The organism is Hydrogenophaga sp. T2 (assembly GCF_049843535.1).
Classification (GTDB): Bacteria; Pseudomonadota; Gammaproteobacteria; order Burkholderiales; family Burkholderiaceae_C; genus Hydrogenophaga; species Hydrogenophaga crocea.
Window position 1 is genome coordinate 1 of the sequence record NZ_JBBHZJ010000012.1, and the last position, 56,027, is coordinate 56,027.

The window sequence follows — 56,027 nt, forward strand, 5'->3', positions numbered from 1 at the left end:
GTGTCTTGTCTGTGGTTGCGGTGAGGTTCACACGGCCGCCGCCGCGGGGGCGTCGGCCATGAGCGATTGCGCCGCCTCGATCACGGCGGCGGGCGAGATGCGGGCCACGGCCTCGAGGCGCGAGGCGTAACCCACGGGGATGCGGGGCGCGCCCAGGCGCGCGATGCGGCAGCCCGTGGCCTGCACCGCGGTGGCGGCCACCTCGGCGCCGAAGCCGCCGGGTTGCACGGCGTCGTGCACCACCAGCAGGCGGCGCGTGCGGGCGGCGTCGCGCAGCACGGTGTCGCGGTCCCAGGGCCAGAGGGTGCCGAGGTCGATCACGCTGGCGTTCACGCCTTGCGCGGCGAGCGCCTCGGCGGCCTGCGTGGCGGTGTGCACCGCGGCCGACCAGCTCACGATGCTGAGGTCGGCGCCCTGGCGCAGCACCTGGGCGCGGCCGGGTTCGTGCACCCGCGTGTCGTCGACCTCGCCCTGCAGGCCCCAGAGCTCCTTGTTCTCCATGTAGATCACCGGGTCCTCGCCGCGCAGGGCCTGGGTCAGCATGCTGTAGTTGTCCTGCGGCGTGGCCGGGCACATCACCACCACGCCGGGCAGGTGGGCGAACCAGGCCTCGAGGCTTTGCGAGTGCTGCGCGGCCGAGTTGGCCCACAGGCCGATGGGCATGCGCATGACCAGCGGCACGCGGCCCTGGCCGCCGAACATGTAGCGGTTCTTCGCGGCCTGGTTGACGATCTCGTCCATGCCGCAGAGCGCGAAGTCGACCACGCGCATCTCGACCACGGGGCGCATGCCGACCAGGGCCATGCCCACGCCCGCGCCCACGATGGTGGCCTCGGAGATCGGCGTGTCGATCACGCGCTCGGCGCCGAAGCGCGCCTGCAGGCCCTTGTACTGCTGGAAGATGCCGCCCCGGCCCACGTCTTCGCCCATCACCACCACGCGCGGGTCGTCGCGCATCGCGTTGGCCACGGCGAGCACCGCCGCTTCGGCATAGGTCATGCGGGTCACAGCCATGCGCCGGCTCCGGTGGTTTGAATGTCGGTGTAGGCCGCGGCCACGTCGGGCGGCGGCGAGGCGTCGGCGAAGGCCACGGCGTCGTCGATCTCGGCCTGCACCTCGGCGTCGATGGCGTCGAGCTGCGCGGCACTCACGCCGCTGGCCAGCGCACGCGCGCGCGCACGTTTGAGCGGGTCGGCGTCGAGCGCGCCCTGCAGGTCTTGCGGGTCGCGGTAGCCCTGGGTGTCCACCGACACGTGGCCGCGCACGCGCCAGGTGAGGGCGTGCAGCAGGTGCGGGCCTTCGCCCCCGCGCACCTTGGCCACCAGGCGCTCGGCCATCGCCGCCACGGCCTCCACGTCGTTGCCGTCCACGGTTTCGCTGGGCACGCCGAGCGCGTTGGCGCGCGCGGCCACGCCCGGGCCGGCGGTGAGGCCGGCGGTGCTGGTGGTGGCCGAGTAGCGGTTGTCTTCGCAGACGAAGAGCACCGGCAGGCGGTACACCGCGGCCCAGTTGAGCGCTTCCAGGAAGGGCCCGCGGTTGATCGCGCCGTCGCCGAAGAAGCAGGCCACCACGTTGGGCTTGCCCTGCAGCTTGAGCGCGTGCGCCGCGCCGCAGGCGATCGGCAGGCCCGCGGTGACCACGCCGTTGGCGCCCAGCATGCCGACCGAAAAATCGGCGATGTGCATGGAGCCGCCCTTGCCGCCGTTGCTGCCGTCGGCGCGGCCGAACAGCTCGGCCATCATGCGGCGCACGTTGCCGCCCTTGGCCAGCGTGTGGCCGTGGCCGCGGTGGGTGCTGGTGAGCAGGTCTTCGCGCCGCAGGTGGGCGCACACGCCGGCGGCCACCGCTTCCTGCCCGATGGACAGGTGCAGCGGGCCGCGCACCTTGGCGCGCTCGTCCACCTTGGCGCCGAGCACGCCCACGCCGCCCTGGCTGGCCACTTCGGCCGCGAGTTCGAAGGCGCGGATGCGCGCCATGGTCCGGTAAAGATCGATCATGGGGAGCGGGTCGGTCAAAGGGCGACGGTGGAGATCCAGGGCACGGCCGCGATCACCAGCACGCCGACCATCAGGGCCACGAGGTAGGGCCAGATCGCGCCGATGACCTCGTCGGGCGGGGCATCGCCGATGCGGCAGGCGATGTAGAAGCCCACGCCGATGGGGGGCATCATCAGGCCCACGTTCATCGCACACACGATGACCATCGAGTAGTGGATGTCGTGGATGCCGAGCTTGCGCGCGATGGGGAACATGATGGGCGCGAGCAGCAGCACCGCGGGCAGGCCTTCGAGCAGGCAGCCCAGGATCACGAACACCACGATGGTCACCGCCATGAAGGCGATCCAGCCGCCGGGCAGGGTGGTGAGGAAGGTGGAGAGCTGCTGCACCACGCCGCTTTGCGTGATGGACCAGGCCATGGCCGAGGCCGCGCCCAGCACCAGCAGCACCACGCCCGAGAGCGCGGCGGTTTCCACCAGCATGTCGTAGAACTTGCGCAGGCCGATGCCGCCGTACATGACCTGGCCCACGAACAGCGCGTAGACCACGGCCACGGTGGAGACTTCGGTGGCGGTGGCCACGCCTTCGCCCACCGCGGTGCGGATCAGGAAGGGCAGGGCCAGCGCGGGCGCGGCGATCAGCAGGAAGCGGCCCACCAGCTTCATGGGCGCGCGCTGGGCGCCGTGCATGTTCTCGTGGCGGGCTTTCCAGCGCGCGAGCACCAGCAGCATCAGCAGCAGCACCATGGCGATGACGAAGCCGGCCTGGAACAGGCCCGCGATGGACACGCCCGCGACCGCGCCGAGCACGATCAGCACGATGCTGGGCGGCACGGTGTCGGCCATGGCCGCGCCGGTGGCCAGCAGGGCCACCATCTCGCGCGGCTGGTGGCCGCGGCGCTTCATTTCGGGGAACAGCGCCGGTGCCACGGTGGCCATGTCGGACACCTTGGAGCCCGAGATGCCCGAGACGATGAACAGCGAGCCCAGCAGCACATAGGACATGCCGGCCTTGATGTGACCCAGCAGCGAGGCCAGGAAGTCGACGATGGCCTTGCCCATGCCGGTGGCGTCGAGCACGCAGCCCAGCAGCACGAAGATCGGCACCGAGACCAGCACCAGGCTGGACATGCCTTCGTCCATGCGCCCGATCACCACGCTCAGGGGCACGTGTGTGCTGAAGGCCAGGTAACACACCGCGCCGATGCCGAAGCAGAACGCGATCGGCACGCCCGCCACCAGGCACACGGCCACGAAGCCGATCAGGAAGATGGCGATGTTGGCCGTGCCCAGCTTCATGAGCTGCGGCGACAACGCCCAGCAGGCCGCGGCGATCGCGGCCACCAGCACCACCGCGAGCGCGAGCTCGGTCTTGCGCACGGTGCGGCCGGCGTAGAGCAGGATCAGGCCGAGCATGGCGATGAAGCCGAAGGCGATCGAGGCCACGCGAAAGCTGTTGGGCAGGTCGAGCGCGGGCGTGTGGATGAACCACTCGTCCTTGGCGTATTCGACGGCCGAGGGGATCAGCGCGACCAGCATCGCGGCCATGGCCATGAGGGCGAAGGCGTGCACGAACGAGCGCACGCGTTCGGGCATGAGGTCGACGAACAGCGCCAGCCGCAGGTGCTCGTTGCGGTGCACGGCGATGGCCGCGCCCAGCATGGTGAGCCAGATGAAGCAGATCGACACCACCTCGTCCGACCACACCAGCGGCTTGCCGAACACGTAGCGCGAGATCACGGCCGTCAGCAGCAGCACCGTGATGGTCAGCATCAGCAGCGCCGCGACGGCTTCGAAGGGGCGCAGCCACAGGGGGCTCTTGCGCGTGTCGGCGGGCGTGGCGCCCTCCAGGGCGTCGCCGCCCGAAGGCGGCGACCCGGCGGTCATTTGGCTCATATGCGGTTTCTCTGGTGGCGCGCCAGCCCGGCAGGCGTGAGGCACCACGGATCCGGCTCCGCCGGTCCGTCGGTGCCGCCCCCCTGATCAGGGGGAACGCGCGCAGCGCGGCGGGGGGTCAGCCCAGCTTCCCGGTGTGCTTCTCGAGCACAGCCCAGGCTTCGTCGCCGAACTTGGCTTTCCACTCGCTGTAGAAGCCGGCGCTGCGCAGCTTGTCGCGGAAGGGCGCGGTGTTGGGCGTGTTGAACACGATGCCCTTGGCCGCGAGCTCCTGTTGCAGCGTGGCGTTGGCGGCGGCCACGTCGGCGCGCTCGGCCATGGCCGCGGCGTTCAGGTGCTTGGCCACCACGTCGCGGATGTTGGGCGGCAGGCGGTCCCAGGCGCGCTTGTTGATGAGCGTCCAGAAGCCGTCCCACATGTGGTTGGTGATCGAGCAGTACTTCTGCACCTCGTGCAGCTTGAAGTTCGAGATCACGGCGAAGGGGTTTTCCTGGCCGTCCACGACCTTGGTCTGCAGCGCCGTGTACATCTCCGACGCATTGATCGAGGTCGGCGCCGAGCCGAAGGCCTTGAACATCGAGGTCCACATCGGCGAGACCGGCACGCGGATCTTGAAGCCTTCGAGGTCGGCCGGGGTCACGATGGGCTTGGTGGACGTGGTGATCTGGCGGAAGCCGTTGTCCCAGATCTTGTCGAGCGCCACCAGGTTGACCTTGGCGATCTGCGCGCGGATGTAGGCGCCGACGTCGCCGTCCATGGCCTTCCACACAGCGTCGTAGTTGGGGAATGCGAAGCCCAGGCCGTTGAGCGCGGTCTGCGGCGTGAGCGTCGACAGGATCAGGCCCGAGAGGTTGAACATCTCCACGCCGCCCGAGCGCAGCTGGCTCAGGGTGTCGGTGTCGGAGCCGAGCTGGTTGCTGGGGAACAGCTGGATCTCCATGCGGCCGTTGGTTTCCTTGCGGATGGCCTCCACCGCCTCCTTGGCGCGCACGTTCATGGGGTGCGCGGGCGGCTGGTTGTTGGCGTACTTGAAGGTGAACTCGGCGTTCTGGCCATACGCCATCTTCAGCGGCGCGGCCACGCTGGCCGCGGCGATGCCGGTGGCCTTGATGAGGGTGCGGCGGGAAAAGGTCATCGATGTCTCCTCGTTGGGTTCTGTGGGCGGGAAAGGGGGCTCAGGATACGGGCGCGGCGGCCGGAATGTCGAACAGTTTGGGCATGAACAGGCCGCTGGCGAGGTAGCCGCCGTCCACGCCGAGGGTCTGCCCGGTGATGAAGGCGGCGGCCTCGCTGCAGAAGAACAGCACCGCGGCCGAGACCTCCTGCGGCGAGCAGAAGCGCTGCATGGGGCACACGTCCTGGTAGGTGCTGGCCTTGGAGCTGCCGTGCAGCGAGCGCAGCATGGGCGTGTCCACGAAGCCCGGCGCGATGGCGTTGACCGTGACGCCCTGGGCCGCGACCTCGATCGCGAACTGGCCGGTCATGGCGATGAGCGCGGCCTTGGAGCTGCCATAGGCGAGGCGCCCCGTGCCCGCGCGCACGCCACTGATGGACGAGACGTTCACGATGCGGCCCCAGCGCTGCGCCTGCATGGCGGGCAGCACGCGCTGCGTGAGCAGCATGGGCGCGGTGACGTTGACGGCCAGCGTGGTGTTCCATTGCGCGAGCGTCACGTCGCGCGCGGGCGTGGTCGAGACGATGCCCGCGTTGTTCACGAGGATGTCGACCTGGCCCACGCGCGCGAGCAGCGCGTCCATGCCGGCCGCAAGGGCCTGGGCATCGGCCAGGTCGAACACGAAGGCCTGGGCGCGACCGCACGCGGCCGTGATGGCCTGGGCCGCGGCCTCGGCCGCGGGGCCGTTGCGGTCCACGATGCAGACCATGGCGCCCTGCTCGGCGAGGTCGTGCGCGATCTGCAGGCCGATGCCGCTGGCCGCGCCGGTGATCAGGGCCACCCGTTGTTGGTGCTGCTTAGGGTTGTCCATCTCGCCCTTGTGAGGTTGAATGTCCAGAATGTGAATCTAGTGGAGCGATGGTGGCAGCAGCGCTCTGAATGGCGTCCCAGGGAAACCCTGAATGGGTCCGCAAAAGCGGTTCACATGGTGGACCACTTGATGCGGGTTTTCACCGACATGAATGCACCTGAACTACCAGCCGGCGACACGCCCGGCGCGCAGACCCTGCGGCGTGGCCTGTCCATCCTCAAGCTGCTGGCGCGCCACCAGCCCGATGGCCTGCGCATCGGCGAGATCGGCCGCCGCCTGGGCCTGAGCAAGGCCACGGCGGTGCGGCTCACGCACACCCTGGCCGACGAGCGCTTCGTGGTGCACGACCCGGCCTCGCGCTGCTACCGGCTCGGGCCCGAGTCCTTCGTGGTGGGGCTGGCGGCCGAGCCCGGCTACTCGTTGCAGCGCCTGGCCACGGCCTCGCTGCGCGCGCTCGCGCTCGAAACCGGCGACTGGGTGTTCTTCTCGGTGGTGCAGGGCATGGAGGTGATCTGCCTGTCGCGCGAGACGGGGCACGGCCCCATCCCCAGCGACGCGCTGCGCCTGGGCGACCGCCACCCGCTGGGCGTGGGCGCGGGCGGCCTGGCCATTCTGGCGGCGCTGCCCGACGACGAGGTGGAGCAGGCGCTGCAGGCGAACGGCACGCACATCGACAAGCACTACCCGAAGTCGCCGGTGGCGGTGATCCGCCACCTGGTGGCCGAAACGCGCGAGCGCGGCTACGCGGTGATCCCCGGCATCGTGGTGCCGGGCTACTGGGCGCTGGGTGTGCCGCTGGTGCAGCGCGACGGCCGGCCGGTGGGCGCGATCGTGCTGGTGGCGAGCGAGTCGCGCCTGCACCCCACGCGGCGCGCCGCGCTGGGCGACCGCATGCTCGCGATCGCGCGCGACCTCATGAGCCGCGCGGAGCAGGGCGCGGCGGCCTGAGTGCGCCGGGCGGCGTTCGGGAGCTTGCCGCTAAGCTCCCCGCATGGACGCCCTGATCGCTGCCGCCGCGCGGGCCTTGTCGGCCGGCGACCCGCTGGCCGCGCTGCAGCGCGTGGCCCTGCGCGACGACCCGCCCGCGCTGGCGCTGCGCGGCATTGCCATGGCCCAGTTGGGCGAACTGGCGCGGGCGCGCGAACTGCTGCGCCGCGCGGCGCGGGCCTTCGGCGCGCACGAGACCGTGGCGCGTTCCCGCTGCGTGGTGGCCGAGGCCGAGGTGGCGTTGGCCCTGCGCGAACCCGGCGGGCCGCCGCACGCCCTGCTCGCGGCCTGCGCCGCGCTGCGCGCGCGCGGTGACACCGCCAACGCGGGCCAGGGCCACCTGATCGCGGCGCGGCGCGCGCTGCTGCTGGGGCAACTGGGCCAGGCCCGCGAGCAGATCGCGCAGGCGCGCGCACTGGCGCTGCCGCCGCTGCCCAGTGCGGTGATGGAGCTGGTGGCCGCCGAGCTCGCGCTGCGCTCGCTGCAGACCCGCGCCGCACGCGAGGCCCTGATCCGCGCGCACGCCGCGGCGCAGGTGGCCGCGGTGCCGGCCCTGCTGGCCGAGGTGCGCGCGCTCGCGGCCGAGCTCGACCGGCCGGCCGCGCGCTGCGTGGACGCGCGCGGCGAGCAGGCCCTGCGGCTCGATGGCGTCGAGGCCTTGCTGGCCTCGCGCGCGCTGGTGGTCGACGCCTGCCGCCACGGCCTGAGCGCGGGCGCGGCCTGGCGGCCGCTGGCGGGCCGGCCGGTGCTGTTCGCGCTCGCGCAGGCCCTGGCCGAAGCCTGGCCCGCCGACGTGCCGCGCGAAGCGCTGATCGCGCGCGCCTTCCGCCAGCGCGTGCCCGACGAGACGCACCGCGCGCGGCTGCGGGTGGAGATCGGCCGGCTGCGCGCGCTGATCGCGCCGGTGGCGGGCATTGCGGCCACGCCGCGCGGCTTCGTGCTGCGGCCCGAAGGCGATCGGCCCGTGGCCCAGCTGCTGCCGCCGCTGGCGGGCGAAGGCGCCGCGCTGCAGGCCTTGCTGGCCGACGGCGCGGCCTGGTCGAGCGCGGCGCTCGCGCAGGCCCTGGGCGCGAGCCAGCGCACGGTGCAGCGCGCGCTCGCCGCGCTCGAGGCCCAGGGCCGGGTGCGTGCCGTGGGCCGCTCGCGCGCGCGGCGCTGGCTCGCGCCGCCGCTGTCGGGTTTCACGACGATCTTGTTACTCCCCGCGGCGCTCTCGCCTGACTAGAGTGGCTTCACCGCGCCAACCCGGCGCTTTCACGGAGACACCCCATGAGCCGCAACCCCCCGACCCAACCGGCGCAGATCGTGCGCGAATACGGCCCCTTCGACGGCACCGCGGTGCACGGCGTCACGCACGACGGCCGGCACGTGTGGGCCGCGCTCGGCCCCTGCCTGGTGGCCATCGATCCCGCGAGTGGCGAGACCGTGCGCACGCTCGCGCGGCCCGGTGACGCCGGCACCGCCTTCGACGGCCGCCACCTCTACCAGATCGCCGAGGCGCGCATCGACAAGATCGACCCCGCCGACGGCCGCGTGCTGGCCTCCATCCCGGCGCCGGGGCAGGGCGCGGACTCGGGCATGGCCTGGGCCGAGGGCAGCCTGTGGGTGGGGCAGTACCGCGAGCGCAAGATCCACCAGATCGACCCGGAGACCGGCGCCATCCTGCGCACCATCGCGTCGGACCGCTTCGTCACCGGCGTCACCTGGGTCGACGGCGAGCTGTGGCACGGCACCTGGGAGGGCGACGACAGCGAGCTGCGCCGCGTGGACCCGGCCGACGGCGCGGTGCTGCAACGGCTGCAGATGCCCGCGGGCGTGGGCGTGAGCGGGCTGGAGTCCGACGGTGGCGACCTGTTCTATTGCGGCGGCGGCGGCAGCCAGCGCGTGCGCGCGGTGCGCCGCCCGCGGGGCTGATGGCACGCTCAGGCCTCGGCGTCGTCGGCCACCACCACGCGCAGGTGTGTCGTGGCGCGGGCCAGGTCCTCGGGCAGCGGGCGATCCACCACCAGCACCTGCACGTCGGCCCAGGCCAGGCTGGTGATGAGGCCGGGCGCGTAGAACTTGCTCGCGTCCGCCACCACCATCACCGTGCCGGCGTGCGGGGCCACGGCCTGCTTGAACTCGACCTCGAAGGGGTCGAAGTCGAGGCAGCCACCGCGCGGATTGAGCGCGGCCACCGAGGCGATGAAGAAGTCGGGGTGGAGCTGGCCTGCGAAGCGCAGCGCGTTGGCACCCGCCAGCGTCATGTCGGCGCTGCGCAGCGTGCCGCCGGGCAGCATCACGCTGTGGCGGTCGCCGCTTTGTGCAAGCGTGCGCGCCACCTCGAGCGAGGGCGTGGCCACGGTGAGGCCGCGGCGCTCGGCCAGCGCCTCGGCCACGAAGCAGGCGGTGCTGCTGTTGTCGAGCACCAGGCTCGCGCCGTCGGGCAGCAGCGCAGACACCGCGCGCGCAAGCCGGCGTTTGGCGCCCACGTTGCTGCGCAGGCGCAGCTGGAAGGGCGACTCCTGAACCGCGCGGTGCAGGCTCACGCCACCATGGAATTTCTCCACCACGCCCTCGTCGGCCAGGGCCGCGAGGTCGCGCCGCACGGTTTCGCCCGACACGCCCAGGCGCTGCGCGAGCTCCACGGTGGTGATGGTGGGGGTGGCGCGCAGGATCTCGACGATGCGTTCCTGGCGCGCGCTCAACACGGGGGTGGTGCCCATGCTCAGGCCCCCCGCTCGGTGAGCAGCGTGCCGCTGCGGCTGTCGAAGGCGCGCAGGCGCGAGAGCTCGGGCGTGAGCACGATGGGCTGGTCGGTGGCGAGCACGGCGTCGGCCGCCGTGCGCACCAGCACCTCGGCACCGCCCACGCGGATCTGCGCGTAGGCCTCGGCGCCCAGGCGCTCGACGCGCTGCACCACGCCGCTCCAGTGCAGCGGCGCGGCGGGCGCGTGTTGCGAGAGCGTCAGCTCCTCGGGCCGCAGGCCGAGCACGGTGCCGGGCTGCAGCGCGGCTTCGCCGTAGCGCGCCTGGAGCCAGGCGCGGCCGTCGGCGGCGTCTTCGGGCACGGCCAGGAAGTTCATCTCGGGCGAGCCGATGAACGAGGCCACGAAGCGGGTGCCGGGCTGGCGGTAAACGTCCATGGGTGCGCCCACCTGCTGCAGCCGGCCGCGGTCCATCACCGCGATGCGCGTGCCCAGGGTCATGGCCTCGACCTGGTCGTGCGTGACGTAGACGATGGTGATGCCGAGCTCGGCGTGCAGGCGCTCGAGCTCGCCGCGCATGTGGGTGCGCAGTTTGGCGTCGAGGTTGGACAGCGGCTCGTCGAACAGGAAGACCTTGGGCTTGCGCACCAGCGCGCGGCCGATCGCCACGCGCTGGCGCTGCCCGCCCGAGAGCGCGTTGGGCCGGCGCTGCAGCAGGTCGGTGATCTGCAGGCGCTGCGCGGCTTCGTTCACGCGCTGGTCGACCTCGGCGCGCGAGAGGCGGCTGGTGCGCAACAGGCCGAAGGCCATGTTCATGTAGACCGTCATGTGCGGGTAGAGCGCGTACGACTGGAACACCATGGCGATGTCGCGCTCGTGCGGCTCGGCGTGGGTCACGTCGCGCCCGCCGATGAGCAGGCGGCCTTCGCTGATGGATTCGAGGCCTGCGATCATGCGCAGGGTGGTCGACTTGCCGCAGCCCGACGGCCCGACGAGGACCATGAATTCGCCCGCCTGCACCTCGAGGTCGAGGTGGTCGACGGCCACGTGGTCGGGGTAGCGCTTGCAGATGCCTTGGAGCGAGATGGCGGCCATGGTGTTCGGTGGGTGAGGGTTGAAGCTTATTTCAGGCCGGCGTGCATGAAGCTGTCGACGAAACGGCGCTGGAAGATCAGGAACAGCAGCATCAGGGGCGCGATGACCACCATGGTGGCGGCCATCAGGCGCGGCCAGTCGGCGCCGCTGTCGGCCTTGGCGAGCAGGCCCAGGCCGATCGGCAGGGTGCGCACCGATTCGCTGTTGGTCACGAGCAGCGGCCACATGTAATCGTTCCAGTGGGTCACCACGGAGATCATGCCGAAGGCCACCAGCGTGGGCTTGACCAGCGGCAGGTACACGTGCCACAGCGTGGCCCAGTGGCCGCAGCCGTCAAGCCGCGCGGCGTCGGCCAGTTCGGTGGGCACCTGGCGGAAGGCCTGGCGCAGCATGAAGGTGCCGTAGCCGCTGGCGATGAAGGGCACCATCAGCGCCCACAGGCTGTTCATGATGCCGAGCTCGCGCACGGTGATGAAGTTGGTGAGGAAGGTGGCGTAGATGGGGAACATCACCTGCAGCAGGAACAGGCCGAAGAGCAGGTCGCGCCCGGGGAAGCGCAGCCGCGCGAAGGCATAGGCCGCGAGCGTGATGGTGGTGAGCTGCGCCAGCAGGATGCCGCCCGTGACCATGAGCGAGTTCAGCAGGTAGGTGCCGAAGGGCGCCACCGCGAGCGCGGCCGGGTAGTTGGACCATTGCAGCGCCTGCGGCAGCAGGCCGGCCGCGGGGTCGAAGATCTCGGCGCGGGTCTTGAACGAAGTGAGCAGCATCCAGGCCAGCGGGCTCAGCCACAGCAGCATGGCCGGCAGCAGCAGCCAGTGCATCCAGCTCGACCGCGAAAAGGGTTTCGGTGTGCTCATGCTCAGCGCCCCAGGTAGTGCACGCGGCGGCCCAGCGTGGCGGCCACGATCGCGATCAGACCGCCCACGACCAGCAGCAGGATGTTGGCCAGCGCCGAGGCGGTGCCGATGTCCTGGAACTGGAAGGCGTTCTGGTAGATGTAGAAGGTGAGCACGTTGGTCGCGTCGGCCGGTCCGCCCTGCGTCATCACGAACACGTAGTCGAAGATCTGGTAGGAGTGCAGCACGCCGATCACCACCACGAAGTACAGCGTGGGCGAGATCAGCGGCACCGTGATGTGCACCAGTTGCCGGAAACCCGAGACGCCGTCGAGGCGCGCCGCTTCGTACAGGTCGCGCGGCACCAGTTGCAGCGCGGCGAGCAGGATCAGCATGAAGTAGCCCGCGTACTTCCAGATGCTCATGAAGATGATGGCCGGCAGCGCCCAGCGCTTGTCGTAGAGCCATTCGAGCTTGGGCAGGCCCAGGAAATCCATGAGCCCGTTGATGGGCCCGTAGCCCGGGGCATAGAGGAACACCCAGACCATGCCCGCGGCCACCGAAGGCACCATGACCGGGTAGAAGAACACCGAGCGGTAGAGCGCGGTGCCGCGCAGCTGGCGGTCCAGCGCCACCGCCAGCAGCAGCGCCAGGCCGATCGAGGTCGGCACGGTGACCACCATGTAGACCACGGTGTTGCGCAGCGAGGTCCAGAACAGCTCGTCGTGCCAGAGGCGCTGGTAGTTCTCCCAGCCGACGAAGAAGCGCTCGGGCGAGCCGAGCTGCACGTCGTGGAAGCCGTAGACGATCGATCGCAGGATGGGCCAGTAGGTGAAGGCCATCAGGAACAGCAGCGAGGGCGCGAGCATGACCACCGCGGTGGCCAGCTCGCGCCGCCGCTGGCGTTTCCACGCCAGCGGCTCGGCGCCCGGGGAGTCGGCGGGGAGCTGGTTCATGGCCGGATCAACCGCGGCGGCGCGACAGGCGCTGGATCTCGAGGTTGGACTTGGCCGTGGCCTCGCGCAGCGCGGCGTCGGGCTTGAGGTCGCCGGCCAGGGTGCGGTCGATGGCGCTCTGCAGGTGCGCGCGCACCTTGTGGTAGCCCGGCACCTGCAGGAAGGCGCCGGCCACCTCGGCGGTGACGAAGGCGGTGCGTGACTCGGGCACCTTGGCCACGTGGGCCTTGAGCGCCGGCGTCTCCCACGAGGACTTGCGCGCCGCGAGGTAGCCGGTGTCGATGCACCACTGGGCCTGGTTGGCGGTGTTGGTCATCCAGCGCGCGAAGGTCCAGGCGGCGCGCTTGTGCGCGTCGGGCAGCTGGCGCGCGATCAGGATCGGGCCGCCGCCCATGGTGGAGCCGAGCTGCTTGCCCCTGGGCATGGGCGCCACGCCCACCGGGAACGAGGCCGACTTGAGGATGTTGGTCATCGAGCCCGTGGAGTGGTAGAGCATGGCGGTGCGCCCGGCCATGAAGTCGTTGGCCGAGCTCTCCCAGGTGGAGGCCGCGGGCATGTTCTTCGCGGCCGCCATGCGCTGCCAGAACTCCAGCGCGTTCACGCTCTCGGGCGCGTCGAAGTTCACCTTGTCCTTGGTCCAGAACACCAGGCCGTTCTGGCGCACGAAGCTCTCGAAGATCCAGTCGTGCCAGCCGCCGCCGATGGTCAGGCCCCACTGCGAGACGGTGTCGCCCTGGCGCACGGTGAGTGCCTTGGCCGCGGCTTCGAGCTCGGTCCAGGTGGTGGGCGCGGCCTTGATGCCGGCCTTCTCGAACGCGGCCTTGTTGAAGTACAGCACCGGGGTGCTGCACTGGAAGGGCAGGCCGTAGAGCTTGTTGTCGGACATGCAGGTGCCGAGGAAGCCGGGGATGAAGTCCTGGAACACGTCGTCGGCCTTGGCCAGTGCGGTCACGTCCTCGAGCGCGTTCATGTCGAGGAAGGTGCGCATCATCGAGTTGATGGGCAGCCAGGTGGCCGGCGGGTCGCCCACGCCGAGGGCGGTCATCACCTTCTGCTCGGTGTTGTCGTAGCTGCCGGCGTAGATGGCCTCGACCTGGATGTCGCTGTGCGCGGCGTTGAAGCCCGCGATCATGGTCGACACCAGGCGGTTGATGTCGCCCGACACCCCGACCGGGTACATGAAGGCCAGCTTGACCTGCTGCTGGCCGCTGGCGAACAGCGGCATGCCGCCCAGCAGGGCCGCGGCGGACACGCCGGCGCTGCGCTGGATGAAGTGGCGGCGCGAAGGGGTTTTCACGGGATTCACGGGGGACATGGCACAGCTCCTAAAAAGAGGTGGAACGGGGAAGTGGCACGGCAAATGCTCAACAGGCGTCGTGACAACCATGTGAAATCCACAAAAGCAAGAATGATTCCAACAAAAAGCTTGGATATGCGTTGAAACCATGAATAAACTGCCCTCCCCATGAACGCCCCCCTGCTCATCGCCCAGTTGTCGGACCCGCACCTGGGCACCGGCCCCGACTTTCTCGGCGGGCGCATGGACACGCGGGCCGCGCTGCAGCAGGCGGTGGCGCACGTGGCGGCCCTGCGGCCCGCGCCGGATGTGGTGCTGCTCACCGGCGACCTCACCGAGCGCGGCAGCGCGGCCGAGTACGCCCAGGTGCTGGCCGCGCTGGCCCCGCTGCCCATGCCCGTCTATGCCGTGCCCGGCAACCACGACGACCCCAAGGTGGCGCAGGCGGCACTGCCGCAGTGCATGCCGGTGGCCGCCGACGCCCCGTCTGGTGCGTGCTGCTACCGCGTGCGCGTGGGCGGCCTGCACCTGATCGCGCTCGACACCGTGGTGCCCATGCGCTCGCACGGCGCCCTGCCGCCGGTGCAGCTCGCCTGGCTCGCGCGCGCGCTGGGCGCCTGCCGCGGCGAGCCGGTGCTGCTGTTCATGCACCACCCGCCGCTGGCCACCGGCATCGAGGCCATGGACGCGTGCAGCCTGCTGGAAGGCGGCGACGAGCTCGCCGCGCTGGTGCGCGCCCACGGCGCGGTGCAGGGCATCCTGTGCGGCCACCTGCACCGCCCGGTGCAGATGCAGTTTGGCGGTGCGCCGCTGCACGTGGCGCCGTCGGTGTCGCACCAGATCCGGCTCGACCTGCGGCCCGGTGCGCCCCTGCTCGCGCAACTGGAGCCGCCCAAGGTCTCGCTGCACCGCTGGACGCCGGCACACGGCCTGTGCACCCACAGCAGCTACGTGCAGAACTTCGGCCAAGGGGTGCCCCTGTGATGCGCGCCCTGGCTGGCGGCGAGCGCCACACCTTCAGCGACCTGCGCGCCCTGCTGGCTTGCGCCTCGCCCGCGCGCTCGGGCGACGAGCTCGCGGGCATCGCCGCCGGCAGCGCGCAGCAGCGCGTGGCCGCGCGCGAGGCGCTGGCCGATCTGCCGCTGCGCCACTTCCTGAACGAAGCCGTGGTGCCCTACGAAGACGACGAGGTCACGCGGCTGATCGTCGACACCCACGACGCGCCGGCCTTCGCGCCCGTGGCCCACCTCACCGTGGGCGGCTTTCGCGACTGGCTGCTCTCGGACGCGGCCGACACCGCCGCGCTGCGCGCGCTCGCGCCCGGGCTCACGCCCGAGATGGTGGCCGCGGTAAGCAAGCTCATGCGCAACCAGGACCTGATCCTGGTGGCCAGCCGCTGCGAGGTGGTCACGCGGTTTCGCAACACGATCGGCCTGCGCGGCCACCTCGCGGTGCGCCTGCAACCCAACCACCCGGCCGACAGCCCGGCCGGCATCCTGGCGAGCGTGGTCGACGGCCTGCTCTATGGCGCGGGCGATGCGTGCATCGGCGTGAACCCGGTGAGCGACAGCGTGCCCGAGCTGGTGCGGCTGCTGCACCTGTTCGACGGGCTGGTGCAGGGCCACGGCGTGCCCACGCAGGCCTGCGTGCTCACGCACGTGACCAACACCCTGCAGGCGATGGCGCAGGGCGCACCGGTGGACCTGGTGTTCCAGAGCATCGGCGGCACCGAGGCCACCAACCGCAGCTTCGGCATCCACCTGGGCCTGCTCGACGAGGCGCATGCGGCCGCGCTCGCGCAGCGCCGCGGCACGCTGGGCGACCACTGCATGTACTTCGAGACCGGCCAGGGCAGCGCGCTGTCGGCCGGCGCCCACCACGGCGTGGACCAGCAGACGATCGAGGCCCGGGCCTACGCGGTGGCGCGGCGCTACCGCCCGCTGCTGGTGAACACGGTGGTGGGTTTCATCGGCCCCGAGTACCTCTACGACGGCAAGCAGATCGTGCGCGCGGGCCTCGAAGACCACTTCTGCGGCAAGCTGCTCGGCCTGCCCATGGGTTGCGACATCTGCTACACCAACCACGCCGAGGCCGATCAGGACGACATGGACAACCTGCTCGTGCTGCTGGCCAGCGCGGGCCTGAACTTCATGATGGGCGTGCCCGGCGCCGACGACGTGATGCTCAACTACCAGAGCACCTCGTTCCACGACGCGCTGTTCGTGCGGCAGCTGCTGGGCAAACGCCGCGCGCCCGAATTCGAGGCCTGGCTGCAGGCGCAGGGCATCACCGATGCGCAGGGCCGGGTGCGGCCCGCGCGCGAACTGCCCGCGCTTGCGCGCGGCTTCAGCCCCTGGCTGGAGGCGCCATGAAAGGGCCGCTGCCCCCGGCCGACCCGCCGCGCGCGCCCGACCCCTGGGTGGCGCTGCGCCGCCACACGCCGGCGCGCATCGCGCTGGGCCGCGCGGGCGACAGCCTGCCCACCGACGAGCTGCTGCGCTTTTCGGCCGCGCACGCGCGGGCGCGCGACGCGGTGCACGTGCCGCTTGACGTGGACGCGCTGTGCGCCGCGCTCGCCGGCGCCGGCTGGGCGCCGCTGCGCGTGGCCAGCCAGGCGCCCACGCGCGAGGACTACCTGCGCCGCCCCGACCGCGGCCGCCGCCTGCGCCCCGAAGACCTGCAGGCCTTGCGCGATGCCGCCACCGGCCCGGCGGACCTCGCGGTGGTGCTGGGCGACGGCCTGTCCGCCCTGGCCACGGCGCAGCACGCGCTGCCCGTGCTGCAGGCCCTGCGCGACGCCCTGGCCCCGGCCGGCCTGCGCTGGGCCCCGCCGGTGGTGGCCACGCAGGCGCGCGTGGCGCTGGGCGACGAGATCGGCGCGGCGCTGCAGGCGCGGCTGGTGCTGGTGCTGCTGGGCGAACGCCCGGGCCTGAGCGCCGCCGACAGCCTGGGCGCCTACCTCACGCACGCGCCGCGCGTGGGCCGCACCGACGCCGAGCGCAACTGCGTGAGCAACATCCGCCCCGAGGGCCTGGCCCCGGCCGCTGCCGCGCAGCGTCTGGCCTGGCTGGTGCAGCACGCGCTGCGCCGCGGCCTCACCGGGGTGGGCCTCAAAGACCTCAGCGCCATCGAACAACTGCCGCCATGACCCCTCAGACACCGCCCCCGCTGGCCTTGTTCGATCTCGACCACACGCTGCTCGACGGCGACGGCGACGACCTCTGGTGCCGCTTCATGATCCGCCACGGCGTGATCGGGCCGGCCATGGCCGAGGCCAACGAGCGCATGGGCCGCGACTACCGCGCGGGCCGGGTGGGCGCGCAGGCCTTCAGCGATTTTTATGCGGGCCTGCTGGCCGGCCGCAGCCCGGCCGACTGGGCACCCTGGCAGGACCGCTTCCTCGCCGAGGAGGTGCTGCCGCGCCTGCCCGATGCCGCGCGCGCGCTGGTGGAGAGCCACCGAGCGCAAGGTCATGCACTGCTGCTCACCACCGCGAGCAACCGCGTGATCGCCGCCCGCAGCGCGGCCGAGCTGGGCTTTGCGCACTGGATCGCCACCGACCTCGAGCTGGTGGACGGCCGCTACAGCGGCCGCGTGCAGGGCACGCCCAACATGCGTGATGGCAAGCTGCACCGGCTGCTGGCCTGGTTGCAGGCGCACGGCCGCTCGGCCCATGAACTCGACCGCGCCTGGTTCTACAGCGACTCGATCAACGACCTGCCCCTGCTCAGCCGCGTGGGCCGGCCGGTCGCGGTGAACCCCGATGCACAACTGCAGGCCCACGCACAGGCGCACGGCTGGCCGGTGATCGACGTGCTGGGGCGTGCGACCGCGGCCTGAGGGCGCGCGGCGCTGCCGCGCGCCCTCAGGCCAGGGTCTTCAGGCCCAGCCAGGTGAGCAGCAGCGAGCCCATGAGGTGCAGCGCCGACACGCCGAAGGCCATGAGCACGCGGCCCTGCTGCAGCAGCGTGACCACCTCGATCGAGAAAGTGGAAAAGGTGGTGAGCGCGCCCAGCAGGCCGGTGACGATGGCCAGGCGCCACACCGGATCGATGTGCGGGTTGGCCTGCAGCACCGCGAACGTGAGGCCGATGGCGTAAGCACCGACCCAGTTGGCCGCGAGCGTGCCCCAGGGCAGCAGCGCGTGCGGCGTGTTCAGCCACAGCCCGAGCCGCCAGCGCAGCAAGGCGCCCGCGCAGGCGCCGATGCAGATGGCGAGCACGGGCAGCATGCTCAGAAGGGCGCGTCGCCGTCGGCTGTGGCCGGGGCGGTGCTGGCCGCGGCGAAGCCGGCGCCGGTGGTCACGGTGCCGGCACCACTGGCGCTGCCCTCATGCCCGGGCACCTGGCCCGGCTGCAGTTCACCGCCGAGCGCGGCGATCAGCGCGTCGAGCACGCCGCGCAGCTCGCCGGTGCCAATGGCCACGTTGGTGTCGAAGGTCTGCTCCTCGCTGCCGGCGTCGTCGAACACGCCCTCGAGGAACTGGATCTTCTTGAGCGCCATGCTTTCCGTGAGCATGAAGCTCACGCGGCCTTCCCAGTTGAGCGCGAGCCGCGTGGGCAGCTTGCCTTCGCTGATGTGGCGGCGCACCTCGTCGTTGAACAGGTGGTGGCGCGTGAAGCGCACCACCGAGCGCTCTTCGTCGCTCGATCGCAGCTCGCAGTCGCGCTCCACGGCCAGGCCCTCGGGCCATTGTTCGGTGTCGGTCACGCTGAGCCACTGCGTCATGGCGGCCTGCGGCGTCACCTGGGTGTTGAACAGCGTGACGGCCAGGCCGTCGAAGGCGCGCACCAGCGCGGTCACGATGTCGTCGAGCTTGCCCTGGCTGCTGGCGTCGGTGGCGAGCCAGCCGCGCTCGGGGTCGATCCAGATCCAGGCCGACTGCTGGCGCGCGAAGGCCTGGGGCAGCAGCGCGAGCAGCGCGTCTTCGCGCAGGCCCTTGGTTTCCTTCTTGCCGGGCTTGCGGCCGGTGGTGGCTTCGATGTGGTCGGCCGCTTCCTGGGCCTTGCGCCGCACCACGGCGCCGGGCACGGCCTTGGTTTCGATCTGCAGCTTGAGGATGCGCTGGCCGGCCACGGCCTCGACCAGCGGGCCATGCGCTTCGCCGCGCGGCTCCACCCAGCCGACCGATTTGTCCTGCGTGGCGGTGCAGGGCACGAAGCGCGCGCCATCGAGCGCTTTCTCCATCGCATCGGGCGTGGGCGACCAGCCGGGCGCGATGCGGTAGAGCGTGAGGTTCTTGAACACGAAACGGGTCTCCGGGAAAAACAAACCCCGCGGCCCAGGGGACGCGGGGTGTGCAGTTTAGTGGCAGGTGCCGGGCGCCTACATCTTCGACGGCATCCAGGTGACCAGGCCCGGGAACCAGTACAGCAGCAGCACGGCCAGCACCATGATGAAGAAGTAGGGCAGGCAGGCCGTGGCGATCCAGGTGATTTCGCGCCGGGTCATGCCTTGCAGCACGAACAGGTTGAAGCCCACGGGCGGCGTGATCTGCGCCATCTCGACCACGATCACGATGAAGATGCCGAACCAGATCAGGTCGATGCCCGCGGCCGTGACGGTGGGCAGGATCACGCCCATGGTGAGCACGATCATGGAGATGCCGTCGAGGAAGCAGCCCAGCACGATGTAGAACACGGCCAGCGCGATCAGCAGCATGCCCGGCGACAGACCCAGCCCGCCCACCCATTCGGCCAGGTGCCGCGGCAGGCCGATGTAGCCCATGGACAGCGTGAGGAAGGCCGCGCCCGCGAGGATCAGCGCGATCATGCAGTACAGCCGCGTGGCGCCGAGCAGCGCGTCGCGAAAGCTCTGCCAGTTGAGCGAGCCCTGCGAGGCCGACAGGATCAGCGCGCCCACCACGCCGATGGCCGCGGCCTCGGTGGCGGTGGCAATGCCGCTGTAGATCGCGCCGATCACGCTGCCGATCAGCAGCACCACCGGGATCAGGTGGCGCGATTCGCGCACCTTCTCGGCGAAGCCCATGCCGGCGTCGGCGCTGGGCACCTTGTCGGGGTTGAGCAGGGCCCAGACGATGAGCGAGCCGCTGAAGAGCGCCGCGAGCAGGATGCCGGGCAGCACGCCGGCCACGAACAGCTTGGCGATGGACACCTCGGCCGCCACGCCGTAGACGATCATGATGATCGAGGGCGGGATCAACAGGCCCAGCGTGCTCGCGCCGCCGAGCGAGCCCACGATCTTCTCGGCCGGGTAGCCGCGCCGCGTGAGCTCGGGGATGGTCATCTTGCCGATGGTGGCGCAGGTGGCCGCCGACGAACCCGAGACCGCCGCGAAGATGGTGCTGCCCAGGATGTTGGTGTGCAGCAGCCGGCCCGGCAACGCGTTGACCCAGGGCGCGAGGCCCTTGAACATGCTCTCGGACAGCTTGGTGCGAAAGAGGATCTCGCCCATCCACACGAACAGCGGCAGCGCGGTGAGCGTCCAGCTGCTGGCCGAGCCCCAGATGGTGAGCGCCATGGCGTCGCCCGCGGGGCGCGAAGAGAACAGCTCCATGCCGATCCAGGCCACGCCCGCGAGTGTGAGGCCGATCCACACGCCGCTGCCCAGCAGCACGAACAGCGCCACGATGAGCAGGCTGGTGACGACGAACTCATTCATGGCGGGTCTCCGCTTCGGTGCGCAGGCGTTGGCCTTGCAGTTCGAGCACCCACTCGTCGATCAGCGCCACGAGCAGCACGGTGCAGCCCAGGCCCATGAGGATCTGCGGGATCCACAGCGGCGTGGCGTCGGGCGCGGTGGAGATGTCGTGGAACTGGTGCGATTGCCACACCAGCCGCCACGAGAACCACGCCAGCGCGCCGCTCATGAGCACCGCGACCGACAAGGCCCAGAGCTCCATGCCGCGGCGCGCACCGCCGGTGAGCTTGCCGATGATGAGCGTGACGCGGATGTGCTCGTTCTGCTTGAGCGTGTGGGCCAGCGCGAGAAAGCCCGCGCCGGCCATGGCGTAGCCCGCGTAGGCGTCGGTGCCCGGCACGTAGAAGCCGGCGAGCCGGCTCACGATGGACAACAACACCATGACGAGCACGCCGATCATGAACAGCGCGGCGAGCCAGCCCGCGCCGAGGTAGAGAGCGTCCAGCGTTTTGCGCATGCGCTCACTTGCGGTAGGCGTCGATCATCTGCTGGCCTTCGGGGCCGGCCTTGCTCAGCCATTCCTGCAGCATGGTGGCGCCCACCTTCTGCAGGTCGGCCTTGAGCGCGGCGGACGGCGGCTCCACCGACATGCCATTGGCCTTGAGCGTGGCCATGGTGTCGGTGTTGACCTTCTCGGAGGCGGCCCAGCCGCGGGCCTCGGCGTCGGCGGCGGCCTTGAGCAGCGCGTCCTGCGTGGGCTTGTCGAGCGCGTCGAAGGCCTTCTTGTTCACGATGACCGCGTTCTTGGGCAGCCAGGCCTGCACGTCGTAGTAGAACTTGAGGTGCTCGTAGAGCTTGCTGTCCACGCCCGTGGCGCCCGAGGTCATGTTGTTCTCGACCACGCCGGTGGCCAGGGCCTGCGAGAGCTCGGCGGCCTGCACCGTGACGGGCTGCGCGCCCACGAGTTCGGCGATGCGCGAGGTGGCGGGGCTGTAGGCGCGCCACTTGCTGCCCTTGAGGTCGGCCGCGCTGGCCACGGGCTTCTTGCTGTACAGGCCCTGCGGCGGCCAGGCCACGGCGTAGAGCAGCACCATGCCCTGCTCGGCGAGCTTCTTCTGCAGGATGGGCTTTTGTGCGGCGTAGAGCTTCTTCGAGTCGGCGTAGCTGGTGGCCAGGAAGGGGATGCCGTCGGCGCCGAACATCTGCCATTCGTTCTGGTAGGCCGTGAGCAGGATCTCGCCGGCCTGCGCCTGACCGCCCTGCACGGCGCGCTTGATCTCGGGCGCCTTGAACAGCGAGGCGCCGGGGTGCACCGTGATCTTGAGCTTGCCGTTGGAGGCCTTCTCGACGTCGCTCGCGAAGGCGGCGAGGTTGACCGAATGGAAATTGGTCGCGGGGTAGGCGGCGGGCAGGTCCCAGCTGGTCTGGGCCAGGGCGGGCAGGCTGGAGGCCAGGGCGGCGGCGGCCACGGTGAGGCTGAACAGGCGACGTTTCATGGTGGGGGACTCCAAGGGGTGGGGACGCGTGGTGTGCTGCGTAGGCGGCGCGGTGACTCTATCGGGCAGCGAGCAAAGTGTGATCGGTGTTTTCCCTTGATGTCAACAAATCGTTGGCAAATCGTCGGCATAACGCCTAAACTGCCGCGCACCGAAATCACGCACGCCCGCCGCCATGGCCAAGTCCAAAGCAAGCGCCAAGCCAACCGCCTCTGCCTCGCCCATCGTGTCCTCGGCCCACCTCGTGTCGCCGCACAGCGCCGAGATGAGCGAGTTCGAGTTCGGCCTCATCGTGGCGGGCAATGCCTTTCACCGCTGGGTGGTGCACTGCATGTCGGCCGCAGGCCTGAAAGACCTCACCGCGCTCGACGTGCTGGTGCTGCACCACGTCTCGCACCGCGCGCGCGACAAGCGCCTGGCCGACATCGCCTTCATCATGAACGTGGAAGACACCCACCTCATCAACTACGCGCTCAAGAAGCTGCAGGGCCTGGGCATGGTGGAGTCGAGCAAGAACGGCAAGGAGGTGACCTACGCGCCCACCGACGCCGGCAAGGGCTACGTCACGCGCTACCGCGAGATCCGCGAGACCTGCCTCATCAACGCCCTGCGCGCCGACGACGCGCTCAACCACGACATCGGCGAACTCGCGCGGCTGCTGCGCGTGCTCTCCGGCATCTACGACCAGGCCGCGCGTTCCGCGGCATCGCTGTGAACCCCATGAACCCTTCAATCGACACCCGCTGGCAGTTCTGGATCGACCGCGGCGGCACCTTCACCGACATCGTGGCCAAGCGGCCCGACGGCACGCTCACCACGCACAAGCTGCTGTCGGAGAACCCCGAGCACTACCGCGACGCCGCGGTGGCGGGCATCCGCCACCTGCTGGGCCTGAAGGCCGGCGAGGCGGTGACGCCCGCGCAGGTGGCCTGCGTGAAGATGGGCACCACGGTGGCCACCAACGCGCTGCTCGAACGCAAGGGCGAGCCCACGCTGCTCGTGACCACGCGCGGCTTTCGCGATGCGTTGCGCATCGCGTACCAGAACCGGCCGCGCCTGTTCGAGCGCCACATCGTGCTGCCCGAACTGCTCTACAGCCGCGTGATCGAGGCGCAGGAGCGCCTGGGCGCGGGCGGCGAGGTGATCGAGCCGCTCGACGAAGCCCACCTGCGCGAGCGCCTGTGGGCCGCGTTCGACGCCGGCCTGCGCAGCGTGGCCATCGTGTTCATGCACGGCTACCGCCACACCGCGCACGAGGCGTCGGCCGCGCGGCTGGCGCGCGAGATCGGCTTCACGCAGGTGAGCACCTCGCACGAGACCAGCCCGATGATGAAGTTCGTGAGCCGCGGCGACACCACCGTGGTCGACGCCTACCTCTCGCCCATCCTGCGCCGCTATGTGGACCAGGTGGCCGGCGAGATGCCGGGCGTGCCGCTGTTCTTCATGCAGAGCAGCGGCGGCCTCACCGACGCGCACCGCTTCCAGGGCAAGGACGCGATCCTCTCGGGGCCGGCCGGCGGCATCGTGGGCATGGCACGGACAGCCACGCTGGCCGGCCACGACAAGGTGATCGGCTTTGACATGGGCGGTACGTCCACCGACGTGTCGCACTACGCGGGCGCGTTCGAGCGCGAGTTCGAGACCCAGGTGGCCGGCGTGCGCATGCGCGCGCCCATGATGAGCATCCACACCGTGGCCGCGGGGGGCGGCTCCATCCTGAGCTTCGACGGCTCGCGCTTTCGCGTGGGCCCCGAGAGCGCGGGCGCCAACCCCGGGCCCGCGAGCTACCGCCGCGGCGGCCCGCTCGCGGTGACCGACGCCAACGTGATGCTGGGCAAGATCCAGCCCGCGCATTTCCCCCGGGTGTTCGGCCCCAACGCCGACGAGCCCTTGAGCGCCGATGCGGTGCGCGCCAAGTTCGATGCGCTCGCGCAGCAGACCGGCCGCACCGCCGAAGACGTGGCCGAGGGCTTCATCCGCATCGCGGTGCAGCAGATGGCCAACGCGATCAAGAAGATCTCGGTGGCGCGCGGCTACGACGTGACGCGCTACACCCTGCAGTGCTTCGGCGGCGCGGGCGGCCAGCACGCCTGCCTGGTGGCCGACGCCCTGGGCATGCAGCGCGTGTTCGTGCACCCGCTGGCGGGTGTGCTCAGCGCCTACGGCATGGGCCTGGCCGACCAGAACGTGATCAAGGAGCAGGCGGTCGAGCGCGTGCTCGATGCCGCCGCGCTGGCGCCCATCGCGCAGCAGCTCGACGCGCTCGCGCAGACCGCGCACGACGAGCTGCGTGCGCAGCAGGCGGGCGCGGGCGAGACCCCCATCGAGCTTCGCTTGCACCGCCGCGTGCACGTGCGCTACGAGGGCAGCGACGCCGCGCTCGTGGTGCCCTTTGGCGAGCTGGCCGCGATCGAAGCGGCCTTCGAGGCCGCGTACCGCCAGCGCTTCGCCTTCCTCATGCCGGGCAAGCGCCTGATCGCCGAGGCCGTGTCGGTGGAGGCGGTGCTGGCGGGCGATGCACCCGCCGAGCCGCGCCACGCGCTGCACGAGCCGCGAGAAGTGCCCCGCCGCGACACGGTGCGCATGTACGCCGAAGGCCAGTGGCTCGACGCCGCGCTGGTGGTGCGCGAAGACCTGCGCCCCGGCGACGTCATCCCCGGCCCGGCCATCATTGCCGAGAAGAACGCCACCACCGTGGTGGAGCCGGGCTGGGAGGCCCAGCTCACCGCGCTCGACCACCTGGTGCTCGAGCGCCGCGTGCCGCGCGCCACGCGCCACGCCGTGGGCACCACGGTCGACCCGGTGCTGCTCGAGGTGTTCAACAACCTGTTCATGAACATCGCCGAGCAGATGGGCCTGCAGCTGCAGAACACGGCCTACTCGGTGAACATCAAGGAGCGGCTCGATTTTTCGTGCGCGCTGTTCGACGACCAGGGCAACCTGATCGCCAACGCGCCCCACATGCCGGTGCACCTGGGCTCGATGGGCGAGAGCATCAAGACCGTGATCCGCGAGAACCGCGGCCGCATGCAGCCCGGCGACGTATACGTGCTCAACGACCCGTACCACGGCGGCACCCACCTGCCCGACGTGACCGTGATCACGCCGGTCTACATCGGCGGCGCCGTCGAGCCCACCTTCTACGTGGGTTCGCGCGGCCACCACGCCGACATCGGCGGCACCACGCCGGGCTCGATGCCGCCGTTTTCCACGCGCATCGAGGAAGAGGGCGTGCAGATCGACAACGTGAAGCTGGTCGAAGGCGGCCGGCTGCGCGAGGCCGAGATGATCGCGCTGCTGCAGAGCGGCGAATACCCGAGCCGCAACCCGCAGCAGAACATGGCCGACCTCAAGGCGCAGATCGCGGCCAACGAGAAGGGCGTGCAGGAACTGCGCAAGATGGTCGATCAGTTCGGGCTCGACGTGGTGCAGGCCTACATGCGCCACGTGCAGGACAACGCCGAGGAGTCGGTGCGCCGCGTGATCACGCGCCTCAAAGACGGCGCGTTCACGCTGCCGCTGGACAACGGCGCGCAGATCCGCGTGGCGGTGCGCGTGAACGCCGCCGCGCGCAGTGCGCAGATCGACTTCACCGGCACCAGCCCGCAGCAGACCAACAACTTCAACGCGCCGACGGCGGTGTGCATGGCCGCGGTGCTCTACGTGTTCCGCACGCTGGTGGACGACGACATCCCGCTCAACGCGGGCTGCCTCAAACCCATCGAGGTGATCATTCCGCCGGGCTGCATGCTCAACCCCAACCCGCCGGCCTCGGTGGTGGCGGGCAACGTGGAAACCTCCACCTGCATCACCAACGCGCTGTACGGCGCGCTGGGCGTGATGGCGGGCAGCCAGCCGACGATGAACAACTTCACCTTCGGCAACGCGCGGCACCAGTACTACGAGACGATCTCGGGGGGCAGCGGCGCCGGCGAGGGTTTTGACGGCACGTCGGTGGTGCAGACGCACATGACCAACTCGCGCCTGACCGATCCCGAGATCCTGGAGTTCCGCTTTCCGGTGCGGCTGGAGAGCTACGAGATCCGCAAGGGCTCGGGCGGGGCGGGGCGCTGGCGCGGCGGCGACGGCGGCGTGCGCCGCGTGCGCTTCCTCGAGCCCATGACCGCGAGCATCCTGTCCAACGGGCGCGTGCACCCGGCCTTCGGGGCCGCGGGCGGCGCGCCCGGTGCGCCGGGCATCAACCGCGTGGTGCGCGCCGACGGCCGCAGCGAAGACCTGCAGCACATCGGCCAGGCCGAGATGGGCGTGGGCGACGTGTTCGAGATCCACACGCCGGGCGGCGGCGGCTACGGAAAGCCCTGAGCCGCGCGGCTCAGAGTTCTTCGACGCGGCGCGCGGGGTAGCTGTCCCAGGCCTGGCAGCCCGGGCATTGCCAGAAGTGCTGGCGCGCCTCGAAGCCGCAGGCCGCGCAGCGGTAGCGCTTGAGCGGGCCGCTGGCGTTGTCGAACGCGCGCTGCACGCTGGCCTGGGCCTTGGCGTCGGACAGGGTTTCGCCCGCGAGCCACTGGCTGGCGATCACGAGCGAGGGTTCGGCGTCGAGGTGGCGCAGGTAGGCGCGGCGCGCGTCCTCGGGCTGTTCGGCCAGGCGCGCGAGCGCCTCCGTGACGTCGATCGAGGGCGCCTGCGCCTGGGCGTCTTCGAGCAGGGCGCGCACCGGCGCGCTGCGCCCGGTCTGGCGCGCGAGCTCGGCCATGCCGCGCGCGGCCAGCGGCAGGGCCAGCGGCGCCTGGCGCGCGAGCGCGAGCAGGTCGTCGAGCGCGCCCGCGGCATCGCCCTGCTGCGAGCGCAGCGCCGAGCGCGCCATCCAGCCGCGCGCGAGGCCGGGCGCGCGGCGCACCACGTCGTCGAGCAGGGCGCGCGTGCGCGCGGCCTCGCCTTGGCGGTGCGCGGTTTCGGCCTGCTCGCACAGGTAGTGCGCGATGCGCGTGGTGAAGCTGCCCTGTTCCACGGCGTCGAGCTTCTCTGCGATGGCCTGGGCCTGAGGCCAGTCGCGCGAGCGTTCGTAGATGCCCAGCAGCGCCAGGCGGGCCTCGCTCTCGAAGGCCGTGCCTTCGAGCTTGTGCAGCGCCGATTCGGCGCGGTCGAGCAGGCCGGCCTTGAGGAAGTCGAGCGCGAGCGCGTGCTGGGCGCGGTCGCGGTCCTTGCGGCTGAGGTCGGCGCGCGCGAGCAGGTGCTCGTGCACGCGCACCGCGCGGTCGTAGTCGCCGCGGCGGCGGAACAGGTTGCCGAGCGCGAAGTGCAGCTCGGTGGTGTCGGGGTCGCCCTGCACGGCCTCGATGAAGGCGTCGATGGCCTGGTCCTGCTGCTCGTTGAGCAGGTGGTTGAGGCCGCGGAAATAGGCCTTGGGCGCCTGGCGGCTTTCGAAGCGCCACTGGCGCAGGTCGAGCCGCGAAGCGGCCCAGCCGAGCGCGAACGCCACGGGCAGGCCCCAGAGCAGCCAGGTCAGGTCAAAGTCCATGCCGGCGATCGATGGGCTCGTTGGGCATCACGGTGGTGTCCGCGCCGAAGGTGGTGTGGCCGGCGCGTGCCCGGGCGCGCTTGGCGCGCAGCCACAGCGGCAGCATCACGATCACGCCCAGGAACACGCCGAGCAGCAGCACCACCAGCAGCACCAGCACGAGCGGCGCCTGCCAGCTGTGGCCGAAAAACAGGTGCAGCGTGACGCTGTCCTGGTTGTTCAGCGCGAAGGCGAAGAGCACAAAAAAAAGGGCTGCGTTGAGCAGCCACATCAGGTACTTCAATGCATCCCCTCTGTGGTGGGCTGCGATTGTAGTCAGCAGGGTTCAAGCCGGGTCTTTGGGCCCTTGTTGCAGCAGCAGCCGGGTGCGTTCGTCCACCTGCTCGCGCAGGGCCTTGCCGGGCTTGAAGTGCGGCACGCGCTTCTCGGGAATCATCACGCTCTCGCCCGAACGCGGATTGCGTCCGATGCGGGGCGAGCGGCGATTCACCGAGAAGCTGCCGAACCCGCGGATCTCGATGCGATGGCCCTTGACCAGGGCGTCACCCATCGCGTCGAGGATCGCCTTGACGGCGAACTCCGCATCGCGGTGGGTGAGCTGGCCGAAACGGGCCGCCAGGGCTTCAACGAGATCGCTGCGGGTCATCAGCGGCCGTTGTTGCTGTTGTCGAGCTTGGCGCGCAGCAGGGCGCCCAGGCTGGTGGTGCCGGCATTGCCCGCGTTCTGGCTCAGGCTGGCCATGGCTTCCTGCTGGTCGGCAGCGTCCTTGGCCTTGATCGAGAGCTGGATGTTGCGGGTCTTGCGGTCCACGTTGACGACCACGGCAGAGACTTCGTCGCCTTCTTTCAGCACGTTGCGCGCGTCTTCCACGCGGTCGCGGCTGATTTCGGAGGCACGCAGGTAGCCGATCACGTCTTCGCCGAGGTCGATTTCAGCGCCCTTGGCGTCCACGGTCTTGACCTTGCCGGTCACCACGGCGCCCTTGTCGTTGACCGACACGAAGGTGGTGAACGGGTCGCCGTCGAGCTGCTTGATGCCCAGGCTGATGCGCTCGCGCTCGACGTCGATGGCGAGCACCACGGCGTCGACTTCCTGGCCCTTCTTGTAGTTGCGCACGGCTTGCTCGCCGGGCTCGTTCCACGAGAGGTCGGACAGGTGCACCAGACCGTCGATGCCGGCGGCCAGGCCGACGAACACGCCAAAGTCGGTGATGGACTTGATCGGGCCCTTCACGCGGTCACCGCGCTTGGTCTGCTCGGCGAACTCGTGCCAGGGGTTGGCCTTGCACTGCTTCATGCCCAGCGAGATGCGGCGCTTGTCTTCGTCGATGTCGAGCACCATGACTTCGACTTCGTCGCCCAGCGACACCAGCTTGGACGGGGCCACGTTCTTGTTGGTCCAGTCCATTTCGGACACGTGCACCAGGCCTTCGATGCCGGGCTCGAGTTCCACGAACGCGCCGTAGTCGGCGATGTTGGTGACCTTGCCGAACATGCGGGTGCCTTGCGGGTAGCGGCGGCTCACGCCCAGCCACGGGTCGTCGCCCATCTGCTTGAGACCCAGCGAAACGCGCTGCTTCTCGGTGTCGAACTTGAGGATCTTGGCCGTGATTTCCTGGCCGGCCTGCACCACCTCGCTGGGGTGGCGCACGCGGCGCCAGGCCATGTCGGTGATGTGCAGCAGGCCGTCGATGCCGCCGAGGTCAACGAACGCGCCGTACTCGGTGATGTTCTTGACCACGCCGTGCACGATGGCGCCTTCTTTCAAGGTCTCCATCAGCTTGGCGCGCTCTTCGCCCATGGAGGCTTCCACCACGGCGCGGCGGCTCAGCACCACGTTGTTGCGCTTGCGGTCGAGCTTGATGACCTTGAATTCCAGGGTCTTGTTCTCGTAGGGGGTGAGGTCCTTGGTGGGACGGCTGTCCACCAGCGAGCCCGGCAGGAAGGCGCTGATGCCGTTGACCATGACCTTGAGGCCGCCCTTGACCTTGCTGGTGGTGGTGCCGGTGACGAATTCACCCGACTCGAGGGCTTTCTCGAGGGCCATCCACGAGGCCAGGCGCTTGGCCTTGTCGCGCGAGAGCAGGGTGTCGCCGAAGCCGTTCTCGACGGAGTCGATCGCGACCGACACGAAGTCGCCGACCTGCACTTCGAGCTCGCCCTGGTCGTTCTTGAACTCGGCCAGCGGCACATAGGCTTCCGACTTCAGACCGGCGTTGACCACCACGTGGTTGTGTTCGATGCGAACGACTTCCGCGGTGATGACTTCACCAGCGCGCATTTCGGCGCGCTGCAGGGACTCTTCGAAGAGAGCGGCAAAAGATTCAGACATGGGGTTTCCTGAGAACCGCTTCGCGTCGGCAGGGGGCGGCCCGTGGGGGCTGCGGAGACGACGGCTGGGCGGTTGTTGCTTGTGCCGTGCGAAACACGGCGGGTTGGTTGAAAGAACCCTGGGACCTGCGGACGGGGAACATCCGGCGGGGTCTTCGGGGCCTGGAGAAAGGCCTGCTCAGCGAGCCGGGAAGGCCTGTTTGCCGTGCCACCAGTCCAGCACCCGGGCCACCGATTGCTCGATGGTGAGGTGGGAGTTGTCCAGCAGCACCGCGTCTTCGGCCGGCTTGAGGGGCGCGTGCGTGCGGTTCATGTCGCGCGCGTCGCGTGCCTGCAAATCGGCCAGAAGGTCGGCGAGTATAGCGGGGATTCCCTTTGAAATCAATTGCTTATGGCGGCGCAGGGCGCGCTGCTCGGCGCTCGCCGTGAGGTAGACCTTGAGCGGGGCGCCCGGGAAGATCACCGTGCCCATGTCGCGCCCGTCGGCCACCAGGCCGGGCAGGTGGCGGAAGTTGAGCTGCAGGTCGAGCAGCGCGGCGCGCACCTGGGGCACGGCCGACACGCGCGAGGCGGCCATGCCGGCGGCCTCGGCGCGCAGGGCCTCGGTCACGTCCTCGCCCTCGAGCCAGGTCTTGCCGGGGGTGAAGCGCACGTCGAGCCGGGCCGCGAGTTCGCCCATGCGCTCGGCGTGGGCGGGGTCGCGCAGGTCGGCTTCGGTGGTGGACAGGCCCTCGCGCTCGGCGGCCAGGCCCACGAGGCGGTAAAGCGCGCCCGAGTCGAGCAGGTGGTAGCCGAGGGTGGACGCGACCTCGGCCGCGAGCGTGCCCTTGCCCGAGGCGGTCGGGCCGTCGATGCAGATCACGGGGATGCGTTCGGCGGGCGTGCGGCACACGCTGAACAGCGTTTCGAAGTAGTCGGGGAAGGTCTTGCCCACGCACTTCGGGTCGTCGATGCGCACGGGCAGCTGCGCGGGATTGAAGGCCGCAAGCGAGAAACACATGGCGACGCGGTGGTCGTCGTAGGTGTGAATCGTCGCTGGCCGCCACGCCGCTGGCGGCGTGATGCGGATGAAATCGGCGCCTTCTTCGACCGTGGCGCCGAGCTGGCGGCATTCGGTGGCCATGGCCGCGATGCGGTCGGTTTCTTTCACGCGCCAGCTCGCGATGTTGCGCAGCGTGGTGGTGCCGTCGGCGTAGAGCGCCATCACCGCAAGCGTCATCGCGGCGTCGGGGATGTGGTTGCAGTCGAGGTCGATGGCCTTGAGCGGCCAGGCGCCGCGGCGCACGCGCAGGGCGTTGTCTTCGCCGACGATGTCGGCGCCCATCAGGCGCGCGGCCTCGACGAAGCGGATGTCGCCCTGGATGGACGACAGGCCAATGCCTTCGATGGCGATGCCGTCGGTGCCCGGCGTGGGCGCGGCGATGGCGCCGAGCGCGATGAAGTAGCTGGCCGACGACGCGTCGGCCTCGACCGCGATGCGCCCGGGCGAGCTGTAGCGGCTGCCACGCGCGATGGTGAATCGGTCCCAGCCGTCGCGCCGCACGCGCACGCCGAAGCGCTCCAGCAGGTTGAGCGTGATCTCGATGTAGGGCTTGGAGATGAGCTCGGTGGCCATCTCGATCACCACGTCGCCGTGTTGCGCCACCAGCGGCAGCGCGAGCAGCAGCGCGGTGAGGAACTGGCTGGACACGTCGCCGCGCACGCGGATGGGGGCGTCGAGCCGCAGCGGGTGCACCTGGCCGTCGCCGATGCGCAGCGGCGGATAGCCTTCGTTGTGCAGGCACTGCACCGGGCAGCCGAGCTGGCGCAGGGCGTCGACCAGGTCGCCGATGGGGCGTTCGTGCATGCGCGGCACGCCCGAAAGCTCGAAGCGCGCGCCCTGGGCCGTGGCCATGAGTGCGAGCGCGGCGGTGAGCGGGCGCATGGCGGTGCCGGCATTGCCCAGGAACAACGCGGCTTCGCGCACGCCGAGGCGCCCGCCCATGCCCTGCACACGCACCGATTGCGGGCCGGTGGCGTCGATCTGGCAGCCCAGCGCGCGCAGCGCGTCGAGCATCACGCGGGTGTCGTCGGAGTCGAGCAGGTCGTCGACCTGCGTCGGACCTTCGCTGAGCGCGGCCAGCAGCAGCACGCGGTTGGAAATGCTCTTGGAGCCGGGCAGTCGCACGCGGCCGCCGGCGGTGGCGAGCGGGGGCAGGTCGAGGCTGGGGATGCTGTACATGCGCGGCCTCAGCCCTGGGGCTTGACGGCCGTCATGCGCCAGCCCGCGCGCGCTTCGCTGGCGATGTCGATCAGGTCTTCGAGCGCCTGCGCATCACCGTTCTTGATGACGCTTTCGAACTGCTGCAGCGCGCGCAGGAAGTGGCGCGACTGCGTGATGAGCTCTTCGCGGTTGGAGAGCAGGATGTCGCGCCAGATGGCGGCGTCGCTCGCGGCGATGCGGCTGAAGTCGCGAAAGCCCGGGCCCGCGAGCGAGAGGAAGTCTTCGCCCTCGGGCTGGTTCTTGATCGCGGTCATGAGCGCGAAGGCCAGCAGGTGCGGCAGGTGGCTGATGGCCGCATAGGCCGCGTCGTGGCCTTCGGGCGTCATGCGCTTGACCTGGCAGCCCAGCGCGCGCCAGACCTGCTCGGCCTTGTCCACGTGCGAGGGCAGGGTGCGCTCGATCGGCGTGAGGATGACCTGGCGGCCGCGGTAGAGCTCGGCATCGGCGTGGTCCACACCCGCGAGTTCCTTGCCCGCGATGGGGTGGGCCGGCACGAACACGCCCACCTGCTCGCGCAGCACGCGGCGCGCGGCGTCGATCACCTCGCGCTTGGTCGAGCCCACGTCCATGATGAGCACGTCGTTGCGCACCAGGTGGCGGATGGCCTTGAAGGTGGCCTCGGTGGCGGCCACGGGCACGGCCAGCAGCACGAGGTCGGCGCCCGACACGGCCAGCAGCGCCGACGGCGCCTCGACGTCGATCACGCCGAGCTGGCGTGCGCGTTCGGTGGTGGACGGCGACTTGCTGTAGCCCACCACGCGTTTGACCAGCCCCGCGCGCTTGAGCGCCAGCGCGAACGAGCCTCCCATGAGGCCACAGCCGATCAGACCCAACTGTTCAAACATCATTCGGTCACCGGGTAGGCACCCAGCACCTTGTAGAAGGCGCACAGGCTTTGCAGTTCTTCGAGCGCGGCGGCCACGTGCGGCTGCGAGGGATGGCCCGCGATGTCGATGTAGAAGTAGTACTCCCACTGGCCCGACTTGGCGGGCCTCGACTCGAAGCGCGTCATGGACACGCCGTGGCGCTTGAGCGGCACGAGCAGGTCGTGCACCGCGCCGGGCCGGTTGGGCACCGAGACCACGAGGCTGGTGCAGTCGCGCCCGCTGGCCGGCGGCATGGCCAGGGTCTGGGGCAGGCAGATGACGGCGAAGCGGGTGCGGTTGTAGGCCTCGTCCTGCACCGCGTGCGAGACGATGTGCAGGCCGAACTGCGCGGCCGCGCGTTCGCTCGCGAGCGCGGCGCAGCGCGGGTCTTCGGCGGCCAGGCGTGCGCCTTCGGCGTTGCTAGAGACCGCACGGCGCTCGGCGTTCGGCAGGTGCTGCGTGAGCCAGCCCTGGCATTGCGCGAGCGCCTGCGGATGGGCCATGACCACCTCGACGCCGTCGAGGCCGGCCTCGCGGCGCAGCAGGTTGTGGCGGATCAGCAGGCTCACCTCGCCAACCACGTGCACGGGCGAGCGCAGGAACAGGTCGAGCGAGCGCGCGACCACGCCTTCGGTGGAGTTCTCCATGCCCACCACGCCGTACTGCGCGGTGCCCGCGGCGGTGGCGTGGAACACCTCGTCGAAGCTGCTGCAGTAAATGAGGTTGGCGGCGCTGCCGAAGAACTCGACCGCGGCCTGTTCGCAGAAGGTGCCCTGCGGGCCGAGCACGGCCACGCGCTGCGGCGTTTCGAGCGCCAGGCAGGCCGACATGATCTCGCGCCAGATCGCGCCCACGTGCTGGTTGAGCAGCGGGCCGGGGTTGGCGGTCTGGATCTTCTCGATCACCTGGGCCACACGGTCGGGACGGAAGAAGGGCGAACCCTCCTGGCGCTTGAGCTCGCCGACCTGCTCGGCCACGCGCGCACGCTGGTTGAGCAGGCTCAGCAGTTGCTGGTCGATGGCGTCGATCTGCACGCGCAACGCGCCCAGGGCCTCGGTTTGCTGGGGTAGGGCAGCCATGCTCAGGCCATTTCCTTTTCGAACTGCTGCATGTAATCGACCAGGGCGCGAACGCCCTCGATGGGCATGGCGTTGTAGATGCTCGCGCGCATGCCGCCCACCGACTTGTGGCCCTTGAGCTGCAACAGGCCACGCGCCTGCGCACCGGCCAGGAAGGCCTCGTTGCGCGACTCGTCCTTGAGAAAGAACGGAATGTTCATGCGCGAACGCGCTTCCGGCGCGACCCGGTTTTCGTAGAAGGCGGAGCGGTCGATGAAGTCGTAGAGCAGCGCCGCCTTGGCGATGTTGCGCCGCTCCATCTCGGCGATGCCGCCCTGGCGCTGCAGCCACTGGAAGGTGAGGCCGGCGAGGTAGATCGCGTAGGTGGGCGGGGTGTTGTACATCGAGCCGTTGTCGGCCACGGTCTGGTAGTTGAAGGCGCTCGGGCAGATCGGCAGGGCGTGGCCCAGAAGGTCTTCGCGCACCACCACCAGCGTGAGGCCCGCGGGGCCCAGGTTCTTCTGCGCGCCGCCGAAGGCCAGGCCCACGCGCGACCAGTCGACCGGGCGCGAGGCCACGTGCGAGGAGAAGTCGATCACCAGCGGCGCCTCGCTGCCCAGGGCCTTGAGGTCGGGCAGCTCGTGGAACTCCACGCCGTGGATGGTCTCGTTGCTGCACAGGTGCACGTACTGCGCGTCGTCGCCGATGGCCCAGCTCGCGGGCGCGGGCAGGGTGGTGTGCTTGGTGTCGGCGTTGCTGGCCGCGATGCGCGCCTGGGCATAGCGGCCCGCCTCCTTGTGCGACTTCTGGCTCCAGCTGCCGCTGATGACGAAGTCGACCGCGCCGCCGCGCGAGAGGTTCAGCGGCACGATGGCGTTTTCGCCCAGGCCGCCGCCCTGCATGAACAGGACCTTGAAGTGCGCGGGGATCGCGAGCAGCGAGCGCAGGTCGGCCTCGGCGCGCGCGATGATTTCGCCGAAGGCCTTGCCGCGGTGGCTCATCTCCATCACGCTCATGCCCGTGCCGTGCCAGTCGAGCATTTCGCCGGCGGCGATCTCGAGCACCTCGGCGGGCATGGCGGCCGGACCGGCCGAAAAGTTGTAGGGTCGCGCCGTCATGCCACGGTCTCGGCGTCACCGCCTTCGGGTTCGCCGCCCTCGGGCATGTTGGCGTCGTTCTCGACGATGCGCTGCAGACCCGACAGCTCGTCGCCGGCGTCGAGCGAGATCAGCGTCACGCCCTGGGTGGCGCGGCCCATCTCGCGGATCTCGGCGACGCGGGTGCGCACCAGCACGCCCTTGTCGGTGATGAGCATGATCTGGTCGTCGTTGTGCACCAGCGTGGCGGCCACGACCTTGCCGTTGCGCTCGCTCTGCTGGATCGCGATCATGCCCTTGGTGCCGCGGCCGTGGCGCGTGTACTCGCCGATGGGCGTGCGCTTGCCGTAGCCGTTGACGGTGGCGGTCAGCACGCTTTGCGACTCGTCTTCGGCCACCAGCATGGCGATCAGGCTCTGGCCTTCTTCGAGCATCATGCCGCGCACGCCGCGCGCGTTGCGGCCCATGGGGCGCACGTCGTTCTCGTCGAAGCGCACGGCCTTGCCGCCGTCGGAGAACAGCATCACGTCGTGGCGGCCGTCGGTGAGCGCGGCGCCGATGAGGAAGTCGCCTTCATCGAGGTCGACCGCGATGATGCCGGCCTTGCGCGGGTTGCTGAACTCGTCGAGCGCCGTCTTCTTCACCGTGCCGCCCGCGGTGGCCATGAACACGAAGTGGTCGGCCGGGAAGCTGCGGTTGTCGCCCGTGAGCGGCAGCACCACGTTGATCTTCTCGCCTTCGGCCAGCGGGAACATGTTCACGATGGGCTTGCCCCGCGAGCCGCGCGAGCCGCTGGGCACCTCCCAGACCTTGAGCCAGTACAGGCGGCCGCGGTTGGAGAAGCACAGGATCCAGTCGTGCGTGTTGGCGATGAAGAGCTGGTCGATCCAGTCGTCTTCCTTGGTGGCCGTGGCCTGCTTGCCGCGGCCGCCGCGGCGCTGCGAGCGGTACTCGGACAGCGGCTGGCTCTTGATGTAGCCCGAGTGGCTGAGCGTGACCACCATGTCGGTGGGCGTGATCAGGTCTTCGGTGGCGAGGTCCTGCGCGTTGTGCTCGATCTGGCTGCGGCGCGCGCCGAGCTTGGTCTGGCCGAACTCCTGCTTGAGGGCGATCAGTTCCTCGCTGATGATGGTCGACACGCGCTCGGGCCGGGCCAGGATGTCGAGCAGGTCGTCGATCTCGGCCATCACGTCCTTGTACTCGGCGACGATCTTGTCCTGCTCCAGACCGGTCAGGCGCTGCAGTCGCATCTGCAGGATTTCCTGGGCCTGGGTTTCCGAGAGGCGGTACAGCCCGTCGCTCTGCATGCCGAAGCCGCGGTCGAGGCCGTCGGGGCGGTAGTCGTCGGCGTTCACCACGCCGCCATCGGCCTTGGCGCGCGTGAGCATCTCGCGCACCAGCGCGCTGTCCCAGCTGCGCGTCATCAGTTCGGCCTTGGCCACGGGCGGCGTGGGCGACTCGCGGATGATGCGGATGAACTCGTCGATGTTGGCCAGCGCCACGGCCAGGCCTTCGAGCACGTGGCCGCGCTCGCGCGCCTTGCGCAGGTTGAAGATGGTGCGCCGCGTGACCACCTCGCGCCGGTGCTCGAGGAAGACGGTGACCAGGTCTTTCAGGTTGCACAGTCGGGGCTGGCCGTCGACCAGCGCCACCATGTTGATGCCGAAGGTGTCCTGCAGCTGCGTCTGCTTGTACAGGTTGTTGAGCACCACCTCGGGCACTTCGCCGCGCTTGAGCTCGATCACCAGGCGCATGCCGGATTTGTCCGACTCGTCCTGGATGTGGCTGATGCCCTCGATCTTCTTCTCGTGCACCAGCTCGGCCATGCGCTCCTGCAGGGTCTTCTTGTTGACCTGGTAGGGCAGCTCGTCAACGATGATGGCCTGGCGCTGGCCGCGGTCGATGTCCTCGAAGTGGCACTTGGCGCGCATCACCACGCGGCCGCGGCCGGTGCGGTAGCCGTCTTTGACGCCCTGGATGCCGTAGATGATGCCGGCGGTGGGGAAGTCGGGTGCCGGGATGATCTCCATCAGCTCGTCGATGGAGGCCTCGGGGTTCTTGAGCAGGTGCAGGCAGGCGTCCACCACCTCGTTGAGGTTGTGCGGCGGGATGTTGGTGGCCATGCCCACGGCGATGCCGGCGCTGCCGTTGACCAGCAGGTTGGGCAGGCGGGTGGGCAGCACCAGCGGTTCTTTTTCGCTGCCGTCGTAGTTCGGGCCGTAGTCGACGGTTTCCTTGTCGATGTCGGCCAGCATCTCGTGGGCGATCTTCGACAGCCGGATTTCGGTGTAACGCATGGCGGCGGCGTTGTCGCCGTCCACCGAACCGAAGTTGCCCTGGCCGTCGACCAGCATGTGCCGCAGCGAAAAATCCTGCGCCATGCGCACGATGGTGTCGTACACCGCCGAATCGCCGTGGGGGTGGTACTTACCGATGACGTCACCGACGATACGCGCCGACTTCTTGTACGGGCGGTTCCAGTCGTTGTTGAGTTCGTGCATGGCGTACAGCACGCGCCGGTGTACCGGCTTGAGGCCGTCGCGCGCGTCTGGAAGGGCGCGGCCCACGATCACGCTCATCGCGTAATCGAGATAGCTCCTGCGCATCTCTTCTTCCAGACTGATGGGCAGGGTTTCTTTGGCGAATTGGGTCATGGCTGGGGGACGCAGGCGGCGCCGTCTGGAATGCAGCCAAAGATTCTAAGGCGGGCCCGGAAGTTGCCTTTGGCCGGCCATTTGTTGCACACGGACAACGGATGCAGGCCTGTCTTTGTAGGCGGATGCCGCGTCCGGAGCAGCGGGCAGCCGTTTATCGCGCTTGTGGCACAATTCCCCGAGCGTTACGGGTCTTTAAGGCTTCGCCCGGACGTCAACCAATGTCACGCAGGTCGTCTGCGGCTTACCAAGAGGAAAACCATGAAAAAACTCAACCGAGTGGCAATGCTGTTTGCAACCGCCGCCATGGCAACGGCTGCTGGCGCCCAGACCATCGACAACTGGCGCAACGGCACCAGCGAGCTGGTGTGGAAGAACGGCACGAACGAACTCTGCTGGCGCGATGCCTCCTGGACGCCGGCGACCGCCGCCCAAGGTTGCGACGGTGCGATCGTTCCGCGCGCTGCTGCTCCGGCGCCTGCCCCGGCACCCGCTCCGGCCCCGGCCGCTGCGCCCGCTCCGGCCCCCGCCCCCGCTGCAGCCCCTGCCGCTCCGGCCGCCACCAAGGTGACCTACGCCGCTGACGCCTTCTTCGACTTCGACAAGGCCGTGCTCAAGCCCGAAGGCAAAGCCAAGCTGGACGACCTGGCTGGCAAGGTCAAGGGCATCAACCTCGAAGTCGTGATCGCCGTGGGCCACACCGACTCGACCGGTAAAGCTGCTTACAACCAGGCCCTGTCGGTGCGCCGCGCCGAAGCCGTCAAGGCTTACCTGGTGAGCAAGGGCATCGAAAGCAACCGCATCTACACCGAAGGCAAGGGCCTGACCCAGCCGGTGGCCGACAACGCCACACGTGAAGGCCGCGCCAAGAACCGCCGTGTGGAAGTGGAAGTCGTCGGTACCCGCAAGAACTGATCGGCCCAGCCACCACAAAGAACCGCGCCCAGGCGCGGTTTTTTGTTTCAGCATGACTCCAGCCCGGTAATTCGCTGGACTACGCCCAAGCCCGCTACAGCAGGTTTATCAATAACTTAGGCGAGTTCAACATATGCCGGTGCTTTCCGAAACTTGACTCGGTTTCCGTCCTCGTGGCCCCCATACGGCTCTTGGAAACCGAGGTTTCCGAGGAGTCATCATGGCAAAAATCAAACTCACCAAGACCGCCGTGGAGTCGGCGCAACCCCAGGCCAAGGCCGTCGAACTGCGGGATACCGTGGTGCCCGGCTTCCTATGCAAGATTACTCCGGCGGGCCGCCGAGTGTTCATGCTCCAATACCGCACGAACGCGGGCGAGCGGCGCAAGCCCGCCCTGGGCCTGTTCGGGGAACTGACCGTGGAGCAGGCCCGCGTCATGGCGCAAGACTGGCTGGCCGAGGTTCGCCGGGGCGGCGACCCCAGCGCAGCCAAGTCGGCCGCCCGCAAGGCTCCGACCATGAAGGAATATTGCACCACCTTCATGGAGGACTACTCCAAGCAGCGCAACAAGCCCAGCACGCAGCGCGGCTATCAGGGCGTCATTGACCGCTGCATCATTCCGATCATGGGACGGATGAAGGTGCAGGACGTGAAGCGCCCGGACGTGGCTGCGCTGATGAAGAAGCTGGCCTACAAGCCGGCCGAGGCCAACCGCACTTTCGGCGTGCTGCGCAAGATGTTCAACCTGGCCGAAGTGTGGGGGCTGCGCCCTGACGGCACGAATCCGTGCCGCCATGTTCCGATGTTCCCGCCCGGCAAGGAAACCCGGCTCATCGTAGATGACGAACTGGTGCTGCTCTTTCGCCATCTGGAAAAGATGGAAGCGGGAGAACTGGAGCCGGAGGAAACGGAGAACTACGTCATCCCGCTGGCGATCCGCCTGCAATTCGAGTTTTCCGGTCGCCGTTCTGAAATCTGCCCGCTCGAATGGGATTGGCTGGACTTCGAGAGGCGGCGCGTGGTGTGGCCGGACAGCAAGACCGGTGGCATTTCCAAGCCCATGAGTGAGGAAGCCTATCGGCTGCTTTCGACGGCACCGCGCCGGGAGGGCTGCCCCTATGTCCTGCCATCGCCCAACGACCCGACCAAGCACCTGACCCACGGCGAGTATTACGGCGGCTGGTGCCGGGTACTCAAGGCCGCTGGCGTGCCGCATGTCGGCACGCACGGCATTCGTCACCGCGCTGCGACCGACATTGCCAATTCGGGCGTGCCGACCAAGGTAGGCATGGCGCTGACGGGTCACAAGACCGTGGCGATGTTCATGCACTACGTCCACACCGAGGACAAGCCGGTGCGTGACGCGGCCGATCTGGTGGCGAGCCGGCGGCAGGCAATTACAGGCACGCGGAACACGACGGAGGCACGGGCATGACCAGGCGGAAGGCATCCATCGTGTCACCCGCAGCGCCTTCGGCGCTGCTGGGCGACATTCGGGCACTGATCGAGGCGGCGCGGCAGCGCGCCGCCTCGGCGGTGAATAGCGAACTGACGATGCTCTACTGGCGCATCGGCCAGCGCATCCATACGCAGGTCTTGGAAGGCCGGCGGGCCAACTACGGCGAAGAAGTCGTGTCCACCCTGGCGGCGCAACTGGTGAAGGAGTACGGCGGCAGTTTTTCGATCAAGAACCTGCGCCGCATGGTGCAGTTCGCCGCCGCTTACCCCGACGAGCGAATTGTCGTATCACTGATACGACAATTGAGCTGGACGCACTTCATCGCCCTGATCCCGCTGAAAGACCCGCTCCAGCGGGACTACTACGCGCAGATGGCGAGCGCCGAACGCTGGAGCGTGCGGACGCTGCGCGAGCGCATCGACTCGATGCTGTACGAGCGCACGGCGCTGTCGCAGAAGCCGGGCGAGATGATCGCGCAGGAACTGGCGACGATGCGCGATGCGCAGCGCATGTCGCCTGCCTTGGTCATGCGCGACCCGTACATCCTCGACTTCCTGGGCCTGCGCGACACCTGGCAGGAAGGCGACTTGGAGGCGGCGATCATTCGGGAAATGGAGTCGTTCTTGCTGGAGCTGGGCGCGGGTTTCAGTTTCGTGGCCCGGCAGAAGCGCATCCCGATTGACAACGAGGATTTCCACCTCGACCTACTGTTTTACAACCGCAAGCTGCGGCGGCTGGTGGCAGTGGAGTTGAAGGTCGGCGAGTTCAAGGCGGCCTACAAGGGCCAGATGGAGCTTTACCTTCGCTGGCTCGACAAGCACGAACGAGAGCCGGAGGAAGCCTCGCCGCTGGGCATCATCCTATGCACCGGCAAGAAGCGCGAGCAGATCGAATTGCTGGAACTGGACAAATCGGGCATCCACGTTGCCGAGTACCTGACCACGTTGCCGCCACGTGCGGTGCTGGGCGAGCGGTTGCAGCAGGCGACAGCACGGGCACGGTTGCAGATCGAGCAGCGGGATCAGCGCACAGACGAGCCTTGAGCGTAGTTCTAGATCGCAGTCTGGTTGACGCGCCGGCTCAGTGCTTCGGCGCTTTCCTTACGCTCGCTGTACCGATCCACCAGATACGGAGCCGCGTCGCGCGTGAGTAGCGTGACGAGCGTTTTCGAGTTTCTTTTGATCGGTTGTCATCGTGGCACCTCATGCAACCAACCATTGCTCGATCTTGTCTCGGGATGGAACTCCCCCCGCATGGACGACCTTTCCATCGATCACAACGCCCGGCGTGCTCATCACGCCGTAACTCATGATGTCTTTGAGCTCCTCGATTTTTTGCAGAGAAACTGCAACTCCCTTCGTTCGAGCGACTTGTTCGATCAGTGCAATGGTGTTCTTGCAATTGGCACAGCCTGTGCCGAGCACTTTGATATCCATAATTTTCTCCTTTGATAAAAACCGGCGTTTTGATTTAGTATTGAAATTCACAATATAAGTGGCCGCATCGCATTGAGTAGCCACCCAACCAGAGTGAACACCACCCACACCTGAATCCGTGAGCCCAAGAGTGAAAGTGCCTCACCCTGCGGGTGCGTTCGATTTGAGGTAGTTTGGTAAACGCGAGACAGGTGTGGGGCGTTGATGGGCCTGTTGCAAACGCAGTACCTGAGTTCTTCCAATGCGCCCCTTCATCGTCAAGCAGCTCGACTACGACCTCACCCCGGTAGCCGGTCTGGCGCTGGTCGGACATCACCTGAATCGACTCGCGCCAGTGTTCAAGCGACTCGATGCCGCCTTGCCCGTGAGAAATGGCGTTGCCAACAGCGACATCCTGCGCAGCTACCTGGGCCTGCTGGTGCAGGGCAAGAGCGACTTCGATGCGATTGAGAACTTCCGCGGCGATGCCTTCTTCAAGCAGGCGCTGGGCATCCAGCTGTTGCCCTCCAGCCCGACGCTGCGCCAGCGCATGGACACGCGCGCGGACGAGCTGTTTGACTTCCTGGCGACGCTGATCGAGAAGCTGCTGGACAGCACGCGGGTCGACTATGGCGTCTTGCCTTGTGGCTGGCTGCCGCTGGATGTCGACACGTTCGCCATGGACAACGGCGGCACCGCCAAGGACGGCGTAGGACGCACCTACACCGGCGTCGATGGCTACTGCCCGCTGGCCGCGTACCTGGGCTCGAACGGGTTCTGCCTGGAGTTGGCGCTGCGCCCTGGCGTGCAGCATTCGGCACGTGAGACGCAATTCAACTTCGAGCGGGTGATCCCGATGGCGCAGCGCCTGAGCGCGGCGGGTCCGAAGGCGCCGATCCTGGCACGCCTGGACTCTGGCTTCGACTCCACGGAGCTGGTGTGCGAGATGGAGTCGTATAACGCTGCAGGCGTGCCGCAACTGGACTGGCTGATCAAGTGGAACCCGCGCACGACCAACGTGGCGGCGCTGGCCGAGCGCCTTGATGGTGACACCGCCACGATCTGGGAGCATCCCCGCGCGGGCAAGCGCGTGACGCTGTGGGAAGAGGCGCTGCACATCGAAGGCATCGAGCGGCCACTGCGCCGCGTGCTGCGCCTGACTGAACGCACCATCGACGCGAAGGGCCAGTTGCTGATCGAGCCCAAGCTCACGCTGGACGGCTGGAGCACGAGCCTGAGCGCCAAACAGTTCGATGCTAAAGCCATCGTCGCGCTGTACGCCGACCACGGCACGCACGAGCAGTTCCACTCCGAGTTCAAGACCGACCTCGATCTGGAGCGGCTGCCCTCGGGCAAGTTCGATACCAATTACCTGGTGTGCGAGCTCGCGGCGCTGGCCATGAACATCCTTCGCCTGATGGGACAGGCCGGACTGCTGGGGCCCGATGCGCCGGTACGCCATGCGGCCAAGCGCCGGCGCATCAAGACCGTGATGCAGGAACTCATCTACCGCGCCGGGCGCCTCATCGAGCATGGCCGGCGCGTCATCCTCGGACTGGGCGCCAATGATCGCTCGGCCAAGGCCTTCCAGCGGCTGCACGGAGAACTCTTCGCTGCCTGCGGCTAAGCGCAGCTGGCCGATCACCGGCCTCACGAAACTCACGGATCCATAAAAATCGCCTGCCCGCGAGGTTGCGGCGTGGGGCAATTGCACGCCAACCCGAACAAGTCGCCCACCAACTCGCGATTCCGACGATCCAGTGCCATCGAGTTGGGTGATGTCATCTCCCAGGCTGTCAAATTGAACGGGCACGACCCAACAAAACAGACCAACCCGAGCATGCGTGCGCCTGGGCTCACGGATTCAGGTTTGCGGTAGAGAAGCTGCTGAGGATTCATTTTTTGCAGCAGTGGTTTGGTCTGTCGGACCCGGCGGTGGAGGAAGCCTTGTACGACACGCCGCTGCTGGCGAGCTTTGTTGGTCTGGACCTGGGGGTGGATGTCGTGCCGGATGAGAGCACCATCCTGCGCTTTCGCCACCTGCTGGAGCAACACGGCCTGAGCCAGCGTATCCTCGAGACGGTCAATCGCATCCTGACCGAGCGTGGCCTCATGCTCAAGAGCGGCACCATCGTGGATGCCACGCTCATTGCTGCTCCCAGCTCGACCAAGAACGCCCGCCGTGAGCGCGACCCTGAGATGCACCAGACGAAGAAGGGCAACCAGTGGTACTTCGGCATGAAAGCGCACGTTGGGGTCGACGCCGAGACAGGGCTGGTACACACGGTGGTGGCCACCGCTGCCAACGTCTCGGATGTGACGCAGGCGCATCGGCTCTTGCACGGGCAAGAGACCGACGTCTTTGCCGATGCGGGCTATCAGGGAGTGGACAAGCGAGCGGAAAACCAGGGCAAGCAAGTCGCTTGGCACGTGGCCATGCGGCCGGGCAAGCGCCGGGCATTGGACAAGCGCACTTTTCTTGGCCAGGTGATGGATGCCTTGGAACGCACCAAGGCGCGCATTCGTGCCAAGGGTGAGCATCCGTTTCGGGTACTCAAATGCCAGTTTGGCTACCGCAAGACGCCCTATCGAGGCTTGGCCAAGAACGGCGCGCAGCTCAACGTCCTGTTTGCGCTGGTCAATCTGTGGCTGGCGCGCAAAGCCTTGCTGGCTGCGACGGGATAAGTGCGCCCGCAGTGGGCTCACTGGGGCCGGATGAGGCTGCAGAGGGCCCACGAAGGGGCTTGCTGGAGCCCAAGAACCGTTCAGCATCTGTTTCGATCCCATCCTACGAAACGATATTGACCCTGAACTCGTCGCCACGAACGAGTGGGCGGGGTAGTGCAGAGGTTCCCTAACTTACCTAACAATAAATACATAACTCTTAGTAGAAGCGCGCCGTTTCGGTGGACAACCACCAAACGGCACGGACAGGCCGGCTTCCCAACACGGAGGGCCACGCCATGATCCTCGCTCTGCTCAACCAGAAAGGCGGCGTCGGCAAGACCACGCTCGCCACCCACATCGCGGGCGAACTGGCGCTGCGCGGCCAGCATGTCGTCCTGCTCGATGCCGACCCGCAGGGTTCATCACTGGACTGGACGCAGCGCAGAAGCCAGCAAGGCTTGCCACGGCTGTTCAGCGCCGTGGGCCTTGCCCGCGAAACGCTGCATCAGGAAGCGCCAGAACTCGCCAGGCGGGCCGATCACGTCGTCATCGACGGCCCGCCGCGCATCGCCGCCTTGGCGCGCTCCGCGCTGCTGGCTGCCGAGCGCGTGCTGATCCCGGTGCAGCCCAGCCCCTACGACCTCTGGGCCTGCTCGGAAATGGTTTCGCTGATCCGCGAGGCGCAGGTGTTCCGGCCTGCGCTGCGCGCGGCCTTCGTCATCAACCGGCGCGTCAGCACCACCATCATCGGCCGCGAGGCGCGGCAATCGCTGGCCGAACAGCCGCTGCCCGCGCTGCGCTCGGAAGTGCGTCAGCGCATCGTGTTCGCCGACAGCGTGGCCGCTGGCCGGCTCGCCCGCGAGACAGCGCCCGACAGCGCCGCCGCCCGCGAAATCACAGCCCTGGTGGACGAACTGCTGCGGTGGCCGACATGACAGCGAGGCAGCCACCACGCGGTAAGCGCGTCGGCATCGGCGCACGTCCGCCCGCGAATCCGCACGCCGAGGCGTGGATTCGCCAGGGCGATGCCGATGCGCTGGGCAAAGGCGACCTCTACACCGCGCGCCTGACCCTCGACATTACGCCCGCCATGCGGGCGCGCATCAAGGTGTCGGCCTTCACGCGAGGCGTGACCGTGGCCGACCTGCTGCGCGGCCTGCTGGAGCGGGAGTTTCCGCCGGAGAACACACCATGAACGCATCCGCTTTGCCTGCCGCGAACGCTGCACCGGCTGCGCCGCTGCCTGCGCTTGCGACACTCGCCGGACAGGCCGGCAACGTGCCGCTGACGCGCGTGGCGCTGGCCTACATCGAGGCCCGTTTCAAGCTCTACCTGCGCTTCGGCGAACCGGCGCGCACGCTCCAGCTCGACCGCTGGCGGCGCTGCGCCGTGTTCCTGCCGGGCACGATGCTCTGCCGCATCCGCTGGCAGGCCAACGATTACGGCACGATCCGCTGGCAGCTCATGGTGATGCAGACCGCCACGCCGCTCGATGCCGTGCAGCGCATCCCAGGCGTGCAGCCGGGAGCGCGCCTGCTGCTGCACGCCGAAGGGGATGCCAACGTGCGCGCGGTGCTGGAACGCATCGACGGCATCGAGGCGCTTGGTATCGCGCCCGCCGCCGTGTCGCCCGCGTACTGGCGCACGCTCGCCAACCGGCTCGCGGCGCGCTCACCGCTGCCCGAATACACCGCAGAACAGCACGCCGGCTGGCTGGCCGGAAGGACATTCCCATGACTACTATTTCCACGACCGGCCCCGTGTCGCGTCCTCGCTCGCGCCTGCGTGCTCGCATCTTGCTGGCAGGCTTCGCCGCCGTCGGCCTCGCTGCGCTGGCCTGGGCGGCTTTCGTGTCGCCGCTACCGCGCCTGACCTACAACCCGTCCGACAGCGTGGCGGTCGGCTGGTATCGCATCGAACCGTTCGCCTCGCTGCCACGTCCGCTGTCCGTGGACAGCATCGTGCTGGTGCCGCTGCCCGCCGAGGCCGCCATGCTGGCTGCGCAGCGCGGCTACCTGCCGACCCGCGTTCCGCTGCTCAAGCGCGTGGGCGCGGTCGCGCCGCAACACGTTTGCATCGTCGCCGGTCAGGTTCGCATCGACGGCGTGCCAGCGGCCGCCGCGCTGCCTGCCGACCGGCTGGGCCGCCCGCTGCCATCCTTGCAGCTTTGCCGCCGTCTCGAACCGGGCGAGCTGTTCCTGTTGAGCGTGACCAATCCGGCATCGTTCGACAGCCGGTATTTCGGCCCGGTCAGCGCATCCGCCGTGATCGGCGTTGCACGCCCGATCTGGCTGGAGACACGCCCATGATGGCCGCCGATTCGCTGCGCTCCGGCGTGCCATCGGGCATGTCGTTCTGCCGTCTGCTGCCGTGTCTTCGCGCCTGCCGTGCCGGTGCATTCGCACCGCACGTCGCGCTGCCTTCGGCGCAGCCGTCCAACGTGCAGGCGTCTTGCCTCGAACGCGCCCGGCCTGCGGCCATTGCCGCGTTCGCCGGTGCGCTGGCTGCTCACGCAGCAGCGCCGCCGGGCCGCCGATGCCTGGAGCGACAGCGGAAGGCAAAGGCGGAAGGCAAGACAAAAGGACTCGGCACCTTGCCGCGTCGAAAGCCAGTCTGCACATGGGGGGAACACGGCACGCAGCGGCTTCGCCGCCGTGCCGTGTTCGGCGCGAAGGTTGCGCCAATGCAGGCATGTCCGCGTGCTTCGCACGACTGGACACGCCAGAGCTTGCAGGGAGAACGGCCATGACCGACCGCCGCGACGACGATTTCCGCGGGCGCCCAAGCGCCCCGAAGAACCGGGGCAAGGGCCAGGGGCAGAGCTTTGTTTCCAAAGTGCTCAAGCAGGCCGGCAAAGCCAGCAGCGGCAAGTCGGCGGTGCGCCGTCCTGGGGCGGCTGGCACCGGCCAGCGTCCCGGCTCGCGCCTGGGGCGCGGCCACACGGCAGCGCGCTTCGCCGGGGCGAAGCTAACGCCCATGTCGCGGCGCGTGACCATCAAGACGCTGCTGGTCAATCACCAGCGGGCCAGCCCACAGTCTCTCGCCAAGCACCTGCGCTATGTCGAACGCGACGGCGCGGGCCGTGATGGCGAACCGGGCCGGGCCTACGGGCCGCAGGCCGACGAAGCCGACCTGGATGCCTTCAAGGAACGCTGCACCGACGACCGGCACCATTTCCGCTTCATCGTTTCCCCGGAAGACGGCGCGGAACTGGACGACCTGCGCACCTATACCCGCCATCTGGTGAACCGCATGGAAGCCGACCTGGGCACGCGGCTGGATTGGGTAGCGGTCGATCACTGGAACACTGACAACCCGCACACCCACCTGATCGTGCGCGGACGCGACGACACCGGCAAAGACCTCATCATCGCGGGTGACTACATTGCCCACGGCTTCCGCCATCGTGCCGCCGAACTGGCGACCGAATGGCTGGGGCAGCGCACCGAGTTGGAGATCCAGCAGACCTTGGGGCGCGAGGTGGAACAGGCACGGTGGACAAGCCTGGATCGCACCTTGCTGCGCGAAGCCAGCGAGGATGGCCGGGTGCAGATCGAACGCTTCAGCGAGCCGAACTTGCAACGCCAACGCCTGCTGCTGATCGGCCGCCTGCAACGCTTGCAGCGTCTGGGCCTGGCCGACGAGACGCAGCCCGGCACCTGGGCCATTCATGCCGATGCGGAAAAGACCCTGCGTGCCCTGGGCGAGCGTGGCGACATTATCCGCACGATGCAGCGGGCCATGAGCGGGCAGCCGCGCGAGCTGGCAGTGTTCGAGCCGGGCGACGATGGCAGAACCATCCTTGGCCGCGTGGCCGCGAAAGGGCTGGCCGACGAACTGCACGACCGGGGCTATCTGGTCATCGACGGCACGGACGGCAAGGCCCACTACGTCGCGCTGAATGCCCGCGACGAGCTGGCGAACTATCCCACAGGCGCGGTGGTGGAAGTGAAGGGTTCGGCCGACGTGCGTGCGGCCGACAAAAACATCGCCGCGCTGGCGAGCAATGGCCTGTACCGCGCCGATCACCACCTGGCAATCGAACAGGGCCGTGCCAAGGACGGGCGCGACCCGCAGGAAGTTGTCGCGGCGCATGTCCGGCGGCTGGAAGCCCTGCGCCGGGCCGGCATCGTGGAGCGCGTCGCCGAAGGGCTATGGAAGGTGCCGGACGACCTGGCCGAGCGTGGCCGCCAGTACGACGCGCAGCGCCTGGGCGGCGTGGCCGTGGAGCTGAAATCCCACCTGCCCATCGAGCGGCAGGCCCGCGTGATCGGGGCCACCTGGCTCGACCAACAGTTGATCGGCGGTGGCTCGGGCCTGGGCGACCTGGGCTTTGGCGGCGACGCCAAACAGGCCATGCAGCAGCGTGCCGACTTCCTCGAAGAACAGGGGCTGGCCCAACGACGCGGCCAGCGCGTCATCCTCGCCCGCAACCTGCTGGGCACGCTGCGCAACCGGGAACTGGCACAGGCCGCCAAGGACATAGCAGCGGAAACTGGCCTGGAGCATCGCCCGGTAGCCGACGGGCAGCGCGTGGCTGGCATCTACCGGCGCTCCATCATGCTCGCCAGCGGGCGCTTCGCCATGCTGGACGACGGCTTGGGTTTCACGCTCGTGCCTTGGAAGCCCGTCATCGAACAGCGACTGGGCCAATCCCTGGCTGCCACAGTCCGCAGCGGGCATGCCTCCTGGGAACTCGGTCGCCAGCGCGGCCCGTCTGTCGGCTAAAGACTGAATTTGTCATGTGTGCCGTGGCTCGGATGCTTCACTTGTGGTCACAGACTCATGCGAGCGCCCTCCATCCGGCCAGGCACCGCCCCAGGAGGGGATTTTTCGGTTGCCGCTTGATACCTTGATGGACAAGGTATATAGTTACGCTCATGGTTAAATCGACGACTTCCCTCAAGACCGTAGAGCGCACACCGGTGGACTATACCGACCGGTTGTATTGGAGCGGCATCATCAAGATGAGCCTGTCCAAGTTCTTCATCCTGAGCGTGCTGCAAAAGCGGCCCATGCACGGCTATGAGATCGTACGTGAAGTGGAGTGCTCAACCCAAGGTTGTTGCTCTCCCACCGAAGGCACCATCTACCCGGTGTTGCGCGAGTTCGAGCAAGGCGGCTATGTCACTGCGCATACTGAAACTGTGGCCGGTCGTGGGCGCAAGGTCTACACGCTGACCGACAAGGGCCGCGAAGCCTTCACGGTGGCAGTAGATGCTTGGATGGAGGTGGCTGCGCACATCACTCGTCAGTAATGGCGATTTTTTTTGATCATAAGCATTGACCATCTATGCATTGAACTGGAACACATAATGAATCTGAACACACTCACCGAGACTCTGCAATTCTTCGCCATGCTCAGCGCCGAGCTGATCGCACTCTTCTTCGTCGTCAGTTTCTTGGTGGCGATGATGCAGGAATATGTACCGGCCAGCACTGTGCAGCGCCTGCTAACCGGGCGCGGCCTGCGTGGCAACATCGTCGGTGCCGGGCTGGGGGCAGTCACGCCGTTTTGCTCCTGCTCGACCATTCCGGTCACGGTCGGCTTGCTCAACGCCGGTGCGCCATTTGGCGCCACCATGTCCTTTCTAGTTTCCTCGCCCATCCTCAATCCGGTGATCCTGGGCTTACTGGTCACGTTGTTCGGCTGGAAGTTCACCGTCTTCTATGGCGCCGCGTCCTTTGTGCTGGCGGTGGCAGTGGGCGCGGTCTGGCAGCTCTTTGGCCTGGAGCGCGACGTAAAGAAGGTGCGTGTGGTGGGCGAGAGCGAAATTGCAGGGCCGACCGACTTCAAATCGCGCCTGCGCCGAGCTGGCAGCGCGGCCTTTGCTTTGTTCAAGACTTCCTTGCCCTACCTGCTGATCGGCGCGGGCATTGGCGCGCTAATTTATGGCGTGGTACCCGGCGAGTGGATCGCCACTATGGCAGGTGCCGACAACCCGTTCGCAATTCCCGTGGCCGCTGCTATCGGTGTGCCGCTATACATCCGCGCTGAAACCCTGATTCCGATTGGCATGGCCTTGCAGTCCCAAGGCATGAGCATCGGCGCGGTAGCGGCGCTGATCATCGCTGGCGCAGGTGCCAGCCTTCCCGAAGTCACGCTGCTCAACACGATCTTCCGGCCCCGACTGGTGGCAGTGTTCGTGCTGACCATTTTCACGGTCGCTATCAGCGTGGGGTACGTCGCCAATCTGTTGTTCATTTGAAGGAGAAAGACCATGTCAGAGAAAAAAGGCTTTATCGCGCGTTTGCTTGGCAAGCAGGACGAATCGGATTGCTGCGCGGTGCGTATCGAAGAGGTGCCGGAGACGGAAGTAGCACGAATGCCCGCCGCAAAAAAGTCCGCTTGCTGCGCGCCGCGCATCGAAAAGGTGCCTGAGTTGGAAGTAGCGCAAACGCCCACTGCCAAAAAATCCGCGTGCTGCGCGGTGCGCATCGAGGAGGTCAAGGACGATGATGTCACCCAGTCACCACCTGCCACCCAGTAGCCTAAGCAACCTTGCTTCGGGATATGACCCGCCAAGGCCGAAACCACGCCACTGCTGGAAGCGGTGAACCTGCAACACGATTTGCGTCGCGCGCAGATCAAGCCTTGGGCCTGGGTGATTATGCAACTACGACATCTGCGTTACTTCATTGCAGTCGCTGAAGAACCTGAATCCGTGAGCCCAAGAGTGAAAGTGCCTCACCCTGCGGGTGCGTTCGATTTGAGGTAGTTTGGTAAACGCGAGACAGGTGTGGGGCGTTGATGGGCCTGTTGCAAACGCAGTACCTGAGTTCTTCCAATGCGCCCCTTCATCGTCAAGCAGCTCGACTACGACCTCACCCCGGTAGCCGGTCTGGCGCTGGTCGGACATCACCTGAATCGACTCGCGCCAGTGTTCAAGCGACTCGATGCCGCCTTGCCCGTGAGAAATGGCGTTGCCAACAGCGACATCCTGCGCAGCTACCTGGGCCTGCTGGTGCAGGGCAAGAGCGACTTCGATGCGATTGAGAACTTCCGCGGCGATGCCTTCTTCAAGCAGGCGCTGGGCATCCAGCTGTTGCCCTCCAGCCCGACGCTGCGCCAGCGCATGGACACGCGCGCGGACGAGCTGTTTGACTTCCTGGCGACGCTGATCGAGAAGCTGCTGGACAGCACGCGGGTCGACTATGGCGTCTTGCCTTGTGGCTGGCTGCCGCTGGATGTCGACACGTTCGCCATGGACAACGGCGGCACCGCCAAGGACGGCGTAGGACGCACCTACACCGGCGTCGATGGCTACTGCCCGCTGGCCGCGTACCTGGGCTCGAACGGGTTCTGCCTGGAGTTGGCGCTGCGCCCTGGCGTGCAGCATTCGGCACGTGAGACGCAATTCAACTTCGAGCGGGTGATCCCGATGGCGCAGCGCCTGAGCGCGGCGGGTCCGAAGGCGCCGATCCTGGCACGCCTGGACTCTGGCTTCGACTCCACGGAGCTGGTGTGCGAGATGGAGTCGTATAACGCTGCAGGCGTGCCGCAACTGGACTGGCTGATCAAGTGGAACCCGCGCACGACCAACGTGGCGGCGCTGGCCGAGCGCCTTGATGGTGACACCGCCACGATCTGGGAGCATCCCCGCGCGGGCAAGCGCGTGACGCTGTGGGAAGAGGCGCTGCACATCGAAGGCATCGAGCGGCCACTGCGCCGCGTGCTGCGCCTGACTGAACGCACCATCGACGCGAAGGGCCAGTTGCTGATCGAGCCCAAGCTCACGCTGGACGGCTGGAGCACGAGCCTGAGCGCCAAACAGTTCGATGCTAAAGCCATCGTCGCGCTGTACGCCGACCACGGCACGCACGAGCAGTTCCACTCCGAGTTCAAGACCGACCTCGATCTGGAGCGGCTGCCCTCGGGCAAGTTCGATACCAATTACCTGGTGTGCGAGCTCGCGGCGCTGGCCATGAACATCCTTCGCCTGATGGGACAGGCCGGACTGCTGGGGCCCGATGCGCCGGTACGCCATGCGGCCAAGCGCCGGCGCATCAAGACCGTGATGCAGGAACTCATCTACCGCGCCGGGCGCCTCATCGAGCATGGCCGGCGCGTCATCCTCGGACTGGGCGCCAATGATCGCTCGGCCAAGGCCTTCCAGCGGCTGCACGGAGAACTCTTCGCTGCCTGCGGCTAAGCGCAGCTGGCCGATCACCGGCCTCACGAAACTCACGGATCCATAAAAATCGCCTGCCCGCGAGGTTGCGGCGTGGGGCAATTGCACGCCAACCCGAACAAGTCGCCCACCAACTCGCGATTCCGACGATCCAGTGCCATCGAGTTGGGTGATGTCATCTCCCAGGCTGTCAAATTGAACGGGCACGACCCAACAAAACAGACCAACCCGAGCATGCGTGCGCCTGGGCTCACGGATTCAGGAAGAACTCCACTTCGCCCGCGCGGCCGAGAGACTGCATATCGAGCAGTCACCGCTGTCGCGCACTATCAAGGAGTTGGAGGAGGACTTGGGCGAACAGTTGTTTGTCCGAACCAGCCGCAGCACGCGCCTGACGCGGGCTGGCAAGCTGTTTTTGGAGCATGTTCCGCGCGTGTTCGCTGCCTTGCAGCAGGCCCGCGACAGCGTGAAGGCTGCGGCCAATGGCTTCCACGGCCAGTTGCGTATTGCCCTGTCCGATGGCATCACGCCGCCGCGCCTACCGACCTTGCTCGCACTTTGCCGGCAGGAGGAACCAGAAGTCGATATCCGGCTGTTTCAGGTGCCCTTGTCGCAGCAAATCAAAGGGCTGCAAGACGACTTGTACGACGTGGGCTTCGCGCAATCGGATGAAGTAGGCGAAGGTATCGCCGCCGAAGCCGTGTGGAATGACCCGCTGATGGTGGCGGTGCCAGCACGCCATCATTTGCTCAAGCACCGACGCATCCCGCTGGACGAAGTGCTGCACTTTCCGCTGGTTCTCTGCGACCCGCAAGCATGTGAGGGCTACGCGCGACAGGTTGAACGTGTGCTGCGCCGCTCTGACCGGGAGCCTCTGATCGTCGAACGTGTTGCCTCATTCGACTTGATGATGGTGGTCGTATCGGCCGGCTTCGCCCTGGGGCTGGCTGGTGCTCCGCATATCGTGTCCAACCGGGAACCTGGCGTTGTGGCCCGGCCCTTGGCGGGCCGCTCGCCAATGCTGACAACCTACTTGTTGCGACGCGAAGACGAGCGTTCGGAAGTGTTGTCCCGATTCATCGAACGGGTGCAGGCGATCGACTTGCCCGAAGGTGTGAGGCCCGTGCCGCCACCTCAGTCCGAATCACAGGAGGAATTCGAGCTATGAAGCGAATAACACCTATGCTTGTGGTAGCCGTGCTAACGGCCTGCGGCCCGTCGGAGACACCCAAGCAGGCCAACGTACCGACCGTGGAGGAACTGGCTGCCGACCCGGCACGGTTGAAGGAACTACGCCAGCAATGCAAAACCGACCGCGCGTCGCTTGGCGACGTGTTGTGCAACCGGGTGGCCGAAGCTACGCGCAAGCGGTTCTATGGCGACGGCAAGACACCCTACACGCCATTGGAAACGCCACCGAAGTTCTGATCGCAGTCTTTCGCAAAAATCCTGTCTTCTTTGCCAACACGCCGCAGCGCGCTCGCGCCTGCGGTGTTTTTACTGGTTTCTTTGCAGCCTGAAACGATGCTTTTTGCATCATCTTGCTTCCGATAACGGTCTTTGACCGGCACTGACCCGGCACCGATTCTCACGCTATGCGGCACGTCCTTATGCCGCTCTTGAACGAGGAATAGCGCAGGAATCGGAGGTCAGTCATGCAAGCTCAGGGCGTGCTGTTCGGGCAGATCGCCGCCGTCTTCGGCATCGTGATCGCCGGCGTATGGAGTGCAACGCAATGGACAGCAGCCGCCCTGGGCTATCAACTACGCCTTGGCTCGCCCTGGTTTGATTTCTTCGGCACGCCGGTCTATCACCCCTGGCGGCTGTTCGAGTGGTGGTTTTTCTTCGATGCCTACGCGCCGCATGTCTTCGATATTGGCGGGGCCATCGCGGGCGGTAGCGGCTTGGTGGCGGTGGTGGTCGCCATCGCCATGTCGGTGTGGCGCTCCCGGCAATCGCGCCTTGTCACCACATACGGCTCGGCACGCTGGGCCGAAGCGGATGACGTTCGCAAGGCCGGGCTGACGCAACCGGCTGGCGTGTTCCTGGGCAAGTACCGCAACGAGTACCTGCGCCACGAAGGCCCGGAACACGTCCTGACCTTCGCGCCCACGCGCTCGGGCAAAGGCGTCGGCCTGGTTGTGCCCACGCTGCTTTCGTGGCCCGCATCCGCCGTCATTCACGACATTAAAGGCGAGAACTGGCAGATCACCGCCGGCTGGCGCTCGCGTTTCTCACATTGCCTGCTGTTCAACCCGACCGATGCAAAGTCGGCAGCCTACAACCCGCTGCTGGAAGTACGGCGCGGCGCGCATGAAGTGCGCGACGTGCAGAACATCGCGGACATTCTCGTTGACCCCGAAGGGGCGCTGGAGAAGCGCAACCACTGGGAGAAGACCAGCCACGCGCTGCTGGTCGGAGCCATTCTGCATGTGCTCTATGCGGGCGAGGACAAGACGCTGCGCGGCGTTGCCAACTTCCTCTCCGACCCAGCCAGCCCGTTCGAGCTGACCTTGCACCAGATGATGACGACGAAGCACCTGGCCGATGCACCGCACCCGGTTGTCGCGTCCGCTGCCCGCGAAGTGCTCAACAAATCGGACAACGAGCGTTCGGGCGTGTTGAGCACCGCCATGTCGTTCCTCGGCCTGTACCGCGACCCCACGGTGGCCGAAGTCACCTCGCGCTGCGACTGGCGCATCGCCGACCTGATCGCATCCGAGCATCCCGTCTCGCTGTATCTGGTGGTGCCGCCCTCGGACATTTCCCGCACCAAACCGCTCATTCGCCTGATCCTCAACCAGATCGGGCGACGGCTTACCGAGTCGCTCGACGGCAGCGACGGCATTGAGCGCCGCCACAAGCTGCTGCTGATGCTCGACGAGTTCCCGGCGCTGGGCCGCCTGGACTTCTTCGAGACGGCGCTTGCCTTCATGGCTGGCTACGGCATTCGCAGCTTCCTCATCGCGCAGAGCCTGAATCAGATCGACAAAGCCTACGGCCAGAACCATTCAATTCTGGACAACTGCCATGTCCGCGTGACGTTTGCGACCAACGACGAACGCACGGCCAAACGGATCTCCGAAACGCTGGGCACCGCCACCGAACTGCGCGCGCAGCGCAACTATGCCGGCCACCGGCTCGCGCCGTGGCTCGGGCATCTGATGGTGTCGCGGCAGGAAACGGCCCGCCCGCTGCTGACACCGGGCGAAGTCATGCAGCTTCCGACCGACGAATCAGTGGTCATGGTGTCCAGCGTGGCACCGATCAAGGCGAAGAAGCTGCGCTATTACGCCGACGCGAATTTCAAGAGCCGCGTATTGCCGCCGCCCGCGCTTGCGGCCGGGCAGTACGCCGATGTGCCACCGGCCCGGCCTGACGACTGGAGCGGCCTGGCGATCCCCTCTGTCCCCGCAGTGGCCACCAGTGCCGCCGCCGAAGGCTTGGGCTGCACCGCCGACGACGGCGGCCCGCGCCGCCAGCCGGAGCTATCCGAAGTCGCCGAATACAGCCCCGAACCGCAGCTCGCCGGCAACGACCTGGCGCTGCTCGATGACGACGACGACCTGACGCTGCCCGGTTTTGCTTCTCTCCCCGGCCAGCTCGACCCAGCGATGCAGCGCACGGCCCGGCTGGCTTCCCTCGACCCCAACGACGGAATCGACTTATGAGCCAATACCGCCTCAATCTGTTTATCCAGCCCGAGCACGCCAAGCGCCTCGAAGAACTGGCCGCCAAGAAAGGCGTGTCCAAGTCGTCCATCGTCGCGGCGGCGCTCGCATCGTGGCTGTCGCCCGACGCTGGCGACCAGCGCGAGGCAGCCATCGCCAAGCGGCTGGATCGCCTGTCGCGCCAGGCCGAG

52 protein-coding genes and 2 pseudogenes (1 of these 54 running past the window's edge) are annotated in these 56,027 nt (G+C 68.1%); 28 read left to right on the plus strand and 26 right to left on the minus strand.

Features of this window, described 5'->3' with window-relative positions; translation table 11 throughout:
- Window positions 1–27: 27 nt before the first annotated feature.
- The 5 genes from WDZ95_RS21725 to WDZ95_RS21745 form a co-directional block, all read right to left on the minus strand.
- Window positions 28–1,014: an alpha-ketoacid dehydrogenase subunit beta gene (locus WDZ95_RS21725; protein WP_425781589.1), complete on the minus strand. Its 987-nt coding sequence runs from the start codon at window positions 1,012–1,014 to the stop codon at window positions 28–30.
- On the minus strand, window positions 1,005–1,997 hold the full coding sequence (locus WDZ95_RS21730; protein ID WP_425781655.1) for a thiamine pyrophosphate-dependent dehydrogenase E1 component subunit alpha: 993 nt from the start codon (window positions 1,995–1,997) through the stop codon (window positions 1,005–1,007). The genes WDZ95_RS21725 and WDZ95_RS21730 overlap by 10 nt, the downstream gene beginning before the upstream one ends.
- A 14-nt stretch (window positions 1,998–2,011) precedes the next feature.
- Window positions 2,012–3,892 (minus strand): TRAP transporter large permease subunit, encoded by a 1,881-nt coding sequence (locus WDZ95_RS21735; protein ID WP_425781591.1) that lies wholly within the window; start codon window positions 3,890–3,892, stop codon window positions 2,012–2,014.
- 118 nt (window positions 3,893–4,010) lie between these two features.
- Window positions 4,011–5,027, minus strand: a complete 1,017-nt coding sequence (locus tag WDZ95_RS21740; RefSeq protein WP_425781593.1) for a TRAP transporter substrate-binding protein — start codon at window positions 5,025–5,027, stop codon at window positions 4,011–4,013.
- Window positions 5,028–5,067: 40 nt separating this feature from the next.
- Window positions 5,068–5,877, minus strand: a complete 810-nt coding sequence (locus WDZ95_RS21745) for an SDR family NAD(P)-dependent oxidoreductase (RefSeq protein ID WP_425781595.1) — start codon at window positions 5,875–5,877, stop codon at window positions 5,068–5,070.
- Window positions 5,878–6,024: 147 nt separating this feature from the next.
- Between WDZ95_RS21745 and WDZ95_RS21750 the strand changes: the two genes are divergently transcribed.
- From WDZ95_RS21750 to WDZ95_RS21760, 3 genes are read left to right on the plus strand one after another with little or no spacing between them, the layout of a single operon-like run.
- Window positions 6,025–6,825 carry an IclR family transcriptional regulator gene (locus WDZ95_RS21750; RefSeq protein WP_425781596.1) on the plus strand — a complete coding sequence of 267 codons (801 nt, stop codon included), beginning with the start codon at window positions 6,025–6,027 and terminating at the stop codon, window positions 6,823–6,825.
- A 43-nt stretch (window positions 6,826–6,868) separates the two neighbouring features.
- Window positions 6,869–8,089: a helix-turn-helix domain-containing protein gene (locus tag WDZ95_RS21755; protein WP_425781598.1), complete on the plus strand. Its 1,221-nt coding sequence runs from the start codon at window positions 6,869–6,871 to the stop codon at window positions 8,087–8,089.
- 44 nt (window positions 8,090–8,133) lie between these two features.
- On the plus strand, window positions 8,134–8,778 hold the full coding sequence (locus WDZ95_RS21760) for a hypothetical protein (protein ID WP_425781600.1): 645 nt from the start codon (window positions 8,134–8,136) through the stop codon (window positions 8,776–8,778).
- A gap of 8 nt (window positions 8,779–8,786) precedes the next feature.
- Here WDZ95_RS21760 and WDZ95_RS21765 read toward each other — a convergent pair whose 3' ends face one another.
- From WDZ95_RS21765 to WDZ95_RS21785, 5 genes are read right to left on the minus strand one after another with little or no spacing between them, the layout of a single operon-like run.
- Window positions 8,787–9,569, minus strand: a complete 783-nt coding sequence (locus WDZ95_RS21765; RefSeq protein ID WP_166224772.1) for a DeoR/GlpR family DNA-binding transcription regulator — start codon at window positions 9,567–9,569, stop codon at window positions 8,787–8,789.
- A 2-nt stretch (window positions 9,570–9,571) separates the two neighbouring features.
- Window positions 9,572–10,645: an ABC transporter ATP-binding protein gene (locus WDZ95_RS21770; protein WP_425781602.1), complete on the minus strand. Its 1,074-nt coding sequence runs from the start codon at window positions 10,643–10,645 to the stop codon at window positions 9,572–9,574.
- 26 nt (window positions 10,646–10,671) lie between these two features.
- A complete protein-coding gene (locus tag WDZ95_RS21775) occupies window positions 10,672–11,502 on the minus strand; it encodes a carbohydrate ABC transporter permease (RefSeq protein WP_166224777.1) in 831 nt (276 codons plus the stop codon).
- A gap of 2 nt (window positions 11,503–11,504) precedes the next feature.
- Complete coding sequence (locus tag WDZ95_RS21780) at window positions 11,505–12,437, minus strand: carbohydrate ABC transporter permease (protein WP_166224780.1); 933 nt, start codon at window positions 12,435–12,437, stop codon at window positions 11,505–11,507.
- Window positions 12,438–12,444: 7 nt separating this feature from the next.
- A complete protein-coding gene (locus tag WDZ95_RS21785) occupies window positions 12,445–13,752 on the minus strand; it encodes an ABC transporter substrate-binding protein (protein ID WP_425781605.1) in 1,308 nt (435 codons plus the stop codon).
- Window positions 13,753–13,902: 150 nt separating this feature from the next.
- Here WDZ95_RS21785 and WDZ95_RS21790 point away from each other — a divergent pair, with 150 nt between their 5' ends.
- The 4 genes from WDZ95_RS21790 to WDZ95_RS21805 are packed head-to-tail and all read left to right on the plus strand — an operon-like array spanning window position 13,903 to window position 17,574.
- Window positions 13,903–14,718 carry a phosphodiesterase gene (locus WDZ95_RS21790; RefSeq protein WP_425781607.1) on the plus strand — a complete coding sequence of 272 codons (816 nt, stop codon included), beginning with the start codon at window positions 13,903–13,905 and terminating at the stop codon, window positions 14,716–14,718.
- On the plus strand, window positions 14,718–16,106 hold the full coding sequence (locus WDZ95_RS21795; protein WP_166224789.1) for an ethanolamine ammonia-lyase subunit EutB: 1,389 nt from the start codon (window positions 14,718–14,720) through the stop codon (window positions 16,104–16,106). The genes WDZ95_RS21790 and WDZ95_RS21795 overlap by 1 nt, the downstream gene beginning before the upstream one ends.
- Window positions 16,103–16,882: an ethanolamine ammonia-lyase subunit EutC gene (gene eutC, locus WDZ95_RS21800; RefSeq protein WP_425781609.1), complete on the plus strand. Its 780-nt coding sequence runs from the start codon at window positions 16,103–16,105 to the stop codon at window positions 16,880–16,882. The genes WDZ95_RS21795 and eutC overlap by 4 nt, the downstream gene beginning before the upstream one ends.
- Window positions 16,879–17,574 carry an HAD family hydrolase gene (locus WDZ95_RS21805; RefSeq protein WP_425781611.1) on the plus strand — a complete coding sequence of 232 codons (696 nt, stop codon included), beginning with the start codon at window positions 16,879–16,881 and terminating at the stop codon, window positions 17,572–17,574. Before eutC ends, WDZ95_RS21805 begins: the two co-directional genes overlap by 4 nt.
- A 25-nt stretch (window positions 17,575–17,599) precedes the next feature.
- On the opposite strand, the gene crcB is transcribed toward WDZ95_RS21805, so the two are convergent.
- From crcB to WDZ95_RS21830, 5 genes are all read right to left on the minus strand, one after another.
- Window positions 17,600–17,965 (minus strand): fluoride efflux transporter CrcB, encoded by a 366-nt coding sequence (gene crcB, locus WDZ95_RS21810; RefSeq protein ID WP_425781613.1) that lies wholly within the window; start codon window positions 17,963–17,965, stop codon window positions 17,600–17,602.
- Window positions 17,966–17,967: 2 nt separating this feature from the next.
- Window positions 17,968–18,981, minus strand: a complete 1,014-nt coding sequence (locus WDZ95_RS21815) for a recombination-associated protein RdgC (protein ID WP_425781614.1) — start codon at window positions 18,979–18,981, stop codon at window positions 17,968–17,970.
- A 78-nt stretch (window positions 18,982–19,059) separates the two neighbouring features.
- Window positions 19,060–20,355 carry a TRAP transporter large permease gene (locus tag WDZ95_RS21820; protein WP_425781616.1) on the minus strand — a complete coding sequence of 432 codons (1,296 nt, stop codon included), beginning with the start codon at window positions 20,353–20,355 and terminating at the stop codon, window positions 19,060–19,062.
- Complete coding sequence (locus WDZ95_RS21825) at window positions 20,348–20,851, minus strand: TRAP transporter small permease (RefSeq protein ID WP_425781618.1); 504 nt, start codon at window positions 20,849–20,851, stop codon at window positions 20,348–20,350. Before WDZ95_RS21825 ends, WDZ95_RS21820 begins: the two co-directional genes overlap by 8 nt.
- Before the next feature lie 4 nt (window positions 20,852–20,855).
- Window positions 20,856–21,830 (minus strand): TRAP transporter substrate-binding protein, encoded by a 975-nt coding sequence (locus tag WDZ95_RS21830; RefSeq protein WP_425781620.1) that lies wholly within the window; start codon window positions 21,828–21,830, stop codon window positions 20,856–20,858.
- A gap of 175 nt (window positions 21,831–22,005) precedes the next feature.
- Here WDZ95_RS21830 and WDZ95_RS21835 point away from each other — a divergent pair, with 175 nt between their 5' ends.
- Window positions 22,006–22,545, plus strand: a complete 540-nt coding sequence (locus tag WDZ95_RS21835; RefSeq protein ID WP_425781622.1) for a winged helix DNA-binding protein — start codon at window positions 22,006–22,008, stop codon at window positions 22,543–22,545.
- A gap of 5 nt (window positions 22,546–22,550) precedes the next feature.
- Window positions 22,551–26,153: a hydantoinase B/oxoprolinase family protein gene (locus WDZ95_RS21840; RefSeq protein WP_425781624.1), complete on the plus strand. Its 3,603-nt coding sequence runs from the start codon at window positions 22,551–22,553 to the stop codon at window positions 26,151–26,153.
- Window positions 26,154–26,163: 10 nt separating this feature from the next.
- Here WDZ95_RS21840 and lapB read toward each other — a convergent pair whose 3' ends face one another.
- From lapB to gyrA, 9 genes are all read right to left on the minus strand, one after another.
- Window positions 26,164–27,309 (minus strand): lipopolysaccharide assembly protein LapB, encoded by a 1,146-nt coding sequence (gene lapB, locus WDZ95_RS21845; protein ID WP_425781626.1) that lies wholly within the window; start codon window positions 27,307–27,309, stop codon window positions 26,164–26,166.
- Window positions 27,299–27,592 (minus strand): lipopolysaccharide assembly protein LapA domain-containing protein, encoded by a 294-nt coding sequence (locus tag WDZ95_RS21850; RefSeq protein WP_166224822.1) that lies wholly within the window; start codon window positions 27,590–27,592, stop codon window positions 27,299–27,301. Before WDZ95_RS21850 ends, lapB begins: the two co-directional genes overlap by 11 nt.
- Window positions 27,593–27,634: 42 nt before the next feature.
- On the minus strand, window positions 27,635–27,955 hold the full coding sequence (locus WDZ95_RS21855) for an integration host factor subunit beta (protein ID WP_166224825.1): 321 nt from the start codon (window positions 27,953–27,955) through the stop codon (window positions 27,635–27,637).
- Window positions 27,955–29,640 (minus strand): 30S ribosomal protein S1, encoded by a 1,686-nt coding sequence (gene rpsA / locus WDZ95_RS21860; protein ID WP_166224828.1) that lies wholly within the window; start codon window positions 29,638–29,640, stop codon window positions 27,955–27,957. Before rpsA ends, WDZ95_RS21855 begins: the two co-directional genes overlap by 1 nt.
- 177 nt (window positions 29,641–29,817) lie before the next feature.
- The gene (locus tag WDZ95_RS21865) at window positions 29,818–31,860 is read right to left on the minus strand and encodes a bifunctional 3-phosphoshikimate 1-carboxyvinyltransferase/cytidylate kinase (RefSeq protein WP_425781629.1); all 2,043 of its coding nucleotides are present in this window, start codon (window positions 31,858–31,860) and stop codon (window positions 29,818–29,820) included.
- 8 nt (window positions 31,861–31,868) lie between these two features.
- Complete coding sequence (locus WDZ95_RS21870) at window positions 31,869–32,747, minus strand: prephenate dehydrogenase (protein WP_425781657.1); 879 nt, start codon at window positions 32,745–32,747, stop codon at window positions 31,869–31,871.
- Entirely contained in the window at window positions 32,747–33,847 is a 1,101-nt protein-coding gene (gene pheA, locus WDZ95_RS21875; protein WP_166224834.1) for a prephenate dehydratase, read from the minus strand. The genes WDZ95_RS21870 and pheA overlap by 1 nt, the downstream gene beginning before the upstream one ends.
- A gap of 2 nt (window positions 33,848–33,849) precedes the next feature.
- Window positions 33,850–34,944 carry a 3-phosphoserine/phosphohydroxythreonine transaminase gene (gene serC, locus WDZ95_RS21880; protein ID WP_425781631.1) on the minus strand — a complete coding sequence of 365 codons (1,095 nt, stop codon included), beginning with the start codon at window positions 34,942–34,944 and terminating at the stop codon, window positions 33,850–33,852.
- Window positions 34,941–37,577, minus strand: a complete 2,637-nt coding sequence (gyrA, locus tag WDZ95_RS21885) for a DNA gyrase subunit A (RefSeq protein ID WP_425781633.1) — start codon at window positions 37,575–37,577, stop codon at window positions 34,941–34,943. The genes serC and gyrA overlap by 4 nt, the downstream gene beginning before the upstream one ends.
- A gap of 261 nt (window positions 37,578–37,838) precedes the next feature.
- Between gyrA and ompA the strand changes: the two genes are divergently transcribed.
- The 3 genes from ompA (at window position 37,839) to WDZ95_RS21900 (ending at window position 40,994) form a co-directional block, all read left to right on the plus strand.
- The gene (gene ompA / locus WDZ95_RS21890) at window positions 37,839–38,492 is read left to right on the plus strand and encodes an outer membrane protein OmpA (protein WP_166224843.1); all 654 of its coding nucleotides are present in this window, start codon (window positions 37,839–37,841) and stop codon (window positions 38,490–38,492) included.
- A gap of 220 nt (window positions 38,493–38,712) precedes the next feature.
- Window positions 38,713–39,927, plus strand: coding sequence for a tyrosine-type recombinase/integrase (locus WDZ95_RS21895; protein ID WP_154344216.1), 1,215 nt, complete (start codon window positions 38,713–38,715; stop codon window positions 39,925–39,927).
- On the plus strand, window positions 39,924–40,994 hold the full coding sequence (locus WDZ95_RS21900; RefSeq protein ID WP_154344217.1) for a PDDEXK nuclease domain-containing protein: 1,071 nt from the start codon (window positions 39,924–39,926) through the stop codon (window positions 40,992–40,994). The genes WDZ95_RS21895 and WDZ95_RS21900 overlap by 4 nt, the downstream gene beginning before the upstream one ends.
- An 8-nt stretch (window positions 40,995–41,002) precedes the next feature.
- On the opposite strand, the pseudogene WDZ95_RS21905 reads toward WDZ95_RS21900, so the two are convergent.
- A pseudogene (locus WDZ95_RS21905) lies at window positions 41,003–41,107 on the minus strand (arsenical resistance protein ArsH); the annotation flags it as partial.
- Between the two features lie 46 nt (window positions 41,108–41,153).
- A complete protein-coding gene (locus WDZ95_RS21910; protein WP_229653713.1) occupies window positions 41,154–41,387 on the minus strand; it encodes a thioredoxin family protein in 234 nt (77 codons plus the stop codon).
- 241 nt (window positions 41,388–41,628) lie between these two features.
- Here WDZ95_RS21910 and WDZ95_RS21915 point away from each other — a divergent pair, with 241 nt between their 5' ends.
- The 16 genes and pseudogenes from WDZ95_RS21915 to WDZ95_RS21990 form a co-directional block, all read left to right on the plus strand.
- Complete coding sequence (locus WDZ95_RS21915; protein WP_027478017.1) at window positions 41,629–42,993, plus strand: IS1380 family transposase; 1,365 nt, start codon at window positions 41,629–41,631, stop codon at window positions 42,991–42,993.
- Window positions 42,994–43,235: 242 nt separating this feature from the next.
- A pseudogene (locus WDZ95_RS21920) lies at window positions 43,236–44,051 on the plus strand (IS5 family transposase); the annotation flags it as partial.
- Window positions 44,052–44,329: 278 nt separating this feature from the next.
- Entirely contained in the window at window positions 44,330–44,968 is a 639-nt protein-coding gene (gene parA, locus WDZ95_RS21925; RefSeq protein ID WP_150989999.1) for a ParA family partition ATPase, read from the plus strand.
- Window positions 44,965–45,228: a chromosome partitioning protein ParB gene (locus WDZ95_RS21930; protein WP_150990002.1), complete on the plus strand. Its 264-nt coding sequence runs from the start codon at window positions 44,965–44,967 to the stop codon at window positions 45,226–45,228. Before parA ends, WDZ95_RS21930 begins: the two co-directional genes overlap by 4 nt.
- Window positions 45,225–45,770: a DUF2840 domain-containing protein gene (locus tag WDZ95_RS21935; RefSeq protein ID WP_150990006.1), complete on the plus strand. Its 546-nt coding sequence runs from the start codon at window positions 45,225–45,227 to the stop codon at window positions 45,768–45,770. Before WDZ95_RS21930 ends, WDZ95_RS21935 begins: the two co-directional genes overlap by 4 nt.
- Window positions 45,767–46,342, plus strand: coding sequence for a S26 family signal peptidase (locus tag WDZ95_RS21940; protein WP_150990009.1), 576 nt, complete (start codon window positions 45,767–45,769; stop codon window positions 46,340–46,342). Before WDZ95_RS21935 ends, WDZ95_RS21940 begins: the two co-directional genes overlap by 4 nt.
- On the plus strand, window positions 46,339–46,782 hold the full coding sequence (locus tag WDZ95_RS21945) for a hypothetical protein (RefSeq protein WP_063153075.1): 444 nt from the start codon (window positions 46,339–46,341) through the stop codon (window positions 46,780–46,782). The genes WDZ95_RS21940 and WDZ95_RS21945 overlap by 4 nt, the downstream gene beginning before the upstream one ends.
- Window positions 46,779–48,761 (plus strand): relaxase/mobilization nuclease domain-containing protein, encoded by a 1,983-nt coding sequence (locus WDZ95_RS21950; RefSeq protein ID WP_063153074.1) that lies wholly within the window; start codon window positions 46,779–46,781, stop codon window positions 48,759–48,761. The genes WDZ95_RS21945 and WDZ95_RS21950 overlap by 4 nt, the downstream gene beginning before the upstream one ends.
- Window positions 48,762–48,958: 197 nt before the next feature.
- Window positions 48,959–49,291 (plus strand): PadR family transcriptional regulator, encoded by a 333-nt coding sequence (locus tag WDZ95_RS21955; protein WP_207890240.1) that lies wholly within the window; start codon window positions 48,959–48,961, stop codon window positions 49,289–49,291.
- Window positions 49,292–49,348: 57 nt separating this feature from the next.
- Window positions 49,349–50,242 (plus strand): permease, encoded by an 894-nt coding sequence (locus tag WDZ95_RS21960; RefSeq protein WP_150990012.1) that lies wholly within the window; start codon window positions 49,349–49,351, stop codon window positions 50,240–50,242.
- A 12-nt stretch (window positions 50,243–50,254) separates the two neighbouring features.
- Window positions 50,255–50,524, plus strand: coding sequence for a hypothetical protein (locus WDZ95_RS21965; protein ID WP_073673120.1), 270 nt, complete (start codon window positions 50,255–50,257; stop codon window positions 50,522–50,524).
- Window positions 50,525–50,821: 297 nt separating this feature from the next.
- A complete protein-coding gene (locus WDZ95_RS21970; protein ID WP_027478017.1) occupies window positions 50,822–52,186 on the plus strand; it encodes an IS1380 family transposase in 1,365 nt (454 codons plus the stop codon).
- 217 nt (window positions 52,187–52,403) lie between these two features.
- Window positions 52,404–53,333, plus strand: coding sequence for a LysR family transcriptional regulator (locus WDZ95_RS21975; protein WP_425781640.1), 930 nt, complete (start codon window positions 52,404–52,406; stop codon window positions 53,331–53,333).
- Window positions 53,330–53,593 carry an EexN family lipoprotein gene (locus WDZ95_RS21980; RefSeq protein ID WP_241349753.1) on the plus strand — a complete coding sequence of 88 codons (264 nt, stop codon included), beginning with the start codon at window positions 53,330–53,332 and terminating at the stop codon, window positions 53,591–53,593. The genes WDZ95_RS21975 and WDZ95_RS21980 overlap by 4 nt, the downstream gene beginning before the upstream one ends.
- Before the next feature lie 227 nt (window positions 53,594–53,820).
- A complete protein-coding gene (locus WDZ95_RS21985; protein WP_425781642.1) occupies window positions 53,821–55,836 on the plus strand; it encodes a conjugal transfer protein TraG in 2,016 nt (671 codons plus the stop codon).
- Window positions 55,833–56,027: the 5' portion of a ribbon-helix-helix protein, CopG family gene (locus tag WDZ95_RS21990; RefSeq protein WP_207858492.1), read on the plus strand. Its footprint extends 282 nt past the window's final position; only the first 195 of its 477 coding nucleotides appear in the window; its start codon is at window positions 55,833–55,835; its stop codon lies off the right edge, out of view. The genes WDZ95_RS21985 and WDZ95_RS21990 overlap by 4 nt, the downstream gene beginning before the upstream one ends.

Coding starts and splice junctions, on each gene's coding strand:
- WDZ95_RS21725 (WP_425781589.1), bottom strand. CDS start 1,014: ATGGCTGTGACCCGCATGACCTATGCCGAAGCGGCGGTGCTCGCCGTG.
- WDZ95_RS21730 (WP_425781655.1), bottom strand. CDS start 1,997: ATGATCGATCTTTACCGGACCATGGCGCGCATCCGCGCCTTCGAACTC.
- WDZ95_RS21735 (WP_425781591.1), bottom strand. CDS start 3,892: ATGAGCCAAATGACCGCCGGGTCGCCGCCTTCGGGCGGCGACGCCCTG.
- WDZ95_RS21740 (WP_425781593.1), bottom strand. CDS start 5,027: ATGACCTTTTCCCGCCGCACCCTCATCAAGGCCACCGGCATCGCCGCG.
- WDZ95_RS21745 (WP_425781595.1), bottom strand. CDS start 5,877: ATGGACAACCCTAAGCAGCACCAACAACGGGTGGCCCTGATCACCGGC.
- WDZ95_RS21750 (WP_425781596.1), top strand. CDS start 6,025: ATGAATGCACCTGAACTACCAGCCGGCGACACGCCCGGCGCGCAGACC.
- WDZ95_RS21755 (WP_425781598.1), top strand. CDS start 6,869: ATGGACGCCCTGATCGCTGCCGCCGCGCGGGCCTTGTCGGCCGGCGAC.
- WDZ95_RS21760 (WP_425781600.1), top strand. CDS start 8,134: ATGAGCCGCAACCCCCCGACCCAACCGGCGCAGATCGTGCGCGAATAC.
- WDZ95_RS21765 (WP_166224772.1), bottom strand. CDS start 9,569: ATGGGCACCACCCCCGTGTTGAGCGCGCGCCAGGAACGCATCGTCGAG.
- WDZ95_RS21770 (WP_425781602.1), bottom strand. CDS start 10,645: ATGGCCGCCATCTCGCTCCAAGGCATCTGCAAGCGCTACCCCGACCAC.
- WDZ95_RS21775 (WP_166224777.1), bottom strand. CDS start 11,502: ATGAGCACACCGAAACCCTTTTCGCGGTCGAGCTGGATGCACTGGCTG.
- WDZ95_RS21780 (WP_166224780.1), bottom strand. CDS start 12,437: ATGAACCAGCTCCCCGCCGACTCCCCGGGCGCCGAGCCGCTGGCGTGG.
- WDZ95_RS21785 (WP_425781605.1), bottom strand. CDS start 13,752: ATGTCCCCCGTGAATCCCGTGAAAACCCCTTCGCGCCGCCACTTCATC.
- WDZ95_RS21790 (WP_425781607.1), top strand. CDS start 13,903: ATGAACGCCCCCCTGCTCATCGCCCAGTTGTCGGACCCGCACCTGGGC.
- WDZ95_RS21795 (WP_166224789.1), top strand. CDS start 14,718: ATGCGCGCCCTGGCTGGCGGCGAGCGCCACACCTTCAGCGACCTGCGC.
- eutC (WP_425781609.1), top strand. CDS start 16,103: ATGAAAGGGCCGCTGCCCCCGGCCGACCCGCCGCGCGCGCCCGACCCC.
- WDZ95_RS21805 (WP_425781611.1), top strand. CDS start 16,879: ATGACCCCTCAGACACCGCCCCCGCTGGCCTTGTTCGATCTCGACCAC.
- crcB (WP_425781613.1), bottom strand. CDS start 17,965: ATGCTGCCCGTGCTCGCCATCTGCATCGGCGCCTGCGCGGGCGCCTTG.
- WDZ95_RS21820 (WP_425781616.1), bottom strand. CDS start 20,355: ATGAATGAGTTCGTCGTCACCAGCCTGCTCATCGTGGCGCTGTTCGTG.
- WDZ95_RS21825 (WP_425781618.1), bottom strand. CDS start 20,851: ATGCGCAAAACGCTGGACGCTCTCTACCTCGGCGCGGGCTGGCTCGCC.
- WDZ95_RS21830 (WP_425781620.1), bottom strand. CDS start 21,830: ATGAAACGTCGCCTGTTCAGCCTCACCGTGGCCGCCGCCGCCCTGGCC.
- WDZ95_RS21835 (WP_425781622.1), top strand. CDS start 22,006: ATGGCCAAGTCCAAAGCAAGCGCCAAGCCAACCGCCTCTGCCTCGCCC.
- WDZ95_RS21840 (WP_425781624.1), top strand. CDS start 22,551: ATGAACCCTTCAATCGACACCCGCTGGCAGTTCTGGATCGACCGCGGC.
- lapB (WP_425781626.1), bottom strand. CDS start 27,309: ATGGACTTTGACCTGACCTGGCTGCTCTGGGGCCTGCCCGTGGCGTTC.
- WDZ95_RS21855 (WP_166224825.1), bottom strand. CDS start 27,955: ATGACCCGCAGCGATCTCGTTGAAGCCCTGGCGGCCCGTTTCGGCCAG.
- rpsA (WP_166224828.1), bottom strand. CDS start 29,640: ATGTCTGAATCTTTTGCCGCTCTCTTCGAAGAGTCCCTGCAGCGCGCC.
- WDZ95_RS21865 (WP_425781629.1), bottom strand. CDS start 31,860: ATGTACAGCATCCCCAGCCTCGACCTGCCCCCGCTCGCCACCGCCGGC.
- WDZ95_RS21870 (WP_425781657.1), bottom strand. CDS start 32,747: ATGTTTGAACAGTTGGGTCTGATCGGCTGTGGCCTCATGGGAGGCTCG.
- pheA (WP_166224834.1), bottom strand. CDS start 33,847: ATGGCTGCCCTACCCCAGCAAACCGAGGCCCTGGGCGCGTTGCGCGTG.
- serC (WP_425781631.1), bottom strand. CDS start 34,944: ATGACGGCGCGACCCTACAACTTTTCGGCCGGTCCGGCCGCCATGCCC.
- gyrA (WP_425781633.1), bottom strand. CDS start 37,577: ATGACCCAATTCGCCAAAGAAACCCTGCCCATCAGTCTGGAAGAAGAG.
- ompA (WP_166224843.1), top strand. CDS start 37,839: ATGAAAAAACTCAACCGAGTGGCAATGCTGTTTGCAACCGCCGCCATG.
- WDZ95_RS21895 (WP_154344216.1), top strand. CDS start 38,713: ATGGCAAAAATCAAACTCACCAAGACCGCCGTGGAGTCGGCGCAACCC.
- WDZ95_RS21900 (WP_154344217.1), top strand. CDS start 39,924: ATGACCAGGCGGAAGGCATCCATCGTGTCACCCGCAGCGCCTTCGGCG.
- WDZ95_RS21910 (WP_229653713.1), bottom strand. CDS start 41,387: ATGGATATCAAAGTGCTCGGCACAGGCTGTGCCAATTGCAAGAACACC.
- WDZ95_RS21915 (WP_027478017.1), top strand. CDS start 41,629: ATGCGCCCCTTCATCGTCAAGCAGCTCGACTACGACCTCACCCCGGTA.
- parA (WP_150989999.1), top strand. CDS start 44,330: ATGATCCTCGCTCTGCTCAACCAGAAAGGCGGCGTCGGCAAGACCACG.
- WDZ95_RS21930 (WP_150990002.1), top strand. CDS start 44,965: ATGACAGCGAGGCAGCCACCACGCGGTAAGCGCGTCGGCATCGGCGCA.
- WDZ95_RS21935 (WP_150990006.1), top strand. CDS start 45,225: ATGAACGCATCCGCTTTGCCTGCCGCGAACGCTGCACCGGCTGCGCCG.
- WDZ95_RS21940 (WP_150990009.1), top strand. CDS start 45,767: ATGACTACTATTTCCACGACCGGCCCCGTGTCGCGTCCTCGCTCGCGC.
- WDZ95_RS21945 (WP_063153075.1), top strand. CDS start 46,339: ATGATGGCCGCCGATTCGCTGCGCTCCGGCGTGCCATCGGGCATGTCG.
- WDZ95_RS21950 (WP_063153074.1), top strand. CDS start 46,779: ATGACCGACCGCCGCGACGACGATTTCCGCGGGCGCCCAAGCGCCCCG.
- WDZ95_RS21960 (WP_150990012.1), top strand. CDS start 49,349: ATGAATCTGAACACACTCACCGAGACTCTGCAATTCTTCGCCATGCTC.
- WDZ95_RS21965 (WP_073673120.1), top strand. CDS start 50,255: ATGTCAGAGAAAAAAGGCTTTATCGCGCGTTTGCTTGGCAAGCAGGAC.
- WDZ95_RS21970 (WP_027478017.1), top strand. CDS start 50,822: ATGCGCCCCTTCATCGTCAAGCAGCTCGACTACGACCTCACCCCGGTA.
- WDZ95_RS21980 (WP_241349753.1), top strand. CDS start 53,330: ATGAAGCGAATAACACCTATGCTTGTGGTAGCCGTGCTAACGGCCTGC.
- WDZ95_RS21985 (WP_425781642.1), top strand. CDS start 53,821: ATGCAAGCTCAGGGCGTGCTGTTCGGGCAGATCGCCGCCGTCTTCGGC.